This window comes from Ruminococcus flavefaciens (assembly GCF_900143025.1).
Lineage (GTDB): Bacteria > Bacillota > Clostridia > Oscillospirales > Ruminococcaceae > Ruminococcus > Ruminococcus flavefaciens_I.
The window spans coordinates 1-57,671 of record NZ_FRCT01000018.1 but is presented as its reverse complement, the minus strand read 5'-3'; the positions used below and the strand labels follow the sequence as shown (position 1 = coordinate 57,671).

At 45.0% G+C, this 57,671-nt stretch carries 53 protein-coding genes, 1 tRNA gene and 2 pseudogenes (1 of these 56 running past the window's edge); 25 read left to right on the top strand and 31 right to left on the bottom strand.

What is annotated here, in order from left to right; all coding sequences use genetic code 11:
* Together BUB28_RS14480 and BUB28_RS14475 are read left to right on the top strand one after the other, a co-directional pair.
* On the top strand, positions 1-59 hold the 3' portion of the coding sequence (locus BUB28_RS14480) for a leucine-rich repeat domain-containing protein (RefSeq protein ID WP_072952252.1). Its footprint begins 1,084 nt before the window's first position; the window shows 59 of its 1,143 coding nt (coding positions 1,085-1,143); the start codon falls outside the window, past its left edge; its stop codon occupies positions 57-59.
* A gap of 425 nt (positions 60-484) precedes the next feature.
* On the top strand, positions 485-1,210 hold the full coding sequence (locus tag BUB28_RS14475; protein ID WP_072952251.1) for a hypothetical protein: 726 nt from the start codon (positions 485-487) through the stop codon (positions 1,208-1,210).
* Between the two features lie 63 nt (positions 1,211-1,273).
* On the opposite strand, the gene BUB28_RS14470 is transcribed toward BUB28_RS14475, so the two are convergent.
* The 6 genes from BUB28_RS14470 to BUB28_RS16610 form a co-directional block, all read right to left on the bottom strand.
* Complete coding sequence (locus BUB28_RS14470) at positions 1,274-2,071, bottom strand: GNAT family N-acetyltransferase (RefSeq protein ID WP_072952250.1); 798 nt, start codon at positions 2,069-2,071, stop codon at positions 1,274-1,276.
* Positions 2,068-3,072: a M42 family metallopeptidase gene (locus tag BUB28_RS14465; RefSeq protein ID WP_072952249.1), complete on the bottom strand. Its 1,005-nt coding sequence runs from the start codon at positions 3,070-3,072 to the stop codon at positions 2,068-2,070. The genes BUB28_RS14470 and BUB28_RS14465 overlap by 4 nt, the downstream gene beginning before the upstream one ends.
* 2 nt (positions 3,073-3,074) lie before the next feature.
* A complete protein-coding gene (locus tag BUB28_RS14460) occupies positions 3,075-4,085 on the bottom strand; it encodes a M20/M25/M40 family metallo-hydrolase (protein WP_072952248.1) in 1,011 nt (336 codons plus the stop codon).
* Positions 4,086-4,163: 78 nt separating this feature from the next.
* Entirely contained in the window at positions 4,164-4,373 is a 210-nt protein-coding gene (locus BUB28_RS14455) for a hypothetical protein (protein ID WP_072952247.1), read from the bottom strand.
* 1 nt (position 4,374) lies between these two features.
* Positions 4,375-5,037 (bottom strand): tRNA (guanosine(46)-N7)-methyltransferase TrmB, encoded by a 663-nt coding sequence (gene trmB, locus BUB28_RS14450; RefSeq protein WP_072952246.1) that lies wholly within the window; start codon positions 5,035-5,037, stop codon positions 4,375-4,377.
* Positions 5,038-5,209: 172 nt separating this feature from the next.
* On the bottom strand, positions 5,210-5,527 hold the full coding sequence (locus BUB28_RS16610; RefSeq protein WP_081373549.1) for a DUF6897 domain-containing protein: 318 nt from the start codon (positions 5,525-5,527) through the stop codon (positions 5,210-5,212).
* Between the two features lie 291 nt (positions 5,528-5,818).
* Between BUB28_RS16610 and pyrR the strand changes: the two genes are divergently transcribed.
* The 9 genes from pyrR to BUB28_RS14400 all read left to right on the top strand — a co-directional run bounded on the left by pyrR (position 5,819) and on the right by BUB28_RS14400 (position 20,051).
* The gene (gene pyrR, locus BUB28_RS14440) at positions 5,819-6,340 is read left to right on the top strand and encodes a bifunctional pyr operon transcriptional regulator/uracil phosphoribosyltransferase PyrR (RefSeq protein WP_072952245.1); all 522 of its coding nucleotides are present in this window, start codon (positions 5,819-5,821) and stop codon (positions 6,338-6,340) included.
* Positions 6,341-6,372: 32 nt separating this feature from the next.
* A complete protein-coding gene (locus tag BUB28_RS14435) occupies positions 6,373-7,641 on the top strand; it encodes a dihydroorotase (RefSeq protein WP_072952244.1) in 1,269 nt (422 codons plus the stop codon).
* 17 nt (positions 7,642-7,658) lie between these two features.
* Positions 7,659-8,585 (top strand): orotidine-5'-phosphate decarboxylase, encoded by a 927-nt coding sequence (gene pyrF, locus BUB28_RS14430; RefSeq protein ID WP_072952243.1) that lies wholly within the window; start codon positions 7,659-7,661, stop codon positions 8,583-8,585.
* Between the two features lie 141 nt (positions 8,586-8,726).
* Positions 8,727-9,824: a carbamoyl phosphate synthase small subunit gene (locus BUB28_RS14425; protein WP_072952242.1), complete on the top strand. Its 1,098-nt coding sequence runs from the start codon at positions 8,727-8,729 to the stop codon at positions 9,822-9,824.
* 136 nt (positions 9,825-9,960) lie between these two features.
* Complete coding sequence (gene carB, locus BUB28_RS14420) at positions 9,961-13,152, top strand: carbamoyl-phosphate synthase large subunit (protein ID WP_072952241.1); 3,192 nt, start codon at positions 9,961-9,963, stop codon at positions 13,150-13,152.
* An 18-nt stretch (positions 13,153-13,170) separates the two neighbouring features.
* Complete coding sequence (locus tag BUB28_RS14415; RefSeq protein WP_072952240.1) at positions 13,171-13,728, top strand: hypothetical protein; 558 nt, start codon at positions 13,171-13,173, stop codon at positions 13,726-13,728.
* 158 nt (positions 13,729-13,886) lie between these two features.
* Positions 13,887-15,848, top strand: a complete 1,962-nt coding sequence (uvrB, locus tag BUB28_RS14410) for an excinuclease ABC subunit UvrB (protein WP_072952239.1) — start codon at positions 13,887-13,889, stop codon at positions 15,846-15,848.
* 217 nt (positions 15,849-16,065) lie between these two features.
* Complete coding sequence (locus BUB28_RS14405) at positions 16,066-17,901, top strand: cellulase family glycosylhydrolase (RefSeq protein ID WP_072952238.1); 1,836 nt, start codon at positions 16,066-16,068, stop codon at positions 17,899-17,901.
* Between the two features lie 68 nt (positions 17,902-17,969).
* The gene (locus BUB28_RS14400) at positions 17,970-20,051 is read left to right on the top strand and encodes a cellulase family glycosylhydrolase (RefSeq protein ID WP_431767976.1); all 2,082 of its coding nucleotides are present in this window, start codon (positions 17,970-17,972) and stop codon (positions 20,049-20,051) included.
* A gap of 285 nt (positions 20,052-20,336) precedes the next feature.
* On the opposite strand, the gene BUB28_RS14395 is transcribed toward BUB28_RS14400, so the two are convergent.
* The 8 genes from BUB28_RS14395 to BUB28_RS14360 form a co-directional block, all read right to left on the bottom strand.
* On the bottom strand, positions 20,337-22,793 hold the full coding sequence (locus BUB28_RS14395) for an ABC transporter substrate-binding protein (RefSeq protein ID WP_072952236.1): 2,457 nt from the start codon (positions 22,791-22,793) through the stop codon (positions 20,337-20,339).
* Between the two features lie 749 nt (positions 22,794-23,542).
* On the bottom strand, positions 23,543-24,037 hold the full coding sequence (locus BUB28_RS16605) for a M15 family metallopeptidase (protein WP_278291398.1): 495 nt from the start codon (positions 24,035-24,037) through the stop codon (positions 23,543-23,545).
* A gap of 162 nt (positions 24,038-24,199) precedes the next feature.
* Positions 24,200-25,786: an Ig-like domain-containing protein gene (locus BUB28_RS16830; protein ID WP_072952234.1), complete on the bottom strand. Its 1,587-nt coding sequence runs from the start codon at positions 25,784-25,786 to the stop codon at positions 24,200-24,202.
* A gap of 212 nt (positions 25,787-25,998) precedes the next feature.
* Positions 25,999-27,972 carry a DUF5620 domain-containing protein gene (locus tag BUB28_RS17135; RefSeq protein ID WP_072952233.1) on the bottom strand — a complete coding sequence of 658 codons (1,974 nt, stop codon included), beginning with the start codon at positions 27,970-27,972 and terminating at the stop codon, positions 25,999-26,001.
* 235 nt (positions 27,973-28,207) lie between these two features.
* Positions 28,208-29,554, bottom strand: a complete 1,347-nt coding sequence (locus BUB28_RS14375; RefSeq protein ID WP_072952232.1) for a CdaR family protein — start codon at positions 29,552-29,554, stop codon at positions 28,208-28,210.
* Positions 29,551-30,435 carry a diadenylate cyclase CdaA gene (gene cdaA / locus BUB28_RS14370; protein WP_072952231.1) on the bottom strand — a complete coding sequence of 295 codons (885 nt, stop codon included), beginning with the start codon at positions 30,433-30,435 and terminating at the stop codon, positions 29,551-29,553. Before cdaA ends, BUB28_RS14375 begins: the two co-directional genes overlap by 4 nt.
* A 139-nt stretch (positions 30,436-30,574) precedes the next feature.
* Complete coding sequence (locus BUB28_RS14365; protein ID WP_072952230.1) at positions 30,575-31,711, bottom strand: aminotransferase class V-fold PLP-dependent enzyme; 1,137 nt, start codon at positions 31,709-31,711, stop codon at positions 30,575-30,577.
* Complete coding sequence (locus tag BUB28_RS14360; RefSeq protein WP_081373547.1) at positions 31,698-31,931, bottom strand: putative Se/S carrier protein; 234 nt, start codon at positions 31,929-31,931, stop codon at positions 31,698-31,700. The genes BUB28_RS14365 and BUB28_RS14360 overlap by 14 nt, the downstream gene beginning before the upstream one ends.
* A gap of 197 nt (positions 31,932-32,128) precedes the next feature.
* Here BUB28_RS14360 and BUB28_RS14355 point away from each other — a divergent pair, with 197 nt between their 5' ends.
* Together BUB28_RS14355 and BUB28_RS14350 are read left to right on the top strand one after the other, a co-directional pair.
* On the top strand, positions 32,129-32,791 hold the full coding sequence (locus BUB28_RS14355; protein WP_072952229.1) for a response regulator transcription factor: 663 nt from the start codon (positions 32,129-32,131) through the stop codon (positions 32,789-32,791).
* Positions 32,788-33,804, top strand: coding sequence for an ATP-binding protein (locus tag BUB28_RS14350; protein ID WP_072952228.1), 1,017 nt, complete (start codon positions 32,788-32,790; stop codon positions 33,802-33,804). The genes BUB28_RS14355 and BUB28_RS14350 overlap by 4 nt, the downstream gene beginning before the upstream one ends.
* 31 nt (positions 33,805-33,835) lie before the next feature.
* On the opposite strand, the gene BUB28_RS14345 is transcribed toward BUB28_RS14350, so the two are convergent.
* Together BUB28_RS14345 and aroC are read right to left on the bottom strand one after the other, a co-directional pair.
* Positions 33,836-34,864 (bottom strand): 3-deoxy-7-phosphoheptulonate synthase, encoded by a 1,029-nt coding sequence (locus tag BUB28_RS14345; protein ID WP_072952227.1) that lies wholly within the window; start codon positions 34,862-34,864, stop codon positions 33,836-33,838.
* An 18-nt stretch (positions 34,865-34,882) separates the two neighbouring features.
* Complete coding sequence (aroC, locus tag BUB28_RS14340; protein ID WP_072952226.1) at positions 34,883-35,977, bottom strand: chorismate synthase; 1,095 nt, start codon at positions 35,975-35,977, stop codon at positions 34,883-34,885.
* A 243-nt stretch (positions 35,978-36,220) separates the two neighbouring features.
* Here aroC and glgB point away from each other — a divergent pair, with 243 nt between their 5' ends.
* From glgB to BUB28_RS14315, 5 genes are all read left to right on the top strand, one after another.
* Entirely contained in the window at positions 36,221-38,011 is a 1,791-nt protein-coding gene (gene glgB, locus BUB28_RS14335) for a 1,4-alpha-glucan branching protein GlgB (protein WP_072952225.1), read from the top strand.
* A gap of 107 nt (positions 38,012-38,118) precedes the next feature.
* Positions 38,119-38,207: transfer RNA gene (locus BUB28_RS14330), tRNA-Ser, on the top strand.
* Positions 38,208-38,335: 128 nt separating this feature from the next.
* Positions 38,336-38,830 carry a recombinase family protein gene (locus BUB28_RS14325; protein ID WP_072952224.1) on the top strand — a complete coding sequence of 165 codons (495 nt, stop codon included), beginning with the start codon at positions 38,336-38,338 and terminating at the stop codon, positions 38,828-38,830.
* A gap of 79 nt (positions 38,831-38,909) precedes the next feature.
* The gene (locus BUB28_RS14320; protein ID WP_072952223.1) at positions 38,910-40,826 is read left to right on the top strand and encodes a thioredoxin domain-containing protein; all 1,917 of its coding nucleotides are present in this window, start codon (positions 38,910-38,912) and stop codon (positions 40,824-40,826) included.
* A gap of 5 nt (positions 40,827-40,831) precedes the next feature.
* On the top strand, positions 40,832-41,344 hold the full coding sequence (locus BUB28_RS14315) for an isochorismatase family protein (protein ID WP_072952222.1): 513 nt from the start codon (positions 40,832-40,834) through the stop codon (positions 41,342-41,344).
* 30 nt (positions 41,345-41,374) lie between these two features.
* Here the strand turns inward: BUB28_RS14315 and BUB28_RS14310 are convergent, their stop codons facing one another.
* Both BUB28_RS14310 and BUB28_RS14305 read right to left on the bottom strand, forming a co-directional pair.
* Positions 41,375-41,554, bottom strand: a complete 180-nt coding sequence (locus BUB28_RS14310; protein ID WP_072952221.1) for a hypothetical protein — start codon at positions 41,552-41,554, stop codon at positions 41,375-41,377.
* Positions 41,555-41,566: 12 nt separating this feature from the next.
* The gene (locus tag BUB28_RS14305) at positions 41,567-41,842 is read right to left on the bottom strand and encodes a hypothetical protein (RefSeq protein ID WP_072952220.1); all 276 of its coding nucleotides are present in this window, start codon (positions 41,840-41,842) and stop codon (positions 41,567-41,569) included.
* A gap of 109 nt (positions 41,843-41,951) precedes the next feature.
* On the opposite strand from BUB28_RS14305, the gene BUB28_RS14300 reads away from it, so the two are divergent.
* The 4 genes from BUB28_RS14300 (at position 41,952) to BUB28_RS14285 (ending at position 44,148) form a co-directional block, all read left to right on the top strand.
* Positions 41,952-42,659 (top strand): DUF421 domain-containing protein, encoded by a 708-nt coding sequence (locus BUB28_RS14300; protein WP_072952219.1) that lies wholly within the window; start codon positions 41,952-41,954, stop codon positions 42,657-42,659.
* A gap of 47 nt (positions 42,660-42,706) precedes the next feature.
* Positions 42,707-43,201 carry a superoxide dismutase family protein gene (locus tag BUB28_RS14295; RefSeq protein ID WP_072952218.1) on the top strand — a complete coding sequence of 165 codons (495 nt, stop codon included), beginning with the start codon at positions 42,707-42,709 and terminating at the stop codon, positions 43,199-43,201.
* Positions 43,198-43,683, top strand: coding sequence for an amidase domain-containing protein (locus tag BUB28_RS14290; RefSeq protein ID WP_072952217.1), 486 nt, complete (start codon positions 43,198-43,200; stop codon positions 43,681-43,683). The genes BUB28_RS14295 and BUB28_RS14290 overlap by 4 nt, the downstream gene beginning before the upstream one ends.
* 138 nt (positions 43,684-43,821) lie before the next feature.
* On the top strand, positions 43,822-44,148 hold the full coding sequence (locus tag BUB28_RS14285; RefSeq protein WP_139277567.1) for a hypothetical protein: 327 nt from the start codon (positions 43,822-43,824) through the stop codon (positions 44,146-44,148).
* An 8-nt stretch (positions 44,149-44,156) separates the two neighbouring features.
* Here BUB28_RS14285 and BUB28_RS14280 read toward each other — a convergent pair.
* The 3 genes and pseudogenes from BUB28_RS14280 to BUB28_RS17445 all read right to left on the bottom strand — a co-directional run.
* Positions 44,157-44,405: pseudogene (locus tag BUB28_RS14280) on the bottom strand (tyrosine-type recombinase/integrase); the annotation flags it as partial.
* 125 nt (positions 44,406-44,530) lie between these two features.
* A complete protein-coding gene (locus BUB28_RS14275) occupies positions 44,531-45,238 on the bottom strand; it encodes a sensor histidine kinase (RefSeq protein WP_072952215.1) in 708 nt (235 codons plus the stop codon).
* Positions 45,228-45,410: pseudogene (locus tag BUB28_RS17445) on the bottom strand (winged helix-turn-helix domain-containing protein); the annotation flags it as partial. The pseudogene BUB28_RS17445 and the gene BUB28_RS14275, both read right to left, overlap by 11 nt.
* 335 nt (positions 45,411-45,745) lie before the next feature.
* Here BUB28_RS17445 and BUB28_RS17525 point away from each other — a divergent pair.
* From BUB28_RS17525 to BUB28_RS14260, 3 genes are all read left to right on the top strand, one after another.
* Positions 45,746-45,880 (top strand): hypothetical protein, encoded by a 135-nt coding sequence (locus BUB28_RS17525; protein ID WP_278291379.1) that lies wholly within the window; start codon positions 45,746-45,748, stop codon positions 45,878-45,880.
* Between the two features lie 318 nt (positions 45,881-46,198).
* On the top strand, positions 46,199-46,432 hold the full coding sequence (locus BUB28_RS14265) for a type II toxin-antitoxin system Phd/YefM family antitoxin (protein WP_072952214.1): 234 nt from the start codon (positions 46,199-46,201) through the stop codon (positions 46,430-46,432).
* Positions 46,416-46,823, top strand: a complete 408-nt coding sequence (locus BUB28_RS14260; protein WP_072952213.1) for a type II toxin-antitoxin system VapC family toxin — start codon at positions 46,416-46,418, stop codon at positions 46,821-46,823. Before BUB28_RS14265 ends, BUB28_RS14260 begins: the two co-directional genes overlap by 17 nt.
* 14 nt (positions 46,824-46,837) lie before the next feature.
* Here BUB28_RS14260 and BUB28_RS14255 read toward each other — a convergent pair whose 3' ends face one another.
* The 10 genes from BUB28_RS14255 to BUB28_RS14210 all read right to left on the bottom strand — a co-directional run.
* Positions 46,838-47,338, bottom strand: coding sequence for a hypothetical protein (locus BUB28_RS14255; RefSeq protein WP_072952212.1), 501 nt, complete (start codon positions 47,336-47,338; stop codon positions 46,838-46,840).
* Positions 47,331-47,588, bottom strand: a complete 258-nt coding sequence (locus BUB28_RS14250; protein ID WP_072952211.1) for a MerR family transcriptional regulator — start codon at positions 47,586-47,588, stop codon at positions 47,331-47,333. The genes BUB28_RS14255 and BUB28_RS14250 overlap by 8 nt, the downstream gene beginning before the upstream one ends.
* Before the next feature lie 500 nt (positions 47,589-48,088).
* A complete protein-coding gene (locus BUB28_RS14245; RefSeq protein WP_072952210.1) occupies positions 48,089-48,622 on the bottom strand; it encodes a hypothetical protein in 534 nt (177 codons plus the stop codon).
* Positions 48,623-49,007: 385 nt separating this feature from the next.
* Positions 49,008-50,741 (bottom strand): ABC transporter ATP-binding protein, encoded by a 1,734-nt coding sequence (locus BUB28_RS14240; protein ID WP_072952209.1) that lies wholly within the window; start codon positions 50,739-50,741, stop codon positions 49,008-49,010.
* Entirely contained in the window at positions 50,741-52,504 is a 1,764-nt protein-coding gene (locus BUB28_RS14235) for an ABC transporter ATP-binding protein (RefSeq protein WP_072952208.1), read from the bottom strand. The genes BUB28_RS14240 and BUB28_RS14235 overlap by 1 nt, the downstream gene beginning before the upstream one ends.
* A gap of 57 nt (positions 52,505-52,561) precedes the next feature.
* Positions 52,562-53,179: a TetR/AcrR family transcriptional regulator gene (locus tag BUB28_RS14230; RefSeq protein ID WP_072952207.1), complete on the bottom strand. Its 618-nt coding sequence runs from the start codon at positions 53,177-53,179 to the stop codon at positions 52,562-52,564.
* A gap of 311 nt (positions 53,180-53,490) precedes the next feature.
* Complete coding sequence (locus BUB28_RS14225) at positions 53,491-54,132, bottom strand: formate/nitrite transporter family protein (RefSeq protein WP_072952206.1); 642 nt, start codon at positions 54,130-54,132, stop codon at positions 53,491-53,493.
* The gene (locus BUB28_RS14220; RefSeq protein ID WP_072952205.1) at positions 54,125-54,874 is read right to left on the bottom strand and encodes a phosphotransferase; all 750 of its coding nucleotides are present in this window, start codon (positions 54,872-54,874) and stop codon (positions 54,125-54,127) included. The genes BUB28_RS14225 and BUB28_RS14220 overlap by 8 nt, the downstream gene beginning before the upstream one ends.
* 14 nt (positions 54,875-54,888) lie before the next feature.
* Positions 54,889-57,525, bottom strand: a complete 2,637-nt coding sequence (adhE, locus tag BUB28_RS14215) for a bifunctional acetaldehyde-CoA/alcohol dehydrogenase (protein ID WP_072952204.1) — start codon at positions 57,523-57,525, stop codon at positions 54,889-54,891.
* 26 nt (positions 57,526-57,551) lie between these two features.
* Positions 57,552-57,671: glycine radical domain-containing protein (locus BUB28_RS14210; RefSeq protein ID WP_278291396.1), on the bottom strand; the 120-nt coding region annotated here is incomplete at its 5' end.

Genomic DNA, 57,671 nt, shown 5'->3' with positions numbered 1-57,671 from the left:
GCGATTTCAAGCTCATATCCAAGACCTGCAAGCTTTGCGGCAAGAAAAAAGATTATTGACACCTTGATACCTAAAAAGTCCCGAAAGTTCGCGCTTTCGGGACTTTTTTAATTCGGAATTCGGAATGCGGAATTATTTTGGAAATACCATTTTAATGTGTATGGGCGGCGTTCTGCCGCCCGCCAATCTCAAACAACTGCAAATGACAAACTGTAGGGGACGGCGTCCTCGACGTCCCTTTTTTGTAGGGGCGAACATTGTTCGCCCGTCTGTGTTATTATCACATATGGAACAACCGCAATAATTGCCCTGCTGTGCAAAGATTGGTTAGCAATATTTATAATATTTGCGTAAATATTTGATAATATTTGCTTAGGACTACGAATTTATGGTTGATTTTTTTGTTGTTTGTTGACGGTGCCGCGGTTCGGTGATATAATTGACAACGAAAAAAGCCTTATACAGGCAAAAAGGAGAAATTTACATGAAAAAACAGTTTATCGCAGCAGCGATCGTTGCAATGCTGGGACTTACAGCCTGCGGCGAGGCTAAAACAAGCGAAAAGACCTCGAAAAAGACCAACGAGGCTGCAACAACTGCTGAGACTACAGAGGCTGATGAAACCGAAGTAGTCATAATCGAGGAACTGACTACAGACCCCGTAAAAGTGACTTCTTTACCAACAGGACTCAGTGACAAATACGCTGACCTTGATAACAGGAGCTTTATATATGACGGTCATTTATATACACTTGGCGTATCGACCTTACAGGATATGCTCGATAACGGCGTTGAGTTTACTAAAACGGATAATTATGATAAGATTTGGACAAAACAGTTAAAGGGACAGGCAAATTACGGAACATTTGATTGCACAGTTGCGAATAGTAGGTTACAATTTACATTTGGCAATCCAAAGAAAACAGAAATTCCAATGAAAGACTGCGTTATTTGTCAAGTTATTTATCCCGATTTTGAGAGTGCAATAAAAAGAGGGGATAATGATACAAAGTTACAATTTGCTTTTCCTTATACATTGACAAAAGATGAACTGATAGCAAACAGTGGTGAGCCAACAGATAAAGGCAACCATAATGAAGTGATGTATACTGTTGTATCTGAAGCTTATCCTGAATATAATAGCGGATATAAATTTGACTTCAATCCAGACGGACAGATTTCTTTTGTAGAAATAGAGTGGATTCCATAATAAAAACACAGCGCAGCAAGTATGATACCTGCTGCGCTTTTTGTATATACGTAAAATCTGTGATTATCTTTCTTCGAGACGACCCTTTGCTGCGCTGTCCTTTTCGATGTCGATACGTTCAAGGACTATCTCGCGACCTGCGACTCTGAAGCCTATCTCCTGATAGAAGCTTACGCGGACATCAAGTGCAAGGAGATATGCGCGTTTTCCGAGACCGTTGAAGAATTTTGCGAGCCATTTGAGGAATTCTCTTGCATAGCCTCGTCCGCGGGCAGCTCTGTTTGTAGCCACCTGACCGATGAGGACTGTGCTGCCGATATCGAACACGGCAGAAGCTGTTGTGGAATTGCGGTAGGTGAACACTCTGCTGATACCGTGGCGGCATCTGTGAGAGGTATCTGTGTACCACAGTGAGAAATCGGCGATATTCGGAAATCCCTCGCTGAGTATCTTGTATACATCGGGGAGATTTGGGTTGAATTCAACGTGCTCCTCGATAGCCTCAAGCGGCGTATCATCGGGGATAAGCTCGAAGATAGTACGGTTGAGCACCTGATATCTCTCGGGTATCTTGATGCCTTCGAGTATCTTCTGGTCGCCCTCTATACGGAAGGGGACGTTCATGCTTACGAAAAGGTCTATCTCCTCGTTGGGTTCAAGTTTTCCGTCGCCGCAAATTATAAGCGTGGAATTTATAATGAACATGAATCCGATACCGCTCTCATCGGTTATCTTATAGAAGCGGCAGAATTCATAATTCGGACCATAAGCTCTCATATAGGCAAGCATTTTTTTGCCCGAGAGGGTCTTGTTGAGCAGTACGCGGTCAAGCTCGTGCTCATGTTCGATAAGTGTTATCATAATTCGGGTATCCTTCTGGCGAGAATTTTAACAAGCTTGTATGAGCTTTCAAGGTCAGACATTTCAATGACTGACGAAGGGGAGTGCAGATATCTGCACGGTACTGATATAGCGATAGTGCGGACGCCATTGCCGCTTATATGTATCGCGCCCGAGTCGTTGCCGCCTGCTATCATGGTCTTGGTCTGACAGGTAGCGATATCGAAAGCGAGCTGATAGAGCTCCTTGTCATAAATGGTGCTTCTGTCCATAAACGAAACAACAGGACCGTCACCCAGCGCACAGACGCGCTTTGCGCCTGATACACCGTCAATATCAGCAGCAGTGGTAGCTTCGAGGACTATTGCGAAATCGGGAGCGACCGAGAAAGCAGAAACAGTGGAGCCTCTCAGACCTATCTCCTCCTGCACATTGAAAACGAAATAAGTATCGTATTCGGGCTTTTCATGGAGCAGTTTTATCATCAGGGCACAGCCTGCACGGTCGTCGAGAGCCTTTGCTTTTATGCGGTGATCGCCCAGCTCTGTGAATTCCGAGTCGAAGTAAACGTTGTCGCCGAGAGAAACGTATTTTTCAGCTTCCTCCTTGCTTGCGGCACCGATATCAATGTAAAGGCTGTCGGTTTCGGGAGCTTTTTCTCTTTCGTCCTTGCTGAGGTTGTGTACGGCAGTAGAGCCCACGACACCGCTAATGCGGTTCTGTCCGATGCGCACCTGTCTGCCGATGATGACCGACGGGTCAATGCCGCCGACTGTTCCGAATGAGAGTGTGCCGTCAGAACGGATATAGGTCACCATAAGACCTACCTCGTCCATATGGGCGCATATCATAAGCTTTTTCTTTGGCTTTTTCTTGCCCTTCTTGAAGCAGATAAGGTTTCCGAGATTATCTATGCTGTAGTCGCATACGTCCTTTATCTTGCTGATTATGAGGTCGCGTACAGCTCCTTCATCGCCTGAGATACCGTCAGTCAGGCAGAGTTCTTTCAGAATTTCCTTCATGTTCAGCCCTCCTTGATGAATGAAGCTAAAAGCTTGGCGGTCATTTCCACATCTGAAATGTCGATGACCTCAACAGGCGTATGCATATTTCTCAGCGGAATGGAAACGGTACAAGCCTTTGCGCCGTTTCTGCTGACGGAATAACGGTCTGCATTGGTAGAAGTAAGTCCGCTCATAACTTCGAGCTGATAGGGGATACCTGCATCTACGGCAGTTTTGGTGAGCTTGTCGCTTATTTCCCTTGAAAGTGAAGGAGAAAATCCTATCATAGGACCGTTTCCGAGATATCCGCACTTGCTTTCTTCTTCGCCTATAGCGTAAGCGAAGCTCACGTCCACAGCGAGTGCGATATCGGGAGCGATAGAGAATGCGCCGATCTTTGCGCCGCGTTCACCGACTTCTTCCTGAGTCGAGAAAATAACTGTAACGTTGTAGGCAGTCTCCTGACCGTTGAGCAGCTCCAGTGTATAAAGCAGGGCTGCAACGCCGCAGCGGTCATCGAGAGCACCGCCTGTAATGCGGTTACCGATAAGTTGGCGGCAGGTGACATCAAAGGTAATGGTATCTCCTGGGGCGATGACCTGGAACAGTTCATCTCTGGTCAAGCCTGTGTCGATAGCAACGTCCTCCATGCTCAGCACCTTGCTGCTGCCGTTTGAAAGATGGGGCGGAACTGAACATATAACGCCCTTTACGTCATGCTTTCCGTGAATGACAACGGGCTGTGCAGGTAGAAGCCTGCGGTCGATGCCGCCGATATTTCCCACCTTGACGAAGCCTTCATCGGTTATATAGGTAACGATGAAGCCTACCTGGTCGATATGGGCGTCAAGTACAAGTGACGGAAGACCTTCGCGGTGTACACCAAAATGTCCGATAACGTTGCCGTGCTGTATTTCGGCATCGGGACAGTATTCCCGCAGCATACTCAGAGCGAGGGCTGCGGCATTCTCTTCATTTCCCGAAGCACCGACGGACTCCGAGAGAGAAATCACAGTTTGTGTAATATCCATTGCAATAACTCCTTTCATTAAATTTTATTCTCAAAAAGCTCAGATATACACATAAAAGAAATGGCTAACACATAAACGTCATTTCTTTTTACTCTTGAATTTATGCTTCAGCAGGAATACACCTGTGAGAGCAGCAGCCTTTGCGGCAGTTTTAGCAACGTGCTTTATGTCAGTCTTTGTTCTTATATTCTGGGGCACTTCCTCGGTAACTCCGAGATTGCCCTTGCCTGCGGTCTTCATAGAACCGCCTTCGATATGGAACATACCGATATCCTTCTGAAATTCCATATTAGTCCTCCCTGACAGGCTCTGCGATGAGGAACTTTATTTTCTTTCCCTCATCTGTGAACATTTTTTCGTGCTCGGTAACGAAATTCTCATATGGACTTTCTGCATGAAGATCGAAAGTCTTATACTTTATCCTGAAGCCTGCTTCCTCGAAGTATTCAAATGATTCCTCGAAAAGCTCGTCATCATCGGTCTTGAACCACAGCTCGCCTCTGAGGAACTTCTTGTAATTCACAAGCTGACGGGTGTGGGTAAGGCGGCGTTTTTTGTGCTTTGCCTTTGGCCACGGGTTGCAGAAGTTGATATAGATGCGGTCTGCGCGGTCGTTTTCGTCCCATGCAAGCTCCAGACGCTCTATGTTCTGAATAGCTATGCGGACATTGTCGGGAGAAGCGCCCTTTTCCTCGTAAGCAGCCTCCAGCTTTCGCTTTGCGAGGACGAGCATCTCGTTCTTGATATCCATAGCGATGAAATTGACCTCCGGGTGAGCAGGAGCAGCCTGAGATATAAAGCCGCCCTTACCGCAGCCAAGCTCCACATACAGGGGCTTTTCGGGATCGGCAAAAAGCTCTCTCCAGTGACCTATCTGCTTCTGGGGTTCATGTATATAGAATGGGCAGGCTTCCAGCTCGGGCTTTGCCCATGGTTTATGACGAATTCTCATAAATTACCTCCAAATGAATTCATAAAAATATTATATCATATATCATCGCATAAATCAACGTTAAGAGAGAATAATTTCATATTTTATCTATAAATATCAAACATTGCATTATCTGTTGTAAAAAAATAAATCCGAAAGCAGCAGTACATGACCGCTTTCGGATATTTCAGAATTATTTTTTTCGTGGATATTCCTGTATACGGCTGACATAGTCGATATTTACCAGCTGTTTCTTGCCTTTTTTATCCTCCACCTCGATCCAGTTGTCCTCGATCTTTGTGATAGTTCCCTCCGTACCTGAAGAATAGCCGTAAAGGATCACGTTTTTGCCGATGAAGCTTTTGATAAGCTCGTTCATAGTCATACCTCCAAGTTTTCTTTTATTGCGATTCTGCTTTGCTCTTCTGATCTGCCGTATTTTTCTTGCATTGCTGGCAGGTATAATGATGCAGCAAAGCATGATTATAAACCATAAATACCAAAATTCCATAAGATCCCTCCTTTGCAGAAAGACTTTGATATTACGGTCGTTATGTTGTAATGATTATATCATATGTGAGATATTTTGTCAATTGATAATAATAATGCTGAAATCACTGGACAAGTGAGAGAGTATGTGATATAATAGATGTGTTATTTGGATACTACCCTTTAAATCCGATCCCGTGAGGTCGGCAAGGCGCGTTATTTGATACTATAACTATACTCTGAAACTATAGCTATAACTATAAGTATGCTCCCTGCCGCGCGGGGAGCATTTTTTGTTGAAAGGAGAGCCTTTATGGATACAAAGCGCATTATCATGGACGATAAAGCGGTCAACCGCGCCATAGCACGTATCTCCTATGAGATAATCGAGAGAAATAAGGGTACGGAGGATCTTTGTATAGTTGGCATTTTTTCAAGAGGAGTCCCTATAGGAAGGCGCATAGCTGCAAAGCTGTCCGAGCTTGAAAAGAACGATGTTCCCTTCGGGGCTCTTGATATAACTCCCTACCGTGACGACAGCCGTTCGGCAGGGGAGGCTGAAAAGACTGATATTCCTTTTGATATCACTGACAAGAACGTAGTCATAGTAGATGACGTTATCTTTACGGGAAGAAGCTCCCGTGCAGCCATAGACGCACTGATAAAGCGCGGCAGACCGCGCACCATACAGCTTGCAGTCCTTGTTGACCGCGGTCACAGAGAGCTTCCCATACGCCCCGATTACGTGGGCAAGAACCTGCCTACCTCTCACAGCGAGGTTGTAAAGGTCTCCGCAATGGAGATAGACGGCAGCGACGGAGTTGTTATATACTGAACCAATATCCACAATATGAAAGCGAGGTAATCATGTCTCAGATACTGATAAAAAATATCCGTGCGGTGGATACCGAAACGGATATGACCACAGATGTACTCATAAGCGGCGGTAAAATATCAAGGATAGGAAATGATATTACGGCAGAAGCAGATAAGGTGATAGACGGCACAGGGCTTGTGCTCATGCCTTCACTTTTTGATATGCACGTACATTTCCGCGACCCGGGGCTCACTTATAAGGAGGATATCCTTACAGGCTGTGCTGCGGCGCTTGCAGGCGGAGTTACGGGAGTCCTTGCGATGCCCAATACAAAGCCGCCCTGCGATAATCCCGAGACTATCAGATATATCATAGACAAGGCAGAGGGCACGGGAGTTGAAGTATATCCCGTGGGCTGCATAACAGGCGGAATGAGCGGAAACGGTCTCTGCGACTATGAAGCTCTCAAAGCCGCAGGCTGCATATGCATATCAGATGACGGCAGACCTGTTGAGAATGCGGAAATGATGCGAAAGGCTCTGGAGCTTTCAAACGAAAACGGACTTCTCGTTGCTTCTCACTGCGAAGACCTGAGCATAATCAACGGCGGTATAATGAACAAGGGCGAGACCTCCGAAAAGCTTGGCGTTAAGGGTATGGACAGAGCTTCCGAGGACTATATCACAGCCCGCGAGATGATACTTGCTTCGTCAGTAGGTGCACGTATACATATATGTCATGTTTCCACAGAGGGAAGCGCAGCAATGATACGCTTTGCAAAGTCAAGAGGTGTAAGAGTCACCTGCGAGACTGCTCCTCACTACTTCATGCTTACGGATAAGCTCCTTGAAAAGCGCGATGCGGACTACCGCATGAATCCGCCGCTGAGAACTCCCGAGGACGTAAAAGCTATCATAGAAGCCGTAAAGGACGGCACTATCGACTGCATAATCACAGACCATGCTCCTCATGCTGCCGAGGAAAAGGCAGATTTTGAAAAAGCACCCAACGGCGTTGTTGGTCTTGAGACCTCTCTTGCAGCAACTCTCACAGCACTCTACCATACAGGCGAGATAAGCCTTAACAGAGTTGTGGAGCTCATGTGTGCAAATCCGCGAAAGCTTCTCGGACTTGAAGTGCCTGCAATCAAGGAGGGCAGCACTGCCGACCTTGTTATTGCTGACATAAACAGAAAGTGGACAGTAGTTCCCGAAAAACTCCATTCAAAGTCACATAATACTGTATTTAAAGGCATGGAGCTTACAGGAAAGCCTCTCGTTACCATATCAAAGGGCGAGATAAGATATAATGAAATGTAATTACAGGAGGAAAAAATATGTCATTCGACAGACTTATTGAAAAGATAATCGACCTTAAAAATCCTACAGTTGTAGGACTTGATCCAAAGCTGGAATATGTTCCGGAGTTTATACAGCGTCGTTATCTTGACAGCGACGGCTGGACATTAAAGGCTGCTGCAAAGGCTATATTCGACTTCAATCAGGCTATCATCGACGAGATACATGATCTGGTACCTGCTATCAAGCCGCAGGCTGCTTACTATGAGATGTACGGACATTACGGCATCAGGACTCTTGAAAAGACTATCCGTTATGCAAAGCTCAACGGTATGTTCGTAATGACAGACGGCAAGAGAAACGATATCGGTGCAACAATGGAGGCTTATTCAAACGCACACCTCGGTGCAACATCAGTAGGCGAGAACAATCTTGAAGCCTTCGGCGCAGATGCTCTCACGGTAAACGGTTACCTCGGAACAGACGGTATAGAGCCTCTCCTTAAAGTATGCCGCGACCGCGACAAGGGCATATTCGTACTTGTAAAGACTTCAAACCCTTCATCGGGAGAGCTTCAGGATATGAAGCTTGCCGACGGACGCACTATCTATGAGTGCATGGGCGATATGTGCGAGAAGTGGGGCGAGGATACACGCGGAAAGTACGGCTATTCCGCAGTAGGCGCAGTTGTAGGTGCTACATATCCCGAGATGCTCACAGAGCTGAGAAAGAGACTTCCTCACACAATGTTCCTTGTACCCGGATACGGCGCACAGGGCGGCGGAGCAGAAGGTCTGAAGGGCGGCTTTGACGAGAACGGTTTAGGAGCTATCGTAAACTCTTCACGCGCAGTAATGTGTGCATACAAGAAGGAAGGCTGCGACGAGCGCGACTTCGCAAAGGCAGCAAGAAGAGAAGTTATCCGCATGAGAGATGATATCTGCCAGTACATCAACTTGAAGTAAGTAGTGTATGGAACGCCGTTCACGGCGTTCCGTTCTGAAAACAACATAAATAAACATTGAAACGTTCTGCCCACAATGGCGTGGAACAGAGCGCACAACACCAATAATACGACCTCTAAAAATCGTAAGGAGGAATTTACAATGTCATTATTCAACATGGGAGAAAAAGCTTACCTTATGCTTGCCGACGGACAGGTGTTCGAGGGCAGGAGCTTCGGTGCAAAGGGTACGGTCATCGGTGAAGTAGTATTCACCACAGGCGTTACAGGCTATCAGGAGACTCTCACAGACCCAAGCTACTACGGACAGATAGTCACACAGACATTTCCGCTTATAGGAAACTACGGTGTGAATTCGCAGGACAATGAGTCCGCAAAGTCCTATGTATCGGGATATATCGTAAGAGAATGGTGCAATGCACCGTCAAACTTCCGCTGTGAGGGAAATATCAACGATTTCCTGAAGGAGCACAATATAGTCGGTATCAATAACATCGACACCCGCCGACTTACACGTATTATCCGCGAGGTAGGCGTTATGAACGGCGTTATCACTACCGAGGACGTTTACGCAAAGAAGGACGAGTTCCTTGAAAAGGTACGCGCATTCACAGTTAAGGATGCTGTAAAGTCTGTGACCAATTACGAGACTCTCACATACGAGCCTGAGGAGAAGAAGCTCCGCGTGGCACTGTTTGATTTCGGCTACAAGCGCAATATCAGACAGGAGCTTTTAAAGCGCGGCTGTGAGGTAGTGGTAGTACCTGCTTATACTACAGCAGCCGAGATAAAGGAGCTTGCTCCCGACGGTATAATGTTCTCCAACGGCCCCGGAGACCCTGCCGAAAATGTTGAGATAATAGAGAATATCAAGGAGATACAAAAGCTGGGCATACCGATATTCGGCATCTGCCTCGGACATCAGCTCATGGCTCTTGCCAACGGCGGAAAGACCGAGAAGCTGAAATACGGCCACAGAGGTGCAAATCAGCCTGTTATCGACCTTGAAAGCGGTCTCACCTACGTAACCAGCCAGAACCACGGCTATGCGGTAGTAGGCGACAGCATCGACCCGTCAGTAGGTCATGTATCACATATCAATGCAAACGATAAGACCTGTGAGGGCATACACTATACCTCAGTCAACGCAAGAACAGTTCAGTTCCACCCCGAAGCACACGGCGGACCGCTGGATACAGCGTATCTGTTCGATGATTTCGTTGCAACAATGCTTAAATAAATTAGAAATTAGGAATTCGGAATTGCAGTGTCCACTGAGGTGGACGGATTTGAATTATGTGAGCGAAGCGAACACCATTAATTCCTAATTCTGAATTAAAGATCTGAAATGTTGATTTAAAACGGAGGTAAATAGTATGCCACTCAGAAGTGATATAAAAAAGGTACTTGTTATCGGCTCTGGTCCTATAGTTATCGGACAGGCTGCCGAGTTTGACTACGCAGGCACACAGGCCTGCCGCGCACTTAAACAGGAGGGACTGGAGGTAGTTCTCGTAAACTCAAACCCTGCTACCATTATGACCGATAAGGCTATGGCAGATAAGGTTTATATCGAGCCCCTCACACTTGACGTTGTAAAGAGAATAATCGAAATAGAAAAGCCCGACAGCCTGCTGTCAACTCTTGGCGGTCAGACAGGTCTTACACTGTCTATGCAGCTTGCAGAGGAGGGCTTCCTTGACAGCCACAATGTAAAGCTTCTTGGTGCAGACCCCGAGACTATCCACAAGGCTGAGGACAGACAGGCTTTCAAGGACACAATGGAAAAAATAGGCGAGCCTGTTATCCCGTCAAAGGTCGTAGAGACAGTTGAGGACGCAGTTGATTTCGCAAAAGTCATACACTATCCAGTTATCGTTCGCCCTGCATTCACACTCGGCGGTACAGGCGGCGGTATCGCTCAGAATGAGGAGGAGCTCCGCGACATAGCAACAAACGGACTCCGTCTTTCACCTATCACACAGATACTTGTAGAAAAGTGTATCAGCGGCTGGAAGGAAATAGAGTTTGAGGTTATCCGTGACGCAAAGGGCAACGTTATCACAGTCTGCTCAATGGAAAACTTCGACCCTGTTGGCGTTCACACAGGCGACAGTATCGTTATCGCACCTGCCGTAACTCTCAGCGACAGAGAGTACCAGATGCTCCGTACAGCAGCTATAAATATCATCAAGGAGCTTAAAGTCGAGGGCGGCTGCAACTGTCAGTTCGCACTTCACCCAACAAGCTTCAAGTATGCTGTTATCGAGGTAAACCCCAGAGTTTCACGTTCCTCTGCACTTGCTTCAAAGGCTACGGGTTATCCTATTGCAAAGACAGCTGCAAAAATAGCTATCGGCTACACTCTTGACGAAATAATCAATCAGGTAACAGGCAAGACCTACGCTTGCTTCGAGCCTGCACTGGACTATGTTGTAATAAAGTTCCCTAAGTGGGCATTTGATAAATTCGTATATGCAAAGCGTACTCTCGGTACACAGATGAAGGCTACAGGTGAGGTAATGGCTATCGGCACAAGCTTTGAGCAGGCTATGATGAAGGCTGTCCGCTCAATTGAGCTTGGTCTTGACACCATGAACCTGAAAAAGCTTGCAAAGCTCTCCACAGAGGAGATACGCGAGAAGCTCCACGTTATCGACGACGAGCGTTCATTCTGCGTATTTGAGGCTTTGAAGCGCGGAATAACTCCCGAAGAGATACACGAGATAACCATGATAGACAACTGGTTCCTGTATAAGCTCCTTAACCTTGTTGAGCTGGAAAAATGGCTCACTGAGGGTGAGCTTACTGAGGAAAAGTACGATATCGCAAAGCAGTACGGCTACCTTGACAGCACTATCGAGCGTATATCGGGACAGAAGTGCCCTAAGCACAAGAGTGCGGTATACAAAATGGTTGATACCTGCGCAGGCGAGTTCAAGGCTGAGACTCCTTACTTCTACTCCACATTTGATGACGAGAACGAGGCAAAGCAGTTCATTGAGCGTACAGACAAGGGCAAGAAGAAGGTCATCGTTTTCGGTTCTGGTCCTATTCGTATCGGTCAGGGTATCGAGTTCGACTACTGCTCGGTACACTGTGTATGGACACTTAAAGAGCTGGGCTACGAGGCTGTTATCTGCAACAACAACCCCGAGACCGTTTCCACCGACTTCGATACAGGCGACCGTCTGTACTTCGACCCATTGACAAAGGAGGACGTTCAGTCCATTATCGAGACCGAGCAGCCCTACGGCGTTGTTGTACAGTTCGGCGGACAGACAGCTATCAAGCTCACACGCTATCTCTCTGATATGGGTGTGCGTATCCTCGGTACTTCCGCTGATATGATAGATGCGGCAGAGGACAGAGAGCGTTTCGATGAAGTCCTTGAAAAGTGCGGTATACCGCGTCCTGCTGGTCACACAGTTATGAACACAGAGGAAGCTCTTGTGGCTGCAAATGACCTTGGCTATCCTGTGCTTCTCCGTCCTTCCTATGTTCTTGGTGGACAGAATATGATAATCGCTCACTCCGATGCAGATGTAAAGGAGTATATGGGCATCATCATGAGCCATAATATAGAAAACCCTGTCCTCATCGACAAGTACATGATGGGTACTGAGGTAGAAGTTGACGCTATCTGCGACGGCGAGGACTTCCTTATCCCTGGTATCATGGAGCATATCGAGCGTGCAGGCGTTCACTCGGGCGACTCTATATCTATCTACCCTGCACAGCATCTTTCAGACCGTATCAAGCGCATAATCGTTGAGTACACAAGACTCCTTGCAAAGGAGCTCAACGTTATCGGACTTGTAAATATACAGTATGTCGTATACAACCACGAGGTATTCGTTATCGAGGTAAATCCACGTTCTTCAAGAACAGTTCCGTACATCAGCAAGGTAACAGGCATACCTATGGTGGATATCGCAACAAAGATAATGTTCGGTGCAAAGCTGAAGGATATGGGCTATGAGAGCGGACTTTATCCCGCAGGCGACTACGTAGCAGTTAAGGTTCCTGTATTCTCATTCGAGAAGCTTACAGACGTTGATACAATGCTGGGACCTGAGATGAAGTCAACAGGTGAGTGCCTCGGTATCGGCAGAAACCTTGAGGACGCACTCTTAAAGGGACTTATCGCAGCAGGCTTTGACCTCAAGCGCGAGGGCGGAGTTCTTATCTCGGTACGTGACAGCGACAAGAGAGAGATACTTCCTATTGCTGATAAGTTCGAGCGTATGGGCTTTGACCTTTACGCAACATCGGGTACACAGAGCGTTCTCCACAGAAATATGATAGCTGCAAACCTTGTCCGCAAGATATCTGACGGTGAGCCCAACGTTGAGACTCTCCTTGACAGCGGCAAGATACACTATGTTATCTCTACTTCCGCAAAGGGAAGACTCCCTGAGCGTGACAGCGTTAAGATGAGAAGAAAGTCCATTGAGCGTTCTATTTGCAGCTTAACGGCTGTGGATACGGCAAAGTCACTGGTCAAAGTCCTCGAATCGGGCAGAACTATCAACGATGTGGAGCTTGTTGACATCACCAAGATATAAAAAGGATTATTCTTAATTATGCTGAATAGAAAAACAATACTATTTTCCGTAATTGCAATTTCTGCATTTTGCTTTTTTAGTTGTGGAAAAAACACCAAAGGATCGCTATCATCTTCACAAAACACTGAGGCACAAACTACACTTAATATCACAAATAGTTTTTCTGAAACAACTAATAGTGATGAAAAATATGATGCGTATCTAAAATCTGAATTAAATGAACTTGCGAACATTTTATTCCGTGAAGCCGATTATTATTTTTCTGAGTTTGAAACTGACGCAGACATTATTTACAGTAATGTACGAAATGACGATGGTTTTGGTCGGGAAATTGTAAGACAATCGCCAAGAGTTGGAGAAATAGAATATATTTTTATTTTTGATTCAAACAAAAAAGTCGAAACCGCTATTGTTTGGACTTGCCTTGACGATAAAAAATATGTAGGCTGCGGTGGCAAAATGGAAAGTATAGAGGAAATAAATGCGCATAATTGGGATGAAGTATTAGCGTACTATGGTTTAAAAGAAGGAGAATATACTAATCTCTATTCTGAGGAATCAAAGACGGAAAGCTGATTTAGCATGGGCGGCGGGACGCCGCCCCTACACAGGATATTTACGATTTACGGGGCGATGAAGGCATCGCCCCCTACATTTCGTTTCATATTTGTTTAAATGTAAAACACGGGCGCACAATGTGCGCCCCTACACTCTCAACTTCCAAAGGGGGAACTATGGATCACTTCAAGCTATGTTCAAACTACGCTCCCGCAGGCGACCAGCCACAGGCTATCGACAAGCTGGTAAACGGCATACAGTCAGGCAAAAAGGAGCAGATACTCCTCGGCGTTACGGGCTCGGGAAAGACCTTCACTATGGCTAACGTTATCGCCCGTGTGAACAAGCCGACCCTCGTACTTGCTCATAACAAGATACTTGCGGCACAGCTCTGCTCGGAGTTCCGCGAATTCTTCCCCGAAAACGCTGTTGAGTACTTCGTATCCTATTACGACTACTATCAGCCCGAAGCCTACGTGCCAAGTACGGACAGCTACATCGAAAAGGACTCCTCAATAAACGACGAGATAGACAAGCTGCGTCACTCTGCTACAACTGCTCTTGCGGAGAGAAGCGATGTTATAATAGTTGCCAGTGTTTCCTGTATCTACTCCCTCGGAAGCCCTGAGGAATATCGTTCCATGTGCGTTTCCATACGTCAGGGTGCGGAAAAGCCCCGCGACCAGCTTATCAACGAGCTTGTTAAAATACGCTATGAGCGCAATGATATAGCTTTTGAGCGAAACAGGTTCAGAGTTCGCGGCGATGTTGTGGAGATATTCCCTGCAATGTCAACGGATACGGCGGTAAGAGTTGAGTACTTCGGCGATGAGATAGACCGTATCTCCGAAATAAATGTTATAACAGGCGAGATAAAGGCTGTAGTTTCTCATGCGGCTATTTTCCCTGCATCTCACTATGTTGTGGGCGATGACAAGCTTGAAGCCGCTCTCACAGAGCTTGACCGCGAGCTTGCTGAGCGTATCGACTATTTTCAGCAGAATAACAAGCTTATAGAGGCTCAGCGCATTGAGCAGCGTACACACTACGACATGGAAATGCTCCGCGAAGTGGGCTATTGCAGCGGCGTTGAGAACTACTCCCGTGTACTTGCAGGCAGACCCGCAGGAAGTACGCCCCTTACTCTTATGGATCACTTTCCCGAGGACTTCCTCCTCATAGTTGACGAGAGCCATGTAACTCTGTCGCAGGTACGTGCCATGTACGCAGGAGACCGTGCAAGAAAAACTACCCTTGTGGACTACGGCTTCCGTCTGCCAAGTGCTATGGACAACCGTCCGCTGAATTTTGACGAGTTCAATGCGCATATCCATCAGGCTATCTACGTCAGCGCAACTCCGGGACAGATAGAGCGCGAAAAGACCGATACCATAGTCGAGCAGGTAATACGTCCTACGGGACTTGTTGACCCTGAGATTATCGTAAAGCCTACACACGGACAGGTGGACGACCTGCTTTCCGAGATAAATGAACGAGCAGCACGGCATGAGCGCGTGCTTGTAACTACTCTCACAAAGAAAATGGCGGAGGATCTTACATCATACTATGAAAAGCTTGGTGTAAAAGTTCGCTATCTGCACCATGATATCGACACTATCGAGCGTATGGAAATAATAAAAGACCTGCGTGAGGGAGTGTTCGATGTTCTCATAGGAATAAATCTTCTCCGTGAGGGACTTGATATCCCTGAGGTAAGCCTTATCGCTATACTCGATGCCGATAAGGAGGGATTCCTGAGAAGTGAGACCTCGCTCATACAGACCATAGGCCGTGCAGCACGAAATGCCAGGGGTCAGGTAATAATGTACGCGGACTGCGTTACGGGCTCTATGGAGAGAGCCATAACCGAGACCGAACGCCGCCGCTCATTGCAGATGAAGTTCAACGAGGAGCACGGCATAGTGCCTAAGACTATCATCAAGGAAGTCCGCGATGTACTGGAGATAACCTCCAAGAACAAGGTGGAGGAAAAGACCCAAAAGAAGAAGATGTCAGCTTCAGAAAAACAGCACCTCATAGACAAGCTCACCGTGGAAATGAAGAATGCAGCAAAGCTGCTTGAATTTGAACACGCTGCTTATCTCCGCGATAAGATACAGGAGCTGAGAGAAAAATAATTAAATATGTCCGATTTTGCCGTACTCATGCGATTATATAAAGTAGAGAGTGCGGCATAATGTTTTTATGCGTGAATGATTTCGTTAATTCTTTATAATTTGCCTGTATTTCGCAACCAATACAACCAAAACTATTGACATTTTAGTGCTGAAATGCTACAATATAGGTAATTATAAGTATACTGGAAAAGTATACTGTGAGAGGGGAAATTAAATAATGAAAAAATTCACACGCTCTGTTGCAGCGGTAGTTTCTGCTGCAGCATTGGCTATGACAGGAGCAGCACCCTGTCTTAGCCAGACAACCATGACAGCTTCTGCTGTTGACACAAACAACGATGACTGGCTCCATGCAGAGGGCAGCCGACTTTACGACATGAACGGCAATGAGGTATGGCTCACCGGTGCAAACTGGTTCGGCTTCAACTGCGGCGAAAATGTTCCGCACTATCTCTGGTCTGCTGATGCCGATGACTGTCTCACCGAGATAGCCGACCGCGGCATCAACATCATTCGTTTTCCTATTTCTACAGAGCTTATCGTATCATGGATGAACGGTACTCCTAACGAGGTAGGAAGCTTCTCCTGCAATACCGATCCCGCATACTGCATCAATGCGGATTTCTGCGGACCTGACGGTAAAACTCCTGTAGACAGTATGCAGGTATTCGACATTATGATGAGAAAGTGCAAGGAGCATGGTATCAAGGCTTTCATTGATATCCACAGCCCTGACGCAAACAACTCGGGACATAACTACAATCTCTGGTACGGCAAGGCAGGAGTTACCACAAAGGTTTGGATAGACTCACTGGTATGGCTTGCCGACAAGTACAAGAACGATGATACACTTATCGGCTATGACCTTAAAAATGAGCCTCACGGCAAGGGTCAGGAAGGCGATGAAGCTGCTAAATGGGACGGCTCTACAGATGAAAATAACTGGGCTTATGCAGCTACAAAGTGCGCAGAGGCTATCCTCGATGTAAATCCTCATGCTCTTATCATGATCGAAGGCGTTGAGCAGTCGCTCAGCGGAGCACAAGCAGGCGACTATTGGGGAATGCCTGACAGAAAGACAAATTCTCCATATATCGGCGCATGGTGGGGCGGTAACTTCCGCGGCGCAAGAGAGTATCCTATCAAGCCTAAGCAGGGTACTTCGCAGATAGTTTACTCACCTCACGATTACGGTCCGTCAGTTTATGCTCAGACATGGTTCGATAAGAACTTCACAGAGCAGACGCTCCTTGACGACTATTGGTACGATACATGGGCATACATAAACGCAGAGGATATAGCTCCCGAGCTTATCGGTGAGTGGGGCGGTCACATGGAGGGTGACAACCTCAAGTGGATGACACTTCTCCGCGACTATATGATAAAGCATCATATCAATCACACCTTCTGGTGTCTCAATACAAACTCAGGCGATACAGGTGGACTCTGGGACAGCCTCGGCTTCACACAGGGCAGCGGCACTACTATCGCATGGAACGAACCTAAGTACAAGCTCTTTGAGGAGGCCCTCTGGCAGACTCAGAAGAGCGGAAAATATATCGGTCTTGACCATCAGGTAGCACTCGGCAAGAACGGTATCTCACTGAATGATTTCTACGCAAACTATGCTGCTTCAGAGGGAAGCAACCTTGACGGCGGAAAGACTTCAAACGGCAAGACAGTAAATGCTGACCCTGCAAAGACAACAACTACAACTACTTCAGCACCTAAGACTACTACAACGACTTCAAAGACAACTTCTACATCTTCATCGACTTCAACAACTACTACATCGGCTGAGATCGCCAGTAATCGCTTGTACGGAGACGCTAATTGCGACGGTCAGGTCGATCTGTCAGACGCTGTGCTGATAATGCAGTCTCTCGCTAATCCGAATAAATACGGAACAAGCGGCACAGACGAGCATCATCTCACAAGTGAGGGCTCGGCAAATGCTGACGTTGAGGGCAACGGAAACGGTATAACTACTAACGATGCACAGGCTATACAGATGTATCTCCTTGGCAAGTATACTTCACTTCCGGTAAAATAAGCTTTTATGCCGCGCTGCTGTTGGGGCGGCGCGGTAAAAATATAATCAGAGAGGGAAAAACTATGAAGATCTTAAAATCAATGGCAGCTGTTGCTGCCGCAGCAACGCTGACTGTAACAGGTGCTGTTTATTATGCACCTACAGCTGCACCTGACACTATCGGCAGAGTCGCTGCAGCCGATGACTGTAATGATGACTGGCTCCACGCAAAGGGCAGCAGACTCTATGACATGAACGGAAACGAAGTCTGGATCACAGGTGCAAACTGGTTCGGCTTCAACTGCTCAGAGAACTGTGCTCACGGTCTCTATGCAAGAGATGTTGATGATATGCTCCAGAGCATTGCAGACCACGGTATCAATACCCTTCGTCTGCCGATATCATCAGAGCTTCTCGTATCATGGATGAATGGCAAGCCAAACCCTGTAAGCTCGGTACAGGCAAGCTATAATCCTCCCGAGGACGTAGTGGGCGAGGACGGTACTATCACTCCCGCAGGTAAGTACGGCGATATCAACAGGGATTTCGTTGAGTCTGACGGTAAGACACTGAAGAACTCAATGGAGATATTCGATATCATCATGCAGAAGTGCAAGAAGTACGGTATCAAGGTATTCATTGATATCCACAGCCCTGACGCAAACAACTCCGGTCATAACTATGAGCTCTGGTACGGCAAGGCAGGCGTAACTACAAAGGTATGGATAGATTCACTTACATGGCTGGCTGAAAAGTATTCAAATGATGATACTCTTATCGGCTATGACCTGAAAAACGAGCCTCACGGAAAGCGTGGATATAAGGGTGATGAGTGCCCTTCTGATATCGCTAAGTGGGACGGCTCTAAGGACGAAAACAACTGGGCTTATGCAGCAAAGACCTGTGCTGATTCTATTCTCAAGGTAAATCCTCATGCTCTTATTTTCATCGAGGGCATCGAGCAGTATCCTATGACTGAAAAGGGCTATACCTTTGATACTCCTGATGTATGGGAGCCTAAGACAGAAGAGGATAAAAAATGGCATGGTGCATGGTGGGGCGGAAACCTCCGCGGCGTAAGAGAGTTCCCTGTAGTTCCCGAGAGCGGTACTTCACAGATAGTTTACTCACCTCATGACTACGGTCCGTCAGTATATGCACAGACATGGTTCGATAAGGACTTTACTACAAAGACTCTCCTTGATGACTATTGGTATGACACATGGGCATACATAAACAAGGAAGATATCGCACCTCTCCTCATCGGTGAGTGGGGCGGTCATATGGACAAGGGTGCCAACCAGAAGTGGATGGAGCTTCTCCGTGATTATATGATAGACAATCATATCAACCACACATTCTGGTGTATCAATCCTAACTCAGGTGATACAGGCGGACTTCTTGATCCTACTTTCATGAACTGGGATAACAATAAGTACAGCCTGTTCGAGAAGTCTCTCTGGCAGACAGATGCAGGAAAGTATATCGGTCTCGATCACCAGACAGCTCTCGGAGCTAACGGTCTTTCACTCAATCAGTTCTATTCATCAGGTGCAAAGAGCAACCTTGACGGAGGTAAGGCAGGCAACGGTACTCCTGTAGTCGTTGAGCCAAAGGTTACAACAACTACTACAAAGCCTGTTACAACAACCACTACAACAACCACCACGACCTCAACTACAACCACAACAACTACTACAGTTACAACTACTGCTCCTGTAGAAACAGTAAAGTGTGAAAACTGTGGCAAGGAGATCCCGAAAGAAGATGCTATCTACGGACCGCTTGGTTTCCCTGTATGCCAGGAATGTTATGATAATGGCGTTTATATCGGCACAAGACCTCAAATGACAACAACGACTACTACAACAACAACTACTACAACTGCTCCTGTTCAGATAACAACTTCTGATGTTTCAAGTAAGGGAGCAACTGTATGGGGCGATGCTAATAACGACGGCGAAGTGGATATGTCTGACGTTGTTCTCGTAATGCAGAGCCTTGCTAACCCGAATAAGTATGGTGTTACAGGTACTGACAAGAACCACATCACACAGGAAGGTCTTAACAATGCTTCTGTTGTAAACAACAACGGCAGTGTTACAAATAACGATGCAGTTAGAATCCAGCTCTTCCTTCTCGGAAAGTTTGATCCTAAGACAGGTAAGTAAATAAAATATATCGGCACGGCTCAGGCTGTGCCGATTTTTTATGCCCTTCTATAAGGGGGCATAAAAAGCGGTTTTTTCAACGGAAAACCATTGATTATCAGAAAAATAAATTTGCGGTTCTATGTTATGAACAAAAACAGTCGCCTGCATTTGTGAGATTTTAATAGTTGCGGAACTCGGAAAAGATTTTTACCGAACGAAAAACGGCAGCCATATTTCTATGACTGCCGTTTTTCTGAAATATAGAGAATATTATGAAAAAAGCATAATAGGAACCAGCTTATATCAGCTCTTCTCGCTTACAAGGATAGATATGCGGTTCTGCATCATTTTTGCCGCTTCTTCTGCGGTCTTTCCGCCCTTGAAGTATTCATCGGCTTCTTCATAGCATACTGCATATGCATCATCGTCTAAGGTGTTGAACAGGGTGTCACAGCTGAGGATATAGCGTTTAAGGTCTGCAAGTTCTTCCTTTGTAAGGCATTTTATTATTCTGCCCTGAGATTCAAAGCTTGTGACCTCTGTCAGATTGCCTTCATCATCGAAGGATTTAGTAGCTGTCATTTTATCTATCTGCTTATTGAAATTATCAAGTATAACGGAATATCCGCATGAAAGGTCTGCACCCTTGCCTGCATCAACATCGTAGTCCGAAGCTTCGTTGAGCAGCATTTTGATGAACTCCCATGCGCCTTCCTTTGCGGAGGAATTTGCGCTTATGGAGAACTCATAGCTTGGGCGTATCTTTCCGCCCTTGCCGTTTGAAGTAGGGTAGCCTACAAGCTGTATGGCGTCGTCGCCAAAATCGTTCTTTTCGTATATGAGGTCGCGGTCGCCGCAGAGCTCTATACGTGAGATAAGCTCCTGCTCGTCCATGAGACTACGGGCAAGATCCATGCAGTAAGCCTCGAACGCTTTTTCGTTTGATTTGTCTCCGAATTCTACCTCATCTACAAATCTGTTGCAGAATTTGAGAAGCTCTATGAACTCCGGAGTATCAAAATGACATTCGGAGTTTTCAATGTCTACAAGCTTGCTGTCTGAGTTTAAGAGCATACTGAATATTTCTTGCTTGTTCATTCTGTCGTAGCGGTGAGAAGCAGTATCCTTGCTGTCAAAAAGGTCTGTCATTTCCTGAAAAGTCCAGTTTTCGTGGCCGATAAACTTTTCCTTTACAGCAATGGTGCTGACCGTAAAGCTTGGGGTCAGAGAATAAAGCTTGCCGTCATTGCTTTCCAGTGCCTTGAGAATATTAGGCATTAAGGTATCGCGTTTTATCTCGTTATCCTTGTCCATAAGGGTGTACAGGTCAAGGAGTGCGCCCTTTTTGCCAAGAAGCTTTGTTTCGTTTTCGTCAAGCATAAGGATATCAGGGGCTTTGCCCGATGCTATGTCAAGCTTTAGCTTATTGTATTCCTCTTTGCTGTGCTCGGCTATTGCCTCGGGGGATTTGTCTGCGTAGTCCTCGGCAGTAAGCTCTGAGGCATAGTCTATGCATTGTATCCTGTACTTGTCCTGTTCGCGGTTAAACTTGCTTATATAGTAATTCATCGGATTATCACCGAAGTAAGCTATAGTTACGATCTGTACGTTGTCAAGCTCGCCCGGCTGACGGTGTACAAGCTTGTATATGTCAAGAGAAGCTCTTTCCATGTCGTTATTAGGGCTGAAGCAGTAGAACTCATCGTTATCCGCAGGTATGATATTCATAGCAGTTGTATCTGCGTCTATCCATTTGAGTATTGTCTCAGATGTGCCGTCAGCCTTTATGCCGATGACGTCATCTTCGTTGTATCCAATGAAAAGGTAATCACCGTAGCCTGTATCATACTGATGTGAGCCAAAGTGGCTGAAATTGTCTTTTTCAATGAAAGAAGGCTCTTTTATTTCCAATGCGTCGGCATCTATCTCCATTATCTCCGTTTTAGTGGAGGAATAGTCCTGTTCGGTAACTGCTGTGCTGAGATATACCTTGCCGTCAGTTCCTGTAATAAGAGAGGGAAAGCTGTATTCTGTATATTCCTGCGGCATAGCGATGGTATCATAGCTGCCGTCGCTCTTGAAAACGTATAGCTCATAGGGGGAGAAGCAAGTGATAACCGTATCGCCGTCGGGCATTTCGGGAGATGAAAGATGATCGAAATTACGGTCTCCTGTGTTTTCTTCATCACTCAGCGTGCTGAGGTCAATGAACTTTTTTATGCTTCCGTCCTTGTTATAGAAACAGATAGCGTGGGTAGCTGTCTGATTTTCGTAAAATGCCTGATAATCGAAGTTCGGGTCGTATCCCTCGGGCTCTTCCATATCGCCGTTGTCAAGGAACGTGTAATATATTGCTGCATCGCCTTCTGAATTAAAAACGATGTTGCTGTATTTGTCATCGGCTTTCGCAGCTTCGTCGGGGAGTTCAAATACTATTTTCTGTATATCTGAAAAATCAGGGCTTATTTTATATATATGAGGCTTTTCCTCGAAATCGTCCTTGAAATCTGCAAAAGCGTAATACTCGCCGCTTTTTGCTCTTTTTACATTGTTTATGAAGTTTGTGCCGTCAATGCTCTTGTATTTTACGAGCTTGTAGGAATTCTCCGAAAGCTCACTCAGCGTCTGTGCTGATGCTTCGCTGTTGGCTGATGTTGTTTTTGCAGAGTCGGTGGTATTATTTTTTGTTTCCGAACATGAACACAGTGCAAAGCAAAATGCAGATATAAATGCCATTGAGCGTATAAAATTATTATTCATGTTAAGGCTCCTTTCAGATTTTCATATAAAGGTGATTTGTTACAGCATAAAAAGCACAGTGCCTATGATCCTTGCACAAATAATGTAGCTGTAATTTGTGAGTGTTCACAAATCGTGTGCGCAGATCGGCTTTTTATGCCATTCAAATCACTTTTATATGTACTGATTGTCCCCACTTATATAAACGCTTTTCTGAGCGCTTTTGTGACACAAAATCAGAAATTTTTTCGGATATTTTTTGTACGGGGACAAAAAGAGAACCGCCGACACTATTGCGCCGACGGTTTTTTCTCTTTCCGAAAGGTGTGTTCATAGACGGGGTGTGTGCGTTTCCGTCTTTGTCTGAGCATCGGGAGGTATGATCGACGCTCAGTGGGGTGAACAATGAAGTTTTTTATGAGTGCTTTTATTTCCTTGGTCTGATATTATTATATATTATCGGGGCAGAATATGCAATAACAGAGATATCACGGATCGTATACAGTTTGGATATCAATTGCTTACGGAATGTATTTCAGCGGTTACATAATTCTGACAAAAGTGACAATAGTATTTATATCAGCTGTAAGAAATTTCTTTGTACTTTTTTCTGCTTTCTGCATAATATAATGTAAGCGGCAGTATGAGCGCGTCGTCAGGAGGTGGAGCAGCCCTGTTCCCGTGAATAGCTTCCCGACATACGGCGGAGCTTCAGAGGGCTGCTTTCATATAAAATAAAGCTGCCGACATATATCGGCAGCTTTCCTGTATTATCTGTAGAATGAGTCTATATCTAAGTATTCCTCAAGGCAGAGGCCGCTGTTGTAAATGGCTGTGGCTGTATCTATTCCGACAAATCTTATGTGCCACGGCTCGTAGCGGTAGCCTGTAATGCTTTCCTTGCCCTTTGGATAACGGATAATAAATCCGTATTTGTGAGCGTTCTTTGCGAGCCATTCACATTCGGGAGTGCCTATGAAGTCATTGCTTATGGAATTAACATCAATAGCAAGTCCTGTCTGGTGTTCGGAGTGTCCCGGTCTTGCGGAGTAGGTGTCAGCCACCTCGACTCCGTCGGAGGCTACATAGTTATTATAAATAGTGTTCTGTGTAGCATATGAACGGAAGCCTGATGAGCACATTATCTTCAGACCGAGAAGCGAAGCATCGGCTGCAAGCTTGTTGAAGCTTTCAAGTGCAAGGGGATTGAGACCTGTTGCACTGAAGTTTTCGGGGAGACTGTAGGTCTTGTTTACGACTAATATTCCGTCAATATATGTTGCTCCGTTTATGGTCTGAACAAGGTGAGTTGGTGAAGTAACAGGTGCGGAGGTGGTTGTTGAGGTCGATGTTGTTGAAGTTGAAGTAGTAGATGTTGACGTTAATGTTGTAGTAGTTGTGGTAGTGGTCGTGGTGGTAGTAGTGGTCTAGGTAGTAGTTGTGGAGGTAACGATAACAGGTCTGGTATGTACGGAAACCGCAATGTCAGCCTTTATGTTCGGGTTTGCCTTGCTGATAACGGATATCACACATTTTCCTGCTGCGACTCCGTAAACATTGCCCCAGTTGTCAACACTGGCAATTGCAGGATTTGAGCTTGTCCATACTACGTCCTGCTTTAATGCTGTGGTGGGAAGTATAGTTACGTAGGAGATATCGGTAGTTCCTATAAGGAGATCCATTTCGTACTTGCTGAGCTTCAGCTCACGTACCTGTTTCGGGTCTGTTACGGTAACATTTATTGATGCTTTAACATCGGGATTGGACTTGCTGGAAACCGTTACGGTGCAGGTGCCTTCCGAAATACCGCTTACCCAGCCTGACGCGTCGACCTTAGCAACAGACTCGTCGGAGCTCTTCCATATCTCCTTCTTGTTGGTTGCATTTGCAGGGAGCATCGTTACATAGGATATATCACCGCCGCCTATTGGGATAGACATACTGTACTTGCTGAGCTTTATGGAGTTTACTCTGTTTGGATCCTTTACTGTTACCTTTATCTCAGCCTTAACAAGCGGATTGTTCAGACTCTGTACGGTAACTATGCAGTTTCCTTCGGAGAGCGGGAATATCCAGCCTTCGTTATCGACTACTGCTACGCTTTCGTCTGAGCAGCTCCATACATCACGGTAATCCGTTACAGTCTGCGGGAGCATGGTAACGTATGATATGCCGCCGCCGTCGCCTACGGTGAGAGTCATCTCAGTCTTGCTGAGCTTTATCTCCTGTACCTTGTAGGGGTTCACATATGAAGTAGTCACTGCGGTAGTAGTTTGTACTGCGGAAGTAGTTGTGGCAGCAGTTGTGGTTGTCGTTGCTGCTGTAGTTGCCTTGGTAGTGGTAGTAGTTGTTGAAGCAGTAGTGGTTGTAGTTGTAGTAGTTGGAGCGTTGGTAGTTTTTGATGATGAAGTGCTTGTTGTGGTCACAGCTTTGGTTGTTGAAGTGGAAGTTATTTTTGATGTTGTGGTAGTTTTGGGAGCTGCTGTAGTAGTTTTGGTTGTAGTGGTCGTGGTCGCTTTTGTGGTTGCGGAAGCTGTAGTCGTTACAGGTAAAGGCTTATCCGCGTTTAGGTATGCCTCAAGAGAAAGTGTGCCGTTTGTAGAGAGGTAGGAGTAGTATGAAAGGATACACGAAGCGTCGATCGAGTCGATATGGTGATCTTTGTTTACATCGGCAGCATTAGCCTGTTCAAATGAAAGACCTGATGCTAAATTATTGGATATCCTTACATATGTCTTGAGTATCAGCGATGCATCATTTGCGTCAATAAACTTGTCGTTATTAACGTCACCAAGAGCGTTGATGTCAGTTGCCTGTATGTTTGCAGTTGGTGTAATGGCTGCTGCGGCAGCTGTATCCTTTACGGCTGCCTTTAGGGGCGTTGCTTCTGTCAGATCTGAGGTCATTTCATATGCAGGGACGTTTTTTTCAGCTGCTGAGGCAGCAGGTACGGTAAGTTGTCCTGCACATAGTGAAAATGACAGCACAGAAACTAAAATCCTTTTGGCTCTCATTTTTTTCTCCTTTTTATTTGATTTTCATATCCAATCGTGCTGTTTATATGAAATATGCCGCTTATTGCTCATAAAACGGTAAACATAATTATATCATAGTTGAACCTGAAATGGAAGATAAACCGTAAAAAAATAATGTTTTTTTACGATTTTTCGTAGTTTTTCATAAAAAAGAGCTGCCGGATAACGGCAGCTCTTGAAAAATGTTTATTTTATTTGTAAGACTCGGGTAACTCTGTTATGAGGTTAAGGAGTCTCTTCTGTATCGACGCTGCGTCGTTTGAAGTGAGTCCTGTACCGTTCTGGTATACGTCGCCGTTTGCAATTCCCTGTTCTGTGATATGGTGTGTATCTGTACCGTCCACGCCGTATTTGTTAGGATTTGCAAGGCTCTGCATTATGATAACAGCGTCACTGAGATCCATATCGCCGTCGCAGTTTGCATCGCCCCAGAGTGTTACCTTTGGAGTCTTTGGAGCAGTTGTGGTGGTTGTAGTAGTTGTAGTTGTTGTCGTAGTTGTAGTGGTAGTAGTAACAACGTCGTAGTATACCTCGATATTGTCAACTGTGATAGAGTCTGACTCGCCGTAGTAATAGCCGAATACTATCTTGCCGTCAGGATTTACGATGTTCTTTTCGGGCTTGTCGCCTGTGACTTTTGAAGGAAGCACCCACATTATCTCTGCGGTCTTTCCTGCATTGAGCACAACGGAGTTTACAGGCTCCTGGAACCAGTAATCATCAGAAGCATTTGTTGTGCCTGTTCCTGTGCCGTAAACCAGCTTCTTTACGTCCTTCTTTGCAGAAACATCAAATCTGATAGCGTATACCTTCATATCGGACTCTATTCCCAGGTCGGAATAATCTACTTCAAGGTTCTTCTTTGAGTCGGAGGAAGCTGTGCAGTCCAGCACCTTGCCTATAGCAGTCTTTATTGACTTAGTATAGGGGATAGTCTTTGTTATCGTATATGTAAGTGCTGCACTTGTGATAGTTACCTCGTCGTCCTCGGTTATCTCGGTATACTTTGAAGCGTCCTTTGTGCCGTACCAGAACTGGAATCCGATAGAATCGGTGGCAGCTGTGGTCTGGTACTTCTGTACCTCGGCAGGTACGTCCCATACACATTCTATCCATTTTCCTGCGCTTTCAAGGGTAGTACCCTCGCCTATCTCCTTGATTCCGAATTTAACACCGGCATCTTCAAGCTCCTCGCGGGATTCCTCACCCATTTCGTTATACCAGTAGCCTGCATCGTCCTTGCCTTCCACGATGCCTCTTTTTGCGTATTCTGTATCGGCAGGGGAGCCCTTTTCAACGTTGGTGCCGCAGCCGTACATGAATTTGTCAACATCAAAATCTGTTTCTACTATAACGTCAAGAGATTCTATAGTAATTCCCTCAGTCTCGTTTATGCCAAAATCACTGTATTTGAACTTATGGCTGTTTATAGGCAGTTCGTCTGTTATTTTTTCACCCTTTGAATTGTAGTAGTCCTCATCGTAGCCTACTGTGAGCTTGTAGTCAAGGTCGTCGAGCTGCTTTGTGACTGTTGAAGAAACAGTTGCAGTACCGTCCTTGTTATCCTTGAAGCTCCATGAGCCGCTCTTCTTGTTCTTTGAGGTGGTAGATGAGCTGCCTGAAGATGAAGAGGAACTGCCGCCGCCGCTGAAATCGACTCCTGTAAGGGTTACGGAGTTGTCTACCATGTCGCTCTTTGAATTATCCCAATGTGCAGAATAATAGCATCTGAATTCAAATGAACCGCCCGGCTTTATGCCAGCTTTTTTCAGGTCGATAGTGATAGTGCTTGAAGACTTGTCAAGCTTGCAGGCAGTACCCTCTACCTTAGAGCCTGCTCCGCCTTCCATCCACTTGCCGCTCTTATCCAGTTCGAGCCAGTAAGGATCCTCGGCAGTTGAACAGCCGAAGCCGTATGAAAAACTCTGTCCTGAGTAGCTTGTGCTGAGCTTGAATGTAACAGAATCAGCGCCGTCCTCGGGGAAGGTTCCCTTGTAAACGGAGTCTACCTTCATTGTCTGCGACAGACCTACGTTTTTAGCTGTTGTAACAGCTATTGACGGAGTTGCGGCAGTTGCGGGCAGCGCATAGAAGGGAACAGCTGTTGCTGTCAGTGCGAGGCTCATAACTGAGGCGATTATTCGGTTGGAGAGATGGTTTTTCATTGTAAATCAATCCTTTCAGGTAAAATTAAATAAAATTATAAAGTATACAAAATGTATTCGTATACGGACATTATATCACCATTATTATCTTGAAATGTTAACATTCTGTTAACGAGTGGTGAAATTCGGCATAATGTTTTAATATGTTATATACTTTTTGTGAATATTCACTATGAATAATTATCGTTATGAACAAAAAGCTCCGCTGTACTTGTGTACAGCAGAGCTTATGCTATCAATATGTAGTTGTGACCGTTGGCGAAGATGTGTTTTTAGTCGTTGAACCGTCTTTCGATGTTTTCAGGATAGTCACCTTCAGATCCTTTTCGGCAGCCCATACGTTGTTATGCGTCTTGCATGAAACATTGACGTTATACTTGAACTGCTCCTTAGAGGTGTCAGCTCCGAGAAGGTCAACTGCTGCGCTCAGATCCTTGGCTGTGATATCATTGATTATATCCTCGGGACCTACGATCTTTACTGTCAGCTGATCTGTAAGATTGGTATACTCATTATTGTCATTTGGCTTGTTTATAATGGATATATCGTCACCGTTGAGGGTGAGTTCCTTTGAGGCAAGTCCGTCGCTGACGAGAGATATATTGACCTTATCTATGCCCGATACATTCTTCAGGTTGTTAGGTGCAAGAAGCTTATCAAGGTCGTAATCAAATGAGTATCCTATATCGAGAGAACTGAGATTTATAGGTATCTGAAGCGGATCAGGGATATTTGAGTCGGCATTCTTTGCCGCAATTGTGACTGTATCAGGAGTGAATACGAAATGGAGACAATCCTGATCAAAGTTCTGCGGCGGTTTTATGAGATTTACACCTAATTTTACGGTCTTTTGCGTAAATACAGGTATGGTCATGCTGACAGATGACGGCTCGATCTTGATGTTTTCGTCCTGAACGATCTCTGCTCCGTTTTCGGTGAGAAGTCTGAATTTATCAGAGTTTATTATCGTTTCACGGTCAAGGGTATCCTGCTTGTCGTATACCGCATAACATTCTGCGATCTTGGCAAGTGTTCTTGAAGGAGCTTTGATCTTTACTTCAACAGGGTCGCATATGACCTCGGTCTCGTCGTAAGCCATTCCCTCTGCGGTAGTGATCTTAGGGAGAGAGGGCTTTACAACAAAGGTATTGGTCTCGAATTTATCAAGGTCAACAGAAATTGTTGAAGGGACTACGTGCACATGAGACATGGTAACGCCCTTTGTGTTTTTTACTTTAACTGTAAGCTCCTTTGTACCGCCGTTAACTATACCGCTGTAATCAATGGAAGCTACGATGGTATCGCGTCTTATCTTGGCATAATCGGTACGGGTACAGTCAAAGCTTACCCTTACAGTAGCCTGTTTGGGCGTTATCGGCTGTAAGCCGTTTGCACCTGCGTCGGTACCGTTTGTATCAAGCTCTACGGGGATATTTGCGAATGACACCGATACCGAAGGGTATATCTTCATAGAAATTATGAACCAGCCTGCGATCGCACATATAAGAGCAATGATAAAAAGAACGAGATTGCTTTTGGCTTCGTTTTTGCTTCTTTTTTTATTGCTGTTGAACAGAGTCATTCTTCCTTCCCCCTTTCAGAGCTGGAAGAAAGAGATTTCTTTCTGCCGATAGAAATTTCCGTTTTATCATTGAAGAGCGTATCTTCAAGGAGATTTTTGAGCTTGTCACGGGTGTAATCTCTTGTGAGATTACCGTTTAAGGCTACGGATATCTGACCTGTTTCCTCGGAAACCACTATTACCACCGCGTCTGAGTTTTCACTCATTCCTATTGCGGCTCTGTGGCGTGAACCCAGCTTTTTGTTTATTAATGTTTCCTTCTGGGGTTTGGGCAGGAAACAAGCGGCGGCAAGTATGATGCCGTCGCGCATAATAACAGCTCCGTCATGGAGAGGTGTTTTCGGGTAGAATATGTTTCCGAACACTTCCTTGCTCGGAGTTGCGTTAAGTATGGTGCCTGTTTCGATCTGTTCGCCAAGACGCACCTGTCTTTCGACTACGATAAGTGCGCCTGTACAGGTGGCTGATAATTCGACACAGGAATCGCATATAGCTTCTATGGCAGGTGCCCAACGCTGTTTTATCTCGTCGTTGTTCTGACCAAGACCGAAAAAGCGTATACCAAATCTGGTTCGTCCTGCTTTTTCAAGGGCTCTTCGCAGTTCGGGCTGGAAGAGGATTATCATTGCAAGGACACCCATGCTGAGCGTTTGCTTGAGCAAATAGCTTACGACATTGAGACCTATGGCGTCGCTTACGAAATAGCTTGCAACAAGGAAGATTATACCTTTTACAAGCTGTCCTGCGCGGGTCTCGCGGATAAGCCTGAGAAGAAGATAGATTACATATGTCAGGATAAGAACGTCGATAACGTCTCTGAACTTGAACGTACTTACTACGCTGAGAAAAGCACTGAGGATCTCCTTCGCTGATATAAACATTTATACACCCCCTCGGGGAATTATTACACATATTTACTTTGCGTGATCTGTTTTATGTATGAGGACGGCTGTCCTCATAGCTGACTGCGCAATACTATATTATTATTGTACCACAAATTCAGATAATTTCAATAGTTTTTTAAGAATTTTGTAAATTTTTCATTCTCTTAACAAAATATACAAGTTTTTTTACTTCAGTTTCTGTATTAAATACTGATGGAGCAAAACGGATAGTGCCGTTTTTGGTGCCGAGACAGGCGTGAGCAAGAGCTGCGCAGTGATAGCCTGCACGAAGACAAAAGCCCTTGTCGGCAAGGAGAGATGCAGCTTCCTCTGATGAAAAGTTTTCAATGTTAAAGGAAACGATAGGAGCGTATTCCGCCTTGCTGTCACGATATATCGTTACGCTCCCGATGCTGTCGAGCTCTGAAATGAAAAGCCTGCAAAGGCTTTCTTCATGGCTTCGTATATTGTCTATACCGTAGGAGCTTATATATCGTATGCCTGCTCCTACAGTCACGGCACCGATTATATTTGGAGTCCCGCTTTCAAGGCTGTCGGGGAGGATATCGGGCTGTAGCAGCCGCAGTGAGCTGCTGCCTGTGCCGCCCTGTATTATCGGAGAGACAGGAAAGCTGCCGTCAGTTATAAGGAGACCTGTGCCTGTGATGCCGTAGAGTCCCTTGTGACCTGAGGTGCATAGTATATTTATGCCGCTGTCAAGCTTTATATCGTATATTCCGCAGGTCTGTGCGCCGTCTGCGATGAAGCATATGTTGTTTTCACGGCATAGGGCTGCGATCTCACGATATGGCAGCAGCTGTCCTGTGACGTTGCTTGCAAGTGTGCAGACTATTGCTTTTGTGTCGCTGCGGATAAGTCGGCGGAAGCTGTCAACGGTTTGCTCCGAATCTGCGAAAACCTCTGCGATAGACAGAGTTATGCGTTTTTCGGCAGCAAGTGTGAATGAAGGTCGGGCGGCGGAATTATGCTCCATGCTGCTTATGATAAGGTGTCCGCCATCTTTCATAATGCCTTGTATAGCCATATTCAGCGCATGAGTGCAGTTAAGCGTAAAAATGGTGTTTTCGGGCTGTGCGCCGAAAAAATCGGCGGCAGTCTCCCGTGCGGAGTATAGTGCCTCTGAGGTGCGCATGGCAAGCTCATGGCCGCCTCTGCCTGCATTGCCGCCGTAGTCCCTTATGGCTTCCATTGCTGCACGGCGTACCGATAAGGGCTTAGGATAGGTGGTGGCTGCGTTGTCAAAGTTGGTCATTGACTTCACCTCCGCCGCTTATGACATAGGGGATCCCGTGGCTTTCAAGAAGCCTGACTGCGATTTCGCTGCCGCCTGTAAGGTGAACAGAGTAGCCGCAGCCGCGTTCTGCGCTTTTTTCGCGTCTTTTTATCCTGCATGGATAGCCCCGCGACCGCAGGAGCCGCTGAGCCTTTACTGCGTAGGTATATGAGGGCATATCAAGTATACTGTTGGTCAAAAGTATCACCCCTGACTGCTGCGTATTGCGCAGGTCAGCAGGAAATGCGGTACGCTTTATTATATGTTTATTCTTTGTGAAATGTCATTGGATTTTGGTATGAAGGTGCTTGAAAACAGAAGGATACTGTGATATAATGTGAAAAGATGTATTAAACGATGCGGAAAAGCTATTCTGAACATGATACGGAGGAAATAATGAGCAGGATCTTTATTGTTGAGGACGACAAGTCTATACGTGAGGAACTGGCAGAACTGCTGCGCAATTCGGGCTATGAAGCCGAATATCTCACGGATTTTTCAAATTCAAGGGCTGATATACTTGCGGCAAGACCGTACCTTATTCTTATGGATATAAATATACCCAATCTTAACGGTGAACAGCTTCTGAAGGAGATACGCAGGGAGTCTGATATCCATGTTATAATGGTGACGAGCCGTACCTCCGAGACCGATGAGGTGCTGGCTATGAGCTACGGAGCTGATGACTATATAACGAAGCCGTATAACCCTACCATACTTCTTCTCAGGATATCTGCCGTGCTGAAGCGTTTTGCAGGCGTTTCGCAGGTGCAGTCCTACAACGGCTTGCAGGTAAACGACGCTAAGGGAAGTCTTGCCGACGGCAGCCGTGAAATTACACTGACCAAGAACGAGATGATAATATTCCGCTTCATGCTGGACAGAAAGGGCTCTATTGTAACGAGAGATGAGCTTATGACCGCATTGTGGGACAATGATGAATTCGTCAATGACAATGCCCTGACAGTTAATATCAGCCGTCTGCGTTCAAAGCTTGCAGATCTTGGCTGTGAGGACGCTATCGAGACACGTAAGAAACAGGGGTATATATTGCGATGAAATTCACGGAATATGTAAAAGACAGGGTGTGGTTCTACATGATCGCAGCCATTTCCCTGGGGCTTATACTGCTTTTCCTTGAAGTCTTCAGGGTAAACGGTCAGCTGGTTGGAGCTGTCAGCAGTATTTTTCTGTTGTTCGTTGTTTTTGAGGAGATCTTTTGTTTTAACAGAAAAAAGCATTTCTACTGCGAACTTGTTGAAAAGCTGGAACTGTTGGATAAGAAATATCTTATACATGAAATGCTGGCGGAACCGGGCTTTATCGAGGGAAAGCTTACCTATGAGGCTTTATGCGAGGCAAATAAGTCAATGTGCGAGAATGTAAATGTGTATAAGCGTCAGTCTGATGAATTCCGCGATTTTATCGAAATGTGGGTGCATGAGGTGAAGCTGCCTTTGGCGAGCTTACAGCTTATGGCGCATAATCACGGCGATGAACTGGGTGAGAAATTTCTTGAACAGCTCCGCAGGATAGATGGGTATACCGATCAGGTGCTGTATTATGCACGTTCGGAGAACTCCGAAAAGGATTATATGATCAAGGAAACGTCATTAAAGCGTACTGTTGCGAATGTTGCTCTGAAAAACCGCGAATCCATACAGCTTTGCGGAGCTTCTGTAGAGACTTCGGGGCTCGATGTCAGCGTTATGACTGACGGCAAATGGCTGGAATTCATACTGGGGCAGTTTATTGCCAACAGTCTCAAATATATATCCCCTGACCGTGAGCCTGTTATAAGCATAAGTGCGGAGGAGGACGAAGAGAAGGTGCTGCTTCATTTCCGCGATAATGGTATAGGCATATCCGAGGGCGATCTGCCGAGGATTTTCGATAAGTCTTTCACAGGCGAGAATGGACGCTCGTATGCAAAGTCTACAGGTATGGGACTGTATATCGTCAAGAGCCTGTGCGACCGCCTTGAACACAGCGTTTCTGCTGTATCGGAGCAGGGGAGCTTTACGGAGCTGACTATAGGCTTTGCAAAGAATAATTATTATAAAATGGCATAAAACAAGGGCGAACCGAGGTTCGCCCTTGTTTTTATAACTGGTCTGCTATGTCGTATACCAGCTTTTCAGTCTTTGTCCAGCCCAGACACGGGTCTGTTATGGACTTGCCGTAGATATTCTCGCCTATCTTCTGTGCGCCGTCCTCGATATAGCTCTCTATCATAAGTCCCTTGACGAGCTTCTTTATTTCGTCACAGTGGCGCATACTGTGGAGTATCTCCTTGGATATCCTTATCTGCTCCTCATAATGCTTGCCGGAGTTAGCATGGTTGGTATCTACGATTAGAGAAGGATTTTTCAGTCCCTTTTCGTCGTAGGTCTTTGCAAGGTTGTAGAGATCCTCGAAGTGGTAATTCGGGAATGACTTGCCCTTGTCATTGACATAGCCGCGGAGTATTGCGTGTGCATAAGGATTTCCGTCACTTCTTACCTCGCAGCCTCTGTAAATGAAAGCGTGGTGATGCTGTGCGGCTGTTATGGAGTTCATCATTACGGAGATATCGCCGCTTGTAGGATTTTTCATGCCAACGGGGATATCAATACCGCTGGATACAAGACGGTGCTGCTGATTTTCAACAGAACGTGCTCCGATAGCAATGTATGAAAGCAGATCGTCGAGATAGCTGTAATTCTCGGGATAAAGCATCTCATCGGCAGATGAAAAACCTGTTTCGGAAAGGGCTCTCATATGGAGATGCCTTACAGCTATGATACCGCTTTTAAGATCAGGCATTTCAGCAGGATTTGGCTGGTGGAGCATTCCCTTGTAGCCGTCGCCTGTGGTTCTGGGCTTGCCTGTATATATTCTTGGTATCATAAGTATCTTGTCGCTGACCTTTTCCTGAAGCTCGCGCAGACGGGTTATATAATCCATAACGCTGTCCTCGTTGTCAGCCGAGCATGGTCCGATAACGAGCAGGAACTTGTCAGACTCGCCGCGGAATACCTTCTTTATCTCTTCGTCACGTTTTGCCTTGATGTCGATAAGCTCCTGTGAGAGCGGGTGAGCAGCCTTTAACTCAGATGGGTGAGGCAGCTCGCGGATAATATTAAGTGCCATATTCTTCTTCCTTTACTTTCAGATGTTGCTGAGCCAGTCTGTTCCGAAACGGAGAGACAGCTGGTCGCAGAGCACAAGTGCAGTGATGCTGTCTGCCACTACTCTTGCACGGTGAACTATTGCAGGGTCGTGCCTGCCCTTTATCTGCAATGTGGTATTTTCCAGTGTGTTGAGGTCGATAGTTTCCTGCTCCTTGTATATTGAAGGGGTAGGCTTTATTGCTGTCCTGAAAAGCACGGGCAGTCCTGTGGTGATTCCACCGATGATGCCGCCGTTGTTGTTGGTATCGCTGTATACCTTTCCGTCAGCTGAACGGAAACAGTCGTTGCACTGGCTTCCAAGCATATCTGCTACGGCAAAGCCTGCGCCGAATTCCACGCCCTTGACAGCTGGTATGCCGAAAATTGCATGAGCAAGTACGCTTTCGAGAGTGTCGAACCAGGGCTCGCCCACACCTGCGGGAAGTCCTGTAACGATAGTTTCAAGTCTGCCGCCTACGCTGTCGCCGTCGTTCTTTGCAGCAGTAATGGCTGCCTGCATTTCCTCGGCTTTTTTTGCGTCAAGTACAGCAAATTCCATAGTATTGAGCTGCTTTATGTCGTCCTCGATGTTATTGAACGAGCGGTCATAGACTCCGCCGCATGATAATATGTGAGTCGCTATATTTATGTTCTTTGAACGGAGAGCGCTTATTGCAACTGCGCCTGCCGCAACTATCCCTGCTGTTATCCTGCCCGAGAAATGTCCACCGCCGCGGAAATCCTGATAGCCGTGATACTTCATCTGTGCAGAGAAGTCTGCGTGACCTGGGCGTGCCTTGTAAGCAAGCTCGCCGTAATCCTTGCTTCTTGTGTCCTGATTTTCTATGATAAACGTCATAGGAGTTCCTGTAGTCCTGCCATTAAAGACTCCGCTGACTATCCTTACCTTGTCTGCCTCTCGTCTTGCTGTAGAAAGAGCACCGATAGACTGGCGCAGCTTCATCTGCTGTGCTATGAATTCCTCATCTACGGGGATACCCGATGCCATTCCGTCAAGCACTGCGCCGATAGCTTCGCCGTGGCTTTCGCCAAAGACAGTTACGGAAACGCTTGAACCAAAGGTGTTTTTCATTATTTCATCTCCCTGATACCGTTTAATGCTCCGATTTTTCTTATTCGGAACACTATTAAATTATATCACCGAGCTTTGAATATGTCAACACGGCAATTTAACGGTTTGCAGGCGCAAAGTGCTAAAGTAAATAGTGATTTTGTATAGGCGGGATACTGCCTTTTTGTTTGTTTTGACATCATTGACTTTGACGATATATCGTGTTATAATCAAAAAAAGAGATCGGTGACGGGAGATGATAGTATGGACATTATGAGATTTTATAAGGGCGAGGAATTTTCTGCATATGAGTATCTTGGTGCTCATATGACCGAAAAGGGAACGGTTTTTCGTACATATGCGCCAAATGCGTCAAAAGTATCGGTAATAGGCGATTTCAGCAATTGGAAGGATATCCCCATGAAGCCTGCTGAGGACGGCAGATTTTTTGAAATTTGTCTGCCCGAGGCTGAGGAGGGTATGCGCTATAAATACCGTATTTACGATAAAAAAGGCAATTTCATCGACCATTGCGATCCATACGGCTACGGTATGGAGGTCCGTCCTGGAACTTGCTCTGTTATAAGGAGCATTGCCGACTACTCTTTCAAAGATGATGAATGGCTGAAAAAACGCTCTGACTTCCGTGATAAGCCGATGAATATATATGAAGTCCACCTCGGTTCGTGGAAAAGGCGCTCTGACGATGAAGAAACGGGCTGGTATTCCTATAACGAGATAGCTGACGAGCTTATAGCTTACGTCAAGGAATACGGCTATAATTTCATAGAGTTCATGCCGCTGAGTGAGCACCCCTGTGATGAGTCCTGGGGATATCAGAGCACAGGATTTTTTGCGCCGACTTCCAGATACGGTACTCCTGAGGAGCTTATGGAGCTTGTGGATAAGTGCCACAAAAACGGCATAGGCGTGATAGTTGATTTCGTGCCCGTTCATTTTGCTGTTGACCATTATGCTCTGACTGAGTATGACGGTACCAAGCTTTATGAGTACCCCGATGACAGTGCAGGATATAACGAGTGGGGAAGCCGTAATTTCAATCACTCCAAAGGCGAGGTGCGGTCTTTTATACAGTCGGCAGCCGATTACTGGCTCAGTGTGTATCATTTTGACGGTCTGCGCATGGACGCTATCCGAAATATGATATACTGGAACGGTGATGAACGCCGCGGAGAAAATAAAAATGCAATAGAGTTCATTAAGTCTATGAACTGCGGCTTGAAAGCTCGCCACCCTTCTGCTGTGATATCCGCAGAGGACTCATCGTCTTATCCTAAGGTTACGGCTCCTGTTTTTGCGGGTGGTCTTGGATTTGACTATAAATGGGACCTGGGCTGGATGCATGATACCCTTGAGTATTTTCAGAGTGCGCCTATGTACCGTTCACGGGATTATCATAAGCTTACTTTTTCAATGCTTTATTTCTATAACGAGAAGTTCATTCTGCCTCTTTCCCACGATGAGGTCGTCCACGGAAAAGCTACAGTTGCACAGAAGATGAACGGTCAGTATCCGGAGAAATTCCCGCAGGCAAGAGCTTTGTATATGTACATGATCGCTCACCCCGGGAAAAAACTCAACTTTATGGGAAGCGAGTTTGCTCAGCTTCGTGAATGGGACGAGAAGCGTCAGCAGGACTGGGATATGCTGAAATATCCGCTCCACGATTCCTTCCGCGAATATATCAAGGCTCTTAATAAGATTTATCTTGAATATAAGGCGTTTCATTATGACTATGACCCTACTAATTTTGAATGGTCGGACTGTAATTCCATTGAAAGATGCGTTTACGCTATACGTCGGAAGTCGTCAGAAGGCGATATATTGGCGGTGTTTAATTTCTCGGACTGGTTCCAGTCAAAATATTCTGTTCCTATAAGTGATGGATATGAAGCCGAACTGCTTATTGATTCCGATGACCAGCTATACAGCGGAACTACGCCCCATGGCAAAACGAAGTTTTTATGTGATGACGGTATAATGAGTATGGATATTCCGCCTTTCAGCGGCAGAATGTTCCTCTTGACCAAATAATACAAAGAGCAGGGGAGGTCCTCTGCTCTTTTTGTTATAATATTATTTTTTTACAATACCCTTGATTTTGTATCGGTAGTATGATATAATGTTATAGTGATTTTTATGCAGTGGTATCGAAGTGGTCATAACGGACATGACTCGAAATCATGATGCCCCTTGAGGGACGTGGGTTCGAATCCCACCCACTGCGCCAAGTTGAAAGCTACATTTTTGTTGCATAATGCATAAAATGTAGCTTTGTTTTTGTCAACAATAAATATGGCGTATGCAAATCAATGCATACGCCTTTTTACATATAATTAATTATAGGAGCTGATGACAATGAAGGTCAATAATATGACGAATTATCGTAAGAGCAATGAAATCAAAATAGGGATACGTCGAAAAATGCGTGAGGGCAAAGTATGGTTAAACTGTTCTCGATTTTTAGGCTATACCAAAGATGAGAATGGACATCTTGTAATCGTTGAGGATGAAGCAAGAATAGTAAAAAAGATATTTGAGCTATATCTTAATGGTTTGGGGGTTCGCAAGATTAAAAAGTATCTTGAAGAAAACAAAATCAAGACTGTTACGGGGAAATATGAGTGGAGCACTTCGACTATTGACAGAATACTTGACAATGAAAAATATGTAGGAGATGTTATTATGCAGAAGAGTTTCACTGAAAACTCGTTGACAGGAAAACGAAAAAAGAATAATGGTGAACTTGATATGTATTTCATTGAAAATAATCATGAGCCAATTATCAGCAGAGATATCTTTGAAAGAGTAGAATTGAAAAAGAGAAAAATACTGCTTAATAATAAGGGATAAAGACAAGAAAATCCTTTATTATTGAATACAAGTAATGATCACACATATACTAATCTCAAATAATACAAGGAGACAAAATATGAATCATTTGAAAAATGAAACAAGTCCTTATCTGCTTCAGCACGCAGACAATCCGGTTGACTGGTATCCGTGGTGCGGCGAGGCATTTGAACGGGCAAAGTCGGAGGATAAGCCGGTTTTCCTGAGTATCGGTTACAGCACCTGCCATTGGTGTCATGTTATGGCATATGAGAACTTTGAGAATTCCGAAACAGTTGAACTGTTGAATAAAAACTTCATTTCTGTAAAAGTTGACCGCGAAGAGCGTCCCGACATTGACAGCGTGTATATGACGGTATGTCAAGCTTTTACCGGCAGTGGAGGCTGGCCGATGAGTGTTTTTATGACGTGGGACAAAAAGCCTTTCTTTGCAGGAACTTACTTTCCTCCGACACCACGCTTTGGTATGCCGAGCTTCCGTGATGTACTCAATGCGGTCACAATGCAGTGGGGCACAGAACGTGAAAAGCTCATTCAGTCTGCGGAAAATATCACCGATATGCTGAAAAATACAGAATCGGTCAAAACAAATAAAGTCAATGGTGACATAGTTGAAACTGCCGCTGAGATGCTCCGCAAGAGCTATGATAGTATTTACGGTGGATTCGGCTCTGCACCGAAGTTCCCTATTCCGCACGAGCTGATGTTCCTGATGTATTACGCAAAGATTAATAGCGATGAAACTGCACAGAAAATGGCAGAAAAAACTCTTATACAAATGAGGAAAGGCGGCATATTTGACCACATCGGCGGTGGCTTCTCGCGTTACTCTACCGACAGGTATTTCCTTGCTCCGCATTTTGAGAAGATGCTATACGACAACGCACTTCTTATCATCGCATATTCCGCTATGTACAGCCTTACGAGCTCGAAAGTATATCTTGAAACAACTATCAAGACAGCAGACTACATTCTCTGCGAGATGACTTCTCCCGAAGGCGGCTTCTATTCCGCGCAGGACGCAGACAGCGAGGGCGTTGAGGGAAAGTATTACACTTTCTCGGTCGATGAGATAACGTCTGTTCTTGGCGATAAGGGCAAGCATTTTTCCGAGACCTTTGATATCACAGAGCATGGAAATTTTGAGGGCGTAAATATACCGAATCTGCTGAAAAGCGGTGACCTTGATACCGATTTTGTAGCTGAATTCCAAAAGCTCTATGAGTATCGCAAAAAGCGCACAAAGCTTCATCTTGACGACAAAATATTGCTTTCGTGGAACTCGATGATGATAGCAGCGATGTCTATGCTTTACAGAGTGTCACACTATGAAAAATACCTCTGTGCGGCTGAAAATGCACAGCGTTTCATTGAGGAGAATATGTCGGACGGAGAGCATATTTATACAATCTTTCGTGACGGAAAACGCTCAGATACCGCATTTCTGGAGGACTACGCTTATTATATCGCCGCACTGATTGAGATGTACAATTCTACGCTTGACAATAAATATCTTATGAGAGCAGAGGAACTCTGTGCGGAGGCAGTAAAGCGCTTTTCTGATAAAAACGGCGGCTTCAATATGTGCGAAACTACTGAGCTTTTTAAAAATCCGAAGGAACTGTATGACGGTGCTGTCCCAAGTGGAAACTCAATTATGGCATACGATCTTATACGGCTGCATCAGCTCACAGAAAAGGAAGAATATCGAGAATGTGCGGAAAAACAGCTTGATTTCATGTCGGCGCAGTCACAGGACTATCCCTCAGGACATTGTATGTTTCTGCTTGCAAAGCTGATTTATGAAGCTCCGCCGCCGCGAGTTATTATTTCAGCCAAAGGCTCACCAGATATATCGAATCTGCCATTTCTTGCAAATGTTACTGTTGTACAGGCTGACAATAAGTACCCCCTGCTGAACGAGCGCACCACCTTCTATGTATGCAGGGGGAATACTTGTCTGCCGCCGTCTAATATGCTTTCAGAGGAGCTTTAACAAAAATGAAGAATTGCCTTGTGATTGTTGACCTGCAGAATGGCTTTATCAATGAAAACACAGCTCATCTTCCGCATAAAATAGCTGAATTTATCAGCAGTCATGATTGCTTTGACAGTATTGTTGCAACAAGGTACTGCAATACTTCTGAGACAGCCTGTTTCAGATTTGGTGGCTGGAAAGAGTGTATGTCAGGGACTTTGGCTTCTGAACTTGTTTCAGATATAACCCCGTATGTTATGCGTTCTTTTGATAAGACCACATATTCGGGGCTGACTTCTGAATTCAGAAATTTCATTAAAAATGAGTGCTTCGATAAGATGTATTTCTGCGGAGTTAATACAGACTGCTGTGTACTTGCAACTGTTTTTTCATGCTATGACAGTGTGCAGGACTGTGCGGTAATTTCAGACCTTTGCGCTTCAACGCTCGGTGAAGAAAAGCACAGGAACGCCATAGATTTGTTAAAGGACAATATCACTGCTGAACGAGTGGTAGGATCCTGCAATATACCATAACAAAGGAGCAGCGATGTGCTGCTCCTTGTTTTAGTATGCCTCGATTATATTGCGAACGTACTGCTGCATTTCTTTCCGCGACTGTACCGCGTGAGTACCGCTTACTACTTCCCATTTCTGCTGTTCTGGCAGAGATGAGAATTTTTCCATTGCCTCGGGATTCATAGCAAGTGCCATTCCGAGTCCGACAGGCATTTCAAAGTTGTTCATAGTCTACCTCCGTCAGATGTCCTGCAAATCAGCGGCAGGAATGTCGTTTTCGATGTTGTCGCGAGCAAGGTCGTTGTCGATTGCGGGATATGCCGATGAGATCGGAACTTCCTCGGAATACGACTTGTTGTGCCATACCTTTTGCTCTGCTCCCGATGTTCCTGCGATAATGGGATTCACATGAGATTTGCCGTGTTTGGCTTTTCCCTGTATCTCAGGCACTGCGGACTGCTCATTTTTAGGCTTTGTATGAGTATAGTCGGGACGTTTCATACCCTGTTTTGCCATTTAAATCACCTCGGATATATTGTGCGTAAACGCCGCTGTCTTATTCTTTCAAGCCGCAGATAATAATTGACATCTCACTGCACATAATAACCTAAAAAAGGAGGCAAATATGGAACTTCTGAAAACCGCGTGGATCTCATTTCTCAGCATTATTGTACTGTTTCTTCTGACAAAGCTTATGGGCAACAAACAGCTTTCACAGCTGAGTATGTTTGACTACATCATCGGTATATCTATCGGCTCTATTGCAGCGGAGTGCTCCTTTGAGGACGAGCACCCCGAGCGTATGATAGTTGCAATGATAATATATGCGCTGAGTGCATATGCAGTTTCGATAATAACAGGCAAATCAACGTATTTCCGCAAGGTACTTATCGGCAGACCTCTTATCCTTTTCCACAATGGAAAGCTTTACCGTGACAATTTTAAAAAGGCGCGTATCGACATCAGTGACTTCCTCACGCACTGCCGCAATCAGGGATATTTCGACCTTACAAATCTCAGGACGGCTGTATTCGAGTATAACGGTTCGCTGAGTCTGCTCCCTGTAGATTCCGACAGACCGCTCAAGCCTTCGGATTTGGAGATTGAACCCGAACAGGAGGAAATAATGGTGAATGTTATCCTCGACGGACACATCAACGATGTCAATCTTAAAAAGTCAGGATTCGAGCGAGTGTGGCTCGATAAACAGCTTCACGAGCAGGGATTTAACAATGCGAAGGAGATATTTCTCGGCATGGCAGACACAGTGAAAAAGACGCTTCAGCTGTATCCTATGGAAGTGAAGAAGCAAAGCGCTGATCCGTTTGAATGAACACAATTCTGTTAATCGGCATATTATATTTCGGGAGGAATTATGCTATGAACAGAATGAATTGCAGCGGAGTTTCACTTATACAAAGGCAGCCGCAGGCAGCGGCTGTACTGACAGGAAGCAATGAATATCCCGATATATATGGAGTTGTAAGATTTTATTCTACTAAAAACGGTACGCTCGTATACGCCGATGTTGAAGGACTTCCTTATGCAGGCAACAGATGCAGTCAGGAGGTATTTGGCTTTCACATACATGAGGGCGAGTCGTGTACAGGTAATGCTGATGATCCTTTTGCAGACGCCAAAACTCATCTGAATAATGATAATTGCGGACACCCTTTCCATACTGGTGATATGCCGCCCCTTTTTGGCAACAAAGGCAAGTCTGTGTCAGTTTTCCTTACAAACAGATTTTCAATAGAAGAGGTGATTGGGAAAGCGGTGATAATCCACGGAAGTCCCGATGATTTCACCACTCAGCCAAGTGGTAACGCAGGTGAGAAAATTGCCTGCGGTATAATCAGACCTGTTATGAGATGAAAGAATATCCGCTCAACATAAAGGCTGAGATAGAATACGCTCGCAGGTGGGCATTTTCGGCAAATCCTGAATACTACAACTTTGAAAATATCGGTGGAGACTGCACTAATTTCGTGTCCCAATGTCTGTACGCAGGCGGAGCGGTCATGAACTATACCCGTGATACAGGCTGGTATTACAATTCACTTAACGACAGGTCGGCTGCGTGGACAAGTGTGGAGTATTTCTATAAATTCATTGTAAATAACAAAGGTGTCGGACCATTTGGCATACTTGTATCACTCGGTCAGGTCCGTGCAGGTGATGTTATACAGCTTGGAGCAAATGGCAGATTCCATCACAGTCTGATTGTTATCAATGTTCGCAGCGGAGTCCCGTATATCGCAGCTCACACCTTCAATGCGTATGATCGTCCGCTGAATACTTACATTTATGATGACATCAGATGCATCAGGATAGCAGGCTCAAGAAAATATGGATGACTTATTTTAAGTGATCAAAAATTGCTATTTTTAGAAAAGAAATCGTTGGGGTCTATATTGTAACGCATACACAAGTTTTATGTATGAGCCTCTGAACATAGTAGTTCAGGGGCTCATATGTTATCTGAGGTGACAGTAATGAAATACGAATTGAATTTCTTTTTTGAATGGGGAGCAAATTTTGCCAGTATATGGTGTAAAAATCAGAAATCATTTGATAAATTTGGTGCTGGACCTATACCTTTTGATAATCTCGGGCTTTCTGATTCTTTAAAATTGCTTTTATTAGAGTTAGGTGAGGAGTATCAGACCGCTTTGGATTGGGACACTCCTCAAAACCCTTCTCCTTGGAATAATGAGCATAAAGAGTCTTTTAAAGTCCGTTCTAAAATCGCCTATCAAAAATTGGTAGAAGAATTAGGAGAAGATTATATCGTTAATTACTGCGTAGAGGTTTATGATTGATCTTATTCTCATATTGCCAACGCCTTGGCTATCGCCTCCGCACTCAGCTTCTTGCTTTCGCTGTCCACATGGCTGTACACGTTGCTCGTTGTACCTATGTCGCTGTGACCGAGCCACTCCTGTATCAGCTTCATCTGCACTCCGTTTGCAAGGAGCAGACTGGCACAACTGTGCCGCAGGTCATGGAAGCGTATCTTCCGCAGACCGTTCTTACGAAGCACTATGGGGAAATGGTCCGACACATAGTTGGGACCGACTTCGGGCGGTCGGCCTGATCAACAGGATTTTTGATAAAGTTAAGGGTACGGCTCTGTCCGTACCCTTTCCATTTGATTGTTATGTTATTTCAGGTTCTCGCTCCTGCCGAACATCACATCTATTATCAGTTCGGTGCAGTCACTGAACCAATATCCTTAGTGCTCCATTTTGGTTCGAGCATAACGATACATTCTCTGATCTGCTCGTCAAGGCGGTATGTCACAGGCTCATCAAGACTCGCCTGATTTTCCAGCTTTGAAAGCCGCAGGATATTATCGGTAAGGTCATTCAGCTTTTCAATGCTGAAAAAAGCCTTTCTGATATATTCTTCTCGCTCGTCGTCGGACAGACTGCTGTCCTGCAAAAGTGTAAGATATCCGCTGAGAGTTGAAAGCGGTGTCCTGAATTCGTGGGATACGTTTGCTATAAAATCATTGCGTATCATCTCTACTGAACCAAGCTCCTGAGCCATGTAATTAAAATTATCAACTGCCTCGGCAAGCTCCTCAATATCTCCTCTATACTCAAGACGTGCGGAATAATCGCCCTCTGCTATACTTTTTGAAGCCTTGCTTATGTCACTTACAGGCTTGAAGATATTCCAGACTATAGAATACGCTGCCGCCGAAGCCATTAAGAAGCAAAGCCCGAATAAAAGAAATATGCCCAGTCCAGGCAGCTGTGTAACACTGCCGCCGAGCCTGACAACAGCATAGCCCACAAGAGCGAGAATAAGCGTAAAGACAAGAATTGTCATTAGGAAGGACAGCATCAGCTTTCTGACCATTTTGGAGTAATGACGCATTTTCGACTTATCAATTTTATGCCTCATATTTCACCGCCCTGTACCCAAGACCTCTGATCGTTACTATCCTGAAATCGGTGTTTTTCTTGAAACGCTCACGCAGACGGCTTATGTGAACATCAAGAGTGTGCGAATCCTCAACGTCCTCAAATCCCCATATATCATCGAGTATCTGCTGACGGGTAAATATCTGCCCCGGATATTCAACAATATAAAGATCAGCAGTACAACAGACGAGTAAAGCAAAAAAGCTGATTTGTATCGCTCTTTTCTTAGAAAATTATTCATTAGCTCATCTGCCGATCAGAGAATATATTCAAGAAACAAACTTATGATCTATCATTTTGCCTGACTCATGTACACAATTTCAGCATTCATAAATTTCAGTTTTCAGGCTTTTTTCATTTTAGCACTTAAACCTCAACAAAACCTCAACTCTTATCTATAAAATTACATATTCAGAAGATTGAAAAATTGTAGAGATATACTAACAATGAGAGTAGTATTTAGAAGGTTCAAGTCCGCAATCGAAGCATGATCGACCGAGCAGACCTTGTGATATGCTGTATTCAGCACAAAAGCGGTGGAGCATACCGCACGATACAGTATGCTGAGAAACAGGGCAAAAAGATAGTGAACCTTGCAGATGAAAGTGGAATAACCCTCTGAAAAGAAAAATAGGGCGATACCTTTGAGCTATTAGGTATCGCCCTTATTCGTTATTATAATGATTGTTCTTGTCGGTAGGTACTGCTACTGGTATGGTGTTACTATTTAGAACGGGGATAGTAATGCACATAATGGAAAATGGATAGCAAACTGATTATAGAATAGTAAGAAAACACCGCTCAGGAGCAATCCTGAGCGGTAATGTTATATATGCTATCTAAGTGATTCCTGTTTTTTCTATTTTCAATAATCTGTCATTGACATTTTAGCTAAAATACGATATACTAATATTAGCGAAAAGCAATTGGAGGTGTTGTTATGATCACTGTAACCGCTACTGATATGCAAAACAACTTTGGCCACTACCTGCAAGCTGTCCAACAAGGCGATGAAATTATTATTCTTAAGAACGGAAAGGAAGTCGCAAGACTTGTTTCCCGTGAATCGAGTGTTTCTTTCCTTACAGATTCGCTTACAGGCGTTCTTAAAAATGACTATGATGATAAAGCTATTCGTGCAGAAAGGATAGAATCACATGAAAATCTTGGTTGATACCAATGTCATTCTTGATGTCCTTTGCAATCGCTCTGAATTTGTTGAAGCATCGTCGAAAGTTTGGAAGTATTGTGAAGTTGGTCAAATCGAAGGATATATATCAGCATTATCTGTACCGAAAATTGTATATATTCTCCGCAAAGAGCTTACTCCTGAAAAGACAGCACAGCTCATTCAACAGATAACTATGATTTTCAAAGTCGTTGACCTTAAATCTGCTGATTTGAAAGCCGCTGCCGATATGTTTTCTTCAGATTATGAAGATGCATCGCAAATGTGTCAGGCAAGCCGGATCAATGCAGATTTTATCGTTACAAGAAATATCCGTGATTTTAAGGAGAGTAAAATCCCTGCACTCAAGCCATCTGAATTACTTGAAAGAGTATGATTCATTTATTGGCTTCATAGCTTTATTATTCTTTCAAGCAGTTTCCTATGCTTATCGACCTTCTTTACGATGTTATATCCGTCACCGCAGTAGAAGTCGATGAGCCATTCGCGGCAGGTTATGAGTCCTGTCTGTACTATTACCGAGCGGAGACTGCCTTTCACTATCCATCGGTCCACGGCATTGGGAGTATATCCTGTTATGGCTGACACCTCTGTGATAGTCAGTACATCAGGCACATCGAACCACACATCGTTCAGCTGTTCTCGGAAGCACTCCGGCGGTCGCTGCGGCTGAACCCTTTCTGCTGCATTCTCAGTCCGTATTATATATTCGATAACGTCATCGAGCTTCACAGCGTATCGGCGAGTCTTATTGCAATTATCAGTACAGGAAATAGCTCCGCTTTGAAGAAGCCATGCACACTTCCGCTTGCTGATATGGAGTATCTTACGCAGCTGTTCTCCTGATATTACTTCTGGGAACTCATCGTACAGGTAGCTGTAATCACTCATCCTTGCCGCCTCGCTTTATCGAACGTGCAGGCTCGTCATCGCAGTGCTCGAGCAGGTAGTCGATGAGGTCATCCTTGCTCAGTATGTATCCGCCCTGATACACGAAGGAGCGAAGCTCGCCGCTGTGTATGAGCTCATATACTCTGTTCTTTCCAATCGGAGACCACTTTGCGGCTTTTATTGGTGATAATATCTCGGGACATCTTCTGAGCATACGCTCTAATTCTTTACGTTTTTCTTCCTTGTTCATGGTCACTTGTTCCTTTCATTTTTTTACTTTAGTCGGCTGAATTTTCTCGCAGTTTTCTCGCACTTTTCTCGCAAATTTCCGAATTCTCGCAGAAAAATGCTCAAAATCAGGGAAAAACGGCGCTTTTTTAAGACGATAAGTGACCAAATGGGAAGTTTTATAATTTGCTCGAAATCATGATGCCCCTTGAGGGACGTGGGTTCGAATCCCACCCACTGCGCCAGCACAGAGCCTGTGCGCCCAACCACGTTGGCGCTCGCAGGCTCGCTTACTTTTTATAAGCGGTTTACTATGCTTTCGCTTACGGCAATATCATCAATTTTGTACAACAAACATAAAAAGATGGATAAATTCAGATCCCAAGAAAAAAACTCCCGATTTTTCGGGAGTTTTTTGTTTCAAAAATAAAAATATTTTAATGTGCAACCGTAGAGCCAAAACCGATTAATCAGTTCTCGGTGATTGATGTATATTCATCTATTACAATAAATCAGAAATTGTTACGTTAAGTAATCTCTTGCATTAAAGCTTTCCTCAGTACGTTGTTCCGTATCTATTATTCCTGGAACAAATTCGGTAACATATGTTTCGCCGGAAACAGGATCTATGTAATAGCGCATTTGTGCACCGGTATAGGATCTGTACAAAACAACTATTTCATTAGATTCATTTGTTGCTACGTCCCAGTAGCTATTGTATTCGGAAGAATCCGTCGTTAAAGCAAGGTTATTGATGGAATAATAGTTTTTAATTGCATCTAATGCCTGATTTTCTGTAAGAGCATCTGATCCATTTTCACTTTGCTCAACTGATGCAGCCTCAGTTTTATCGGGCAGAGCTGTTTCGGTTTGATCAGGCAGAGTGGTGGTATCCTGAGTGGGTTGAGTAGTCTCTGTCAGCTTGCTTGTCTGCACAGACTCGGTTGTGGTGCTTGATTCGGTTTGCTGTGCGGCTGTATTCTCTTTTTTAGAGCTGCAACCAATTAAACCAACGCACATAAAGCATAAAGCAAGTAACATCATTTTCTTTTGCATAATCGTTGTTCCTCCTTTTTAGAAGAAAGCCTATGTTTCTCCTAAATCAAAATTATAGCACGGCAGGAAGAAAAAGTCAATCAGAAGAGATCAATTTGTGGGCTCGGTCAATACTTCAGATATGAAAAGTCGGCAGAAGTGCTTTTAAAAAATATAAAACGACAGTTCGGGTTTGATGTTTGTGAAATAACCTTGTCAGGAGAAAAACGTACACCTGCTTTAATGATGATTTAGCACAGAAATATAAGCCGCAAGCCGTTCGGTATTGGACGGCTTTTCTTATGGAAATATCTTGGGGTCTATGATAGCATATACTATAATATTAATATGAGTTTGCTGCCGATCTGTTTTTTCTATCATGGATAACAAAAGTATTGAAATAGTCTTACAGTTTCCAGCTCACTGCCTTTTTTCTGTCCTCAACAAATGTGCGGTAAATGCCGTTTTGCTGCATAAGCTCGGAGTGTCTGCCCTGCTGGACTACTCTTCCGTCGTCAATTACAACTATCTGATCTGCGTGTTCAACAGTTTTCAGGCGGTGCGCTATCATTATGATAGTTTTTTCTTTGGTAAGCTCCTCGATAGCTGTTGTAAGCTCCGCTTCATTTTCGGGATCAACATTGGCGGTCGCTTCATCGAGAATAATAACAGGGGAGTCCTTCATTATGGCTCTTGCAATAGAAATACGCTGCTTCTCACCGCCCGAAAGACTTGCACCGCCTTCGCCGATAACAGTATCATATCCCTCGGGCAGACTCATTATAAAGTCATGGCAGCGAGCCTTTTTCGCGGCTTCAATGACCTTTTCCATAGGTGCGTCAGGCTCTCCGAAACGGATATTATTGGCAATGGTATCCTCGAACAGATATACTCTCTGGAACACAAAGCTGAAATTCCTCATCAGGCTGTCAAAGCTGTAGTCCTTGACATTCCTTCCGCCGAGGAGCACCTCGCCGCTTTTTACGTCCCAGAAACGAGCCATAAGATTTGTGAGAGTAGTCTTTCCGCCGCCTGAAGGTCCGACAATTGCCGTAGTTGTTCTTTCTGGGATAGTCAGGTCAACTCCGTTGATTATGTTCCTGTTTTCGTATGCGAAAGTAATATTTTTCAGCTGGATATCGTGACTTGCAGGTGTGATGTCATCGCCGTTTATGTCCATTTCGGGTATGGAGAGTATTTCGTTTGCCTGATCGACGCAAATAGCAACGCTGCGTATCAGTGCGGAGAAGCCTGCCATAACGTCAAGGCTTTCATAGATCATGAACGAGCTTATCATCATCATGATACAGTATAGCAGCGACATACTGCCGTTTATGTAGAAATACACTGAAATAGCGCACATCAGAACGCCTGTGAGCTTTGTAACTATCTCCTGCAAAGTGATGTATGGTATAACATCGAATTCAAGATGAGTATCGCCGTTCTGCTTAGCCTTTATGGCACTTTCAAGCTTTTTTGCACGGCTGCTTACCAGGTTGTAATTCTTTACCTCCGCAATGCCCTGAATAAACTCGATAACGGCAGCTACAAGGTCTCTGTTTGCTTTTTGCTGTATGGGAGCTCCCTTGCGCGTCTTTTTCTGCATTGCTGCATTTATCAGAGCGTAAACAGCGATGCCTGCTGTGAGGAGAAGTCCTATACGCCAGTCGAAAGCATATACAAAAACTGTTATGACGAAAGTGGTAAGTATTCCCTGTGTTGTGAGCATAACGACTCTTGTTGCCACGTCCGCAAGATTTTCCATTGTATTCGTTGTCACACTGGTGATATGTCCGAGGCTGTTGTCATTGAAATAGCCCATTGGCAGGTAGCGCAGATGCTCTGCAATTTCAATTCGCTTGTGGGAGCAGGAATGATAGCCTGATTCAGTCTGAAGCATAGTTGTTTTCTGATTTATGATAAGCTGTCCCACTACCGATACGGCAAGTATCGCAACGGCGAGCCATATATTCTTATTTGACATATTATCATCGAGTATCCCCATTACGACAGCGCCAATAGCCGTAATACGCAGAGCTGCAAACACTGCCTTTAAAACTCCGAGACCTATGGCAAGGTACAGCTTTTTTCTGTCCTCCTCGTTGCAGAAATCAAAGAATCTTTTGAGTGTAGTAAACATTATGCTCCCTCCTTTACTGTCATATGTGCATTCCACATCTGTGTGTACAGCGGCGATCTTTCAAGCAGCTCCTGCTGCGTTCCCACAGCTTCCACCTTGCCGTCGTTTATCAGTATTATCTGGTCGGCAGAGGAAATTGTCGAAAGTCTGTGTGCGATAACGAGCAGAGTTTTTCCCTTTACCAGCTTTGCAACCGAGGACTGCACAAGAGCTTCGTTTTCGGGGTCTGTATATGCGGTAGCCTCATCAAGTATGATGACGGGAGCATTTTTCAGCATGGCTCTTGCGATGGAGATACGCTGTCTTTCACCGCCCGAAAGATGACCGCCTGCACCGCCGACTATCGTCTGATAGCCGTGTTCGAGCTGCATGATAAAGTCGTGGCAGCCGCAGGCTTTTGCGGCGTTCATTACGTCTTCATCGCTTGCGTTGGGATCACCCATGCGGATATTGTCCATTATAGTTTCGTCAAAGAGGTAGTTATCCTGCGAAACATAGGCGATATTCTTATTGTACTGTTCAAGCGGTATCTTGCGGATATCAACTCCGCCGAAGGTTATACTGCCGCTGTCAACGTCCCAGAATGAAGCAATGAGCTTTGCTATAGTGGATTTGCCCGAGCCCGAAGGACCTACAAGTGCATTGACAGTTCCTTGTTTGATGTTCAAATTGATGCCGTGGAGTATCTCATCGTCCTTATAGCCGAAATGAACGTTATTGAGGACAATATCCGTACTGTCTGGCTTTTCTGTCATGGTATCGGGGCGGATAAGCTCCTCGCGCTCAAGAATTTCAGTTGCTTCGCCGATAATAGTTCCCATTTTCGATATGCCGTCCCAGTAGGAAGCAACAGTCATAACAGGGGAGACCAGACCGAGGGAGAGAATTATCAGCATAAGCAGGTCTGAGCCTGAAACGCTGCCTTTCATATAGAACAATGCTCCGAATGGCAGCAGTCCAAGCAGGAAATACGGCATAAGCAGCAGTGAAAGATTCTGCCAGAGATTACATCTTCTCATCCACTCTATGAAGCAGTCCGCACCTTCTTTTGCTGCGATTACGAACTTTTCATAGGATGTCTTGGCTTTTCCGAACGCCTTTATTACTTCTATACCATTGATGTACTCGACAGCGGTATCATTCAGCTTCTTTGTTTTGGTGATACAGTTATTATAGCTCTCCTGACTGCCTACCATCATCAGCATGAAAAAAGCTGCTCCTACAGGAACGCATACCAGTGATATGAGAGTGAGCTTCCAGTTTATGGTCATCATATATATGATAAGTGAGACAGGTACAAAGGCAGAGGAAAGTACTTCGGGTATGATGTGTGCAAGTGTGGTCTCGATGGAGTCTACGCGCTCACAGATGATGTTCTTGTATGTTCCGCTGGACTGCGAAAGCACCGAACCGAGGGGCAGCTTTGAAAGCTTTTCGGTAAGCTGTCGGCGTATGTTTGCAAGTACCTCAAAGGTAGCCGCATGAGAAAGAGTTGTGGATACTGCATGGCATATACGGCAGATCAGCCAGAATACAGCCATTTTCACAATGCTTGCGGTCAGCAGGCTCATATCCTTTTCTAAATCTCCGCTGTGCATTTTCAGCAGCTTATCCACGATATCCGCCATATATACATATGGCATGATACCGCAGATCACCTTTATTACTGCAAGCAGGACGCTTAGAATATAATTTGCTTTCTTTTGTCCCGCAAATTCAGTAACCCAGCTCAGCGTCGAGCGGTTTCGTTGTTGTTTTTCCATAAATTTTCCTCCTATTATATTAGTATAAGCTAACAAGATATCAAAAAATATTCGGCATCAGATGCCGAGTATTTTTTTCCAGCCTGCCGAAAAGAATGCGTCAAGTGTTTCAGCATAATGCATTGCTTCATCACGGCTGAAATCGTGTATCACCGCCTCGAACAGTGCCGAAACATTCGCAGTCACCAGCATATGGAACTCCTGCTTTGAAAGCTCGTTTACGGTCATATTGTACTGCTTCATGCGCTCAAAGTAGTCAAGAGTAGAGCGTTCTTCAAGCTGTGCCATATCGTGGACAAAGCTCTCAAATCTTGTTCCCTGCGAACGGCAGACCAGCAGCCTGAATACATCAAAATGGTCGTAAATAAAGCTCATCAGCCATTTTGTTTCGCTTTCACTTTCGCTCCAAAGCTGCTGTACATCGCCGCACTTCATTACCTCATAGCCCTGTTCGCAGAACCCCTGATATTTTGCCATAAGCTCGCTTATTGTTGGTTCTACGAGTGCCGCAAACATTTCCTCCTTATTTGGGAAATGCCTGTAAAGCGCACCGACAGTCAGTCCGACTTCTGAAGCTATCCTGCGCATAGATGCGTTTTCAAAGCCGTATTCCATAAATTCACTGACTGCTGTTGCAATGATTTTTTCATGTGCTTCGGTTTTATCCCGCGGCATTTGTACACCTCCTTTGGTGAACAGTGTTCACTTACAATTAGCATTATATAACATCATATGTTATTTGTCAATACCTTTTGAGAAAAAATGTGTTTTGTAATTGGATAGATACTGAAAAAACTGAGATGAGCACTTTTATGATAGGCAAAAGAATCGTCATGTATACTGTAAGTGGAGATTTTATAGTTGATGCGAAGGAGATATGACAGGCGTATAATTATTGCAGATGTGATATTGAAAAAGCGGCTAAGATGCTCACACAAAGAGAGGCAGAGATTGATTCTCTGCCTTTCTTTGTATGTTTGGATGTATCAAATTGAAGTTATCTTTTTTATGATTGGTATTATCATGCCGCCCATTGCATTGCCTGCTGCAACTGTCAGTATGTACGGCATATCCGTTGGAAAGGTCTCTGCCGAAAACATATAGAATGAATCTGCGATCGAATGATTGAAGCCGCATATTATGAATATCATAACAGGCAGACAGACTCCGAAAACAAGAGCCGTATCCGAATTCTTTTTTAGACATTCCTTAGCGTTGTCCACGGCGAGATACATCAACATTCCGCAGAAAGCTCCGAGAATAAGCTGGCTGGCGATAGTATCGCTTGTTTTTGCAGTCATAGACAGCTCAGCCTTTTCACGAAGTATCTGCGAGAATTTTGTCTGTTTCAGAGTAATTGCTGCCAGTGCAGTGCCTGAGACATTTCCGATAAGCGTAACAAGAGTTTCTATGATGTAAACAGGCGAGTTTTCGGGAATATAACCTACTTTTCCCGTATACAGGGCAAATCCTCTCTGAACAATGGTAAAAAGTCCGAAGCTGAAAAGAAAACTGCCTATTATTTTGTTTTCGCACATAAGATACACTGTTCCGCCGACGCTTATCATAATGCCCGACAGTACAGCGTTTAATATCAGAACGATATATTTTTTTCCGTTTTTATTCATAATCGACCACATTCACCCATGAAAGGAGAATGTCTTTTTCCTTGTCCTTTTTCTTGACAGACTGCGAAGCTGCAACTATGGGCATCCATGACTGGACGTATTTCTTTGCAGTCGCGCTCTTTTTACAGAAAAGGTCGAGGTACTTGTCTGCTCCTGCGATATTTCCCTCAAGGCAGAAGGTAAGGTATGTCCTTGCCGCATCTGCTGAGGCATTGCCCTGTGTAGCGTGAGCCCAGTCGAGAATATAGGGGGTGTTATCGGGAGTTATGATAAAATTTGAAGGAGTATAATCACCGTGGCAGAGCTTGTTATGCTTTTTCATGCCGTCAAGGCGGGTATGAAGATCGTATTTGATTGTCTCGTCAAGTTCGGTAAGGTCTATCTTGCGGTTCATTTTATCCTTCAATCGGCTTAAAAGCGGACAATTCTTCGACTGGATATCAAGCTGTATATCCACGAACAGTTCCATATATTCATCATATTTCTTTGGATTTGCGGCAATAAGATCGGAGAGCATTTCGCCCTCGATAAACTGCGAAACGATAGCCCATTTTCCGTCAATTCTTGTTACCTCGTACAGTTCGGGGATATTAAGTCCTGTTTCCTCAACTCTTGCATGGTTGAGGGCTTCATTGAGAACGTCAGCCTTTGAGTAAACTTCGTCGAACAGCTTTATGCACTTGTTTCCGTCACGGAATATCTTCTTGTTTATTCTTTCTGAGATACAATTATCAAGTTTCATAGCATAGACTCCTTTCAAGCCTTTGGATACTCTTTTTCAGTGAATGTTCTGCCGTAATAAGCGTTGAGGTAGATCTGTTTTATCTCGCTGAGAAGGGGATAACGCGGATTTGCACCTGTGCACTGATCGTCAAAGGCGTTTTCGGTCATTTCATCGAGAGTAGCCATGAAATCCTTCTCGGTAACGCCGTAATCCGCGATAGTGTCCTTTATGCCTATCTTATGGCGAAGCTCTCTGATAGCAGCTATGAGCTTTTCAAGCTTGTCCTTTGGAGTCTTTCCGCCAAGTCCGAGATAGTCCGCAACATCTGCATAGCGCTCAAGAGTATGAGGGTGATCGTACTGCGGGAAAGTACCCATTTTTGCAGGAGTTTCCGCAGCGTTGAAGCGCAGGACATCTTCAATTACAAGGGCGTTGGCAATGCCGTGAGGGATATGATGATAAGCTCCCAGCTTATGTGCAAGTGAGTGGCTCACGCCGAGAAATGCGTTTGCAAAAGCCATACCTGCCATTGTTGCGGCGTTAGCCATTTTTTCTCTTGCTTCGGGATCGTTGGGACCGTTGTCGTAAGCACGGGGGAGATACTCGAATATTATTTTCAGAGCTTTCAGAGCAAGACCGTCTGTGAAGTCAGTTGCCATTACAGAGGCATATGCTTCGAGAGCGTGGGTAACTGCGTCGATGCCCGAAGCAGAGGTAAGTCCCTTTGGTGCGCTCATATGAAGATCGGTGTCTATAATAGCCATATTTGGGAGGAGCTCATAGTCGGCAAGAGGATATTTTACTCCTGTACTCTCGTCAGTGATAACTGCAAAAGGAGTTACCTCGGAGCCTGTACCCGCAGATGTGGGGATAGCTACGAAATAAGCCTTTTCGCCCATTTTCGGGAAGGTGTATACTCTCTTGCGGATATCCATGAAGCGCATTGCCATATCAGCAAAATCAGCCTCGGGGTGCTCATAGAGTACCCACATTATCTTTGCCGCGTCCATAGCCGAACCGCCGCCCACTGCGATGATAACATCAGGCTTGAATACGGATATCTGTGCCGCACCTTCTTTAGCGCAGGCGAGAGTAGGATCAGGTGCAACGTCAAAGAAAGAAGAGTGCTGTATGCCAAGCTCGTCAAGCTTGTCTGTAATAGGCTTGGTGAAGCCGTTTTCGTACAGGAACTTATCTGTAACTATGAATGCACGTTTCTTGTCCATGATTGTTTTCAGTTCATCAAGAGCCGTAGGCAGGCAGCCGCGCTTCATATATATCTTTTCGGGAGCTCTGAACCAAAGCATATTCTCTCTCCTTTCAGCTACAGTTTTTATATTCAGCAAATGCTTTACCCCAACATTTTCGCTTACGGAGTTTCCGCCCCATGAGCCGCAGCCGAGGGTAAGGGACGGAGTGAGTCTGAAGTTGTATATGTCGCCTATACCCCCTTGTGATGATGGAGTGTTCACAAGTATACGGCAGGTCTTCATTCGGCTGCGAAATTCTTCAAGCTTATCCTGCTGAGTGATAACGTCAAGATAAATAGATGAGGTGTGACCGTAACCGCCGTCGGCAATGAGCTTTTCGGCTTTATTGAATGCGTCGTGGATATCCTCCGCCTTATACATTGCAAGGACAGGGGAGAGCTTCTCGTGAGCGAACTCCTCAGAAAGCTCTGTGCTGCTGGTCTCACCGATGAGTATTTTTGTGCCCTCGGGAACTGTGACTCCTGCAAGCTCTGCGATCCTGCAAGCACTCTGACCGACTATTTTAGCATTCAGAGCTCCATTGATAAGGATAGTCTTGCCCACCTTTTCCTTTTCGGATTTTGTCAGGAAATAGCAGCCTCTTGCAGCAAATTCAGCTTTGACTTTATTGTAGACGTTCCTATGAACTATCGTTGACTGCTCGGACGCGCATATCATTCCGTTATCGAATGTCTTGGAGTGGATAATAGAGTTGACTGAAAGGGTTATATCCGCGGATTCGTCAATTATTGCAGGAGTATTTCCTGCACCTACGCCCACAGCAGGCTTACCGCTTGAATAAGCAGCCTTTACCATTCCGGGACCGCCTGTTGCAAGGATTATGTCAGCCTCAGACATTACGAGATTTGTCATTTCAAGACTGGGAACGTCTATCCATGAGATTATACCCTCGGGAGCTCCTGCTGCTACAGCCGCTTCAAGAACAATCTTAGCAGCCTCGATTGTGGACTTCTTTGCTCTCGGGTGCGGGCTGATTATAATTCCGTTTCGAGTTTTTAAAGCGATAAGTGATTTGAAGATGGCTGTCGAAGTGGGATTTGTAGTCGGGATAACAGCTGCAATAACGCCGATAGGTTCGGCGATCTTAGTGAGGCCCGAAGCTTTATCCTCTTCAATGATACCGCAGGTTTTTACGTTTCTGTAAGCGTTGTAGATATATTCGGAAGCATAATGATTTTTTATTACCTTGTCCTCAACAATGCCCATGCCTGTTTCTTCTACAGCCAGCTTTGCAAGCGGTATCCTGTTTTTGTTTGCCGCAGTTGCAGCTGCAAGAAAGATCTTATCCACCTGTTCCTGTGTGAATGATGCAAACTGCTTCTGAGCCTGTCTTACTTTTTCTATAGCTTTCTCAAGCTTTTCCGTGCTGTCAACTATCTCATAATTCTTTTTATTCATATTTTCCTCCGTCTTGATTTTTTATGTCACAGATGTGTGTGGAAAGTTCTCGAAATAACGTCGTCCTGCTGTTCCTTTGTGAGCTTGACGAAGTTTACTGCGTAGCCCGAAACTCTTACGGTGAGCTGTGGGTACTTCTCAGGGTG

Excerpts from the sequence above, each read along its gene's own strand:
- BUB28_RS14475 (WP_072952251.1), top strand. The coding sequence starts at position 485 with ATGAAAAAACAGTTTATCGCAGCAGCGATCGTTGCAATGCTGGGACTT.
- BUB28_RS14470 (WP_072952250.1), bottom strand. The coding sequence starts at position 2,071 with ATGATAACACTTATCGAACATGAGCACGAGCTTGACCGCGTACTGCTC.
- BUB28_RS14465 (WP_072952249.1), bottom strand. The coding sequence starts at position 3,072 with ATGAAGGAAATTCTGAAAGAACTCTGCCTGACTGACGGTATCTCAGGC.
- BUB28_RS14460 (WP_072952248.1), bottom strand. The coding sequence starts at position 4,085 with ATGGATATTACACAAACTGTGATTTCTCTCTCGGAGTCCGTCGGTGCT.
- BUB28_RS14455 (WP_072952247.1), bottom strand. The coding sequence starts at position 4,373 with ATGGAATTTCAGAAGGATATCGGTATGTTCCATATCGAAGGCGGTTCT.
- trmB (WP_072952246.1), bottom strand. The coding sequence starts at position 5,037 with ATGAGAATTCGTCATAAACCATGGGCAAAGCCCGAGCTGGAAGCCTGC.
- BUB28_RS16610 (WP_081373549.1), bottom strand. The coding sequence starts at position 5,527 with ATGGAATTTTGGTATTTATGGTTTATAATCATGCTTTGCTGCATCATT.
- pyrR (WP_072952245.1), top strand. The coding sequence starts at position 5,819 with ATGGATACAAAGCGCATTATCATGGACGATAAAGCGGTCAACCGCGCC.
- BUB28_RS14435 (WP_072952244.1), top strand. The coding sequence starts at position 6,373 with ATGTCTCAGATACTGATAAAAAATATCCGTGCGGTGGATACCGAAACG.
- pyrF (WP_072952243.1), top strand. The coding sequence starts at position 7,659 with ATGTCATTCGACAGACTTATTGAAAAGATAATCGACCTTAAAAATCCT.
- BUB28_RS14425 (WP_072952242.1), top strand. The coding sequence starts at position 8,727 with ATGTCATTATTCAACATGGGAGAAAAAGCTTACCTTATGCTTGCCGAC.
- carB (WP_072952241.1), top strand. The coding sequence starts at position 9,961 with ATGCCACTCAGAAGTGATATAAAAAAGGTACTTGTTATCGGCTCTGGT.
- BUB28_RS14415 (WP_072952240.1), top strand. The coding sequence starts at position 13,171 with ATGCTGAATAGAAAAACAATACTATTTTCCGTAATTGCAATTTCTGCA.
- uvrB (WP_072952239.1), top strand. The coding sequence starts at position 13,887 with ATGGATCACTTCAAGCTATGTTCAAACTACGCTCCCGCAGGCGACCAG.
- BUB28_RS14405 (WP_072952238.1), top strand. The coding sequence starts at position 16,066 with ATGAAAAAATTCACACGCTCTGTTGCAGCGGTAGTTTCTGCTGCAGCA.
- BUB28_RS14395 (WP_072952236.1), bottom strand. The coding sequence starts at position 22,793 with ATGAATAATAATTTTATACGCTCAATGGCATTTATATCTGCATTTTGC.
- BUB28_RS16830 (WP_072952234.1), bottom strand. The coding sequence starts at position 25,786 with ATGAGAGCCAAAAGGATTTTAGTTTCTGTGCTGTCATTTTCACTATGT.
- BUB28_RS17135 (WP_072952233.1), bottom strand. The coding sequence starts at position 27,972 with ATGAAAAACCATCTCTCCAACCGAATAATCGCCTCAGTTATGAGCCTC.
- BUB28_RS14375 (WP_072952232.1), bottom strand. The coding sequence starts at position 29,554 with ATGACTCTGTTCAACAGCAATAAAAAAAGAAGCAAAAACGAAGCCAAA.
- cdaA (WP_072952231.1), bottom strand. The coding sequence starts at position 30,435 with ATGTTTATATCAGCGAAGGAGATCCTCAGTGCTTTTCTCAGCGTAGTA.
- BUB28_RS14365 (WP_072952230.1), bottom strand. The coding sequence starts at position 31,711 with ATGACCAACTTTGACAACGCAGCCACCACCTATCCTAAGCCCTTATCG.
- BUB28_RS14355 (WP_072952229.1), top strand. The coding sequence starts at position 32,129 with ATGAGCAGGATCTTTATTGTTGAGGACGACAAGTCTATACGTGAGGAA.
- BUB28_RS14350 (WP_072952228.1), top strand. The coding sequence starts at position 32,788 with ATGAAATTCACGGAATATGTAAAAGACAGGGTGTGGTTCTACATGATC.
- BUB28_RS14345 (WP_072952227.1), bottom strand. The coding sequence starts at position 34,864 with ATGGCACTTAATATTATCCGCGAGCTGCCTCACCCATCTGAGTTAAAG.
- aroC (WP_072952226.1), bottom strand. The coding sequence starts at position 35,977 with ATGAAAAACACCTTTGGTTCAAGCGTTTCCGTAACTGTCTTTGGCGAA.
- glgB (WP_072952225.1), top strand. The coding sequence starts at position 36,221 with ATGGACATTATGAGATTTTATAAGGGCGAGGAATTTTCTGCATATGAG.
- BUB28_RS14325 (WP_072952224.1), top strand. The coding sequence starts at position 38,336 with ATGAAGGTCAATAATATGACGAATTATCGTAAGAGCAATGAAATCAAA.
- BUB28_RS14320 (WP_072952223.1), top strand. The coding sequence starts at position 38,910 with ATGAATCATTTGAAAAATGAAACAAGTCCTTATCTGCTTCAGCACGCA.
- BUB28_RS14315 (WP_072952222.1), top strand. The coding sequence starts at position 40,832 with ATGAAGAATTGCCTTGTGATTGTTGACCTGCAGAATGGCTTTATCAAT.
- BUB28_RS14310 (WP_072952221.1), bottom strand. The coding sequence starts at position 41,554 with ATGAACAACTTTGAAATGCCTGTCGGACTCGGAATGGCACTTGCTATG.
- BUB28_RS14305 (WP_072952220.1), bottom strand. The coding sequence starts at position 41,842 with ATGGCAAAACAGGGTATGAAACGTCCCGACTATACTCATACAAAGCCT.
- BUB28_RS14300 (WP_072952219.1), top strand. The coding sequence starts at position 41,952 with ATGGAACTTCTGAAAACCGCGTGGATCTCATTTCTCAGCATTATTGTA.
- BUB28_RS14295 (WP_072952218.1), top strand. The coding sequence starts at position 42,707 with ATGAACAGAATGAATTGCAGCGGAGTTTCACTTATACAAAGGCAGCCG.
- BUB28_RS14290 (WP_072952217.1), top strand. The coding sequence starts at position 43,198 with ATGAAAGAATATCCGCTCAACATAAAGGCTGAGATAGAATACGCTCGC.
- BUB28_RS14285 (WP_139277567.1), top strand. The coding sequence starts at position 43,822 with ATGAAATACGAATTGAATTTCTTTTTTGAATGGGGAGCAAATTTTGCC.
- BUB28_RS14275 (WP_072952215.1), bottom strand. The coding sequence starts at position 45,238 with ATGAGGCATAAAATTGATAAGTCGAAAATGCGTCATTACTCCAAAATG.
- BUB28_RS17525 (WP_278291379.1), top strand. The coding sequence starts at position 45,746 with ATGATCGACCGAGCAGACCTTGTGATATGCTGTATTCAGCACAAAAGC.
- BUB28_RS14265 (WP_072952214.1), top strand. The coding sequence starts at position 46,199 with ATGATCACTGTAACCGCTACTGATATGCAAAACAACTTTGGCCACTAC.
- BUB28_RS14260 (WP_072952213.1), top strand. The coding sequence starts at position 46,416 with ATGAAAATCTTGGTTGATACCAATGTCATTCTTGATGTCCTTTGCAAT.
- BUB28_RS14255 (WP_072952212.1), bottom strand. The coding sequence starts at position 47,338 with ATGAGTGATTACAGCTACCTGTACGATGAGTTCCCAGAAGTAATATCA.
- BUB28_RS14250 (WP_072952211.1), bottom strand. The coding sequence starts at position 47,588 with ATGAACAAGGAAGAAAAACGTAAAGAATTAGAGCGTATGCTCAGAAGA.
- BUB28_RS14245 (WP_072952210.1), bottom strand. The coding sequence starts at position 48,622 with ATGCAAAAGAAAATGATGTTACTTGCTTTATGCTTTATGTGCGTTGGT.
- BUB28_RS14240 (WP_072952209.1), bottom strand. The coding sequence starts at position 50,741 with ATGTTTACTACACTCAAAAGATTCTTTGATTTCTGCAACGAGGAGGAC.
- BUB28_RS14235 (WP_072952208.1), bottom strand. The coding sequence starts at position 52,504 with ATGGAAAAACAACAACGAAACCGCTCGACGCTGAGCTGGGTTACTGAA.
- BUB28_RS14230 (WP_072952207.1), bottom strand. The coding sequence starts at position 53,179 with ATGCCGCGGGATAAAACCGAAGCACATGAAAAAATCATTGCAACAGCA.
- BUB28_RS14225 (WP_072952206.1), bottom strand. The coding sequence starts at position 54,132 with ATGAATAAAAACGGAAAAAAATATATCGTTCTGATATTAAACGCTGTA.
- BUB28_RS14220 (WP_072952205.1), bottom strand. The coding sequence starts at position 54,874 with ATGAAACTTGATAATTGTATCTCAGAAAGAATAAACAAGAAGATATTC.
- adhE (WP_072952204.1), bottom strand. The coding sequence starts at position 57,525 with ATGAATAAAAAGAATTATGAGATAGTTGACAGCACGGAAAAGCTTGAG.